We start from the raw sequence: 57,671 nt of genomic DNA, 5'->3' as shown, positions 1-57,671 counted from the left end.
AATATGTAAGTGATTATTTATGATTATATTAGTTTTTTATCTAATTCCAAAAAGGAGCTGTATAATATGGGGAAAAAAAGTCTATTAAGACAACAGATTAATAGCGTCCCATCAGATGCTCTGAATACCCCTAGTAAAGAGCAAGAACAAATGTTAGAAACGTCATCTCAAGACGAACAAAATTCTAACAACAATACTAACAAAAAAGATGTTACTCAAAGCCTATATGGCGTAGATTTACCCATTTCGGATGTAGACAGAACAACAAATAAACAATGAATTGTAAAGAAAAAATTAAGAACAAATAAACTTAATACTTTCTCATTTATAACGTGAAACTTTAATCAGTCCTCAACAATTGGGCGTTAACAGACAGTTGATCTCCCGCCGAATTTTGAGAGGAGAAACCAACTGCCCGTTAATGTGCATGATAAAAGGACGACCATTATTTTCACAGTTATAAGGACGTAATTTTTCTTCAATGAAATGAAAACGAATTGTTACTTCAATCGTACGTAGAAAATGATCCTGCAGAACTATTCTTCTATAGAAACTGATACGCGTTCACCCCGATGGTTTTTGAATACCTCCATCATAAGAAATCTCTCCTTTTCCATCAATTTTGACATAAAAAAAGAGATGGAAAGACTTTCTCCACAACAAAAAAAGGATGGCAGCAGCCATCCTTTTTTCCATAATGAACTATAAAATTATAGTTTGATTACGTTTTTAGCTTGAGGTCCACGGTTACCATCTTCGATTTCGAAGCTAACTTTTTGACCTTCTTCTAGAGATTTGAAACCTTCAGTTTCGATTGCAGAGAAATGTACGAATACATCGTTTTCGCCTGGAACTTCGATGAAACCGAATCCTTTTTCGTTGTTAAACCATTTTACTTGTCCTGTTACTGCCATAATTATTTCCTCCTAAAGAAAACACAATTTATTTTAGTCTTCCTGTATAAAAAAAGAATCCACACATTATCAAACACGAAACATAAACTAGTTCTCACATACTTTTTCTCGTTCGTTTTTCGGCACTTGATAATATATGGATTGCTTAATTTAACTATTCAACTGACTTCATCATAGCATACTTAAAATAAAATGTACAATCTTTTTTGAAAATAACTGACAAATTAAATTGATTATACATTCGTAAATAATTGATTTTAGTATGTGTGGATTTCACTATGAAGTGAACACAAACATCATTTGAATACGATTATATCCCTTGTTCTGAAGTGTTACAATATAATCGTACAGTCGTTATATTGGAGGGGAATTATATGTCAAACTACGCCAACGAAGAAAAGCTTACAGGGGGAAATGTATCAAATGTGTATCGTTCTGAAAATACTGTTCGGCGAGAATTAAAGCCAGGTAGTGCAAAAATTCATACATTATTACAACACTTAGAAAACAAAGGATTTCATCACGCTCCAAAGTTTTTAGGTGTAGATGAAAAAGATAGAGAGATTTTATCCTTTATTGAAGGAGACGCTGGGAATTATCCGTTAAAAGAATATATGCGATCTAATGATGTTTTAAAGGAAATAGCAAAGATGCTCCGCCTTTATCATGATGCGGTAAGTGACTTTCCCTTATCAGATGAATGGCAACCGATGGATCTTACTCCAAATGACATTGAGGTTATTTGCCATAACGATTTTGCTATATATAACATTATTTTTCATGACGAGAAACCAGTAGGTATTATTGATTTCGATGTTGCTGCTCCTGGTCCGAGAATTTGGGATATCGCTTATACGCTTTATACTTGTGTACCTTTAAGTAGAGTGTATTATACAGAATCGGGTGAGGCAGTTCATTATGAACCGGCACAACATGCTAGCCGTATGAAAGAAAGAGTGAAATTGTTTGTCCAGTCCTACGGTAAACATATGGACGAAGATTACTTAGGAATAGTGTTACTACGATTAGAAGCATTATGTACATATATGAAAAGAAAAGCACAAGAAGGCGACTTGAATTTCCAAAAAATGATTGATGAAGGACATTTAGAGCATTATGAGAAAGATATGAAGTTTATTCGCGATCATAGAACTGAGTGGATTTGATAATATCGTCTTTTTTGTCGGTAAATCGATATATGTGAAAAATCGTTCCGAAAATAACAAGGAGCACCCTTCAAAAAGGTGCCCCTTCCTTTTATTTCGTAAACTGTGCTTCTTCTGTAGATCCTTTTAGCGCTGTCGTTGATGAAGTACCGCCTGTAATAACTTGAGCTACTTCATCAAAGTAACCTGTTCCTACTTCGCGTTGGTGACGGGTTGCAGAGTAGCCGTGTTTTTCTGCTGCGAATTCTGCTTGTTGTAGTTCAGAGTACGCTGCCATACCGCGCTCTTTATAGCCACGTGCTAATTCAAACATGCCGTAGTTTAATGAGTGGAATCCAGCTAGTGTTACGAACTGGAACTTATAACCGTAAGATGCGATTTCTTTTTGGAAGCTTGCAATTGTTTTTTCATCTAATTTTTGTTTCCAGTTAAATGAAGGTGAACAGTTATATGCAAGCAATTTCCCTGGATGCTCTTTATGAATTGCGTCCGCAAATCGTTTTGCATCTTCTAAATTTGGTTCAGATGTTTCACACCAAACGAGATCTGCATAAGGAGCGTATGCTAAACCACGTGCAATTGCTTGATCAAGACCTGCTTTCGTACGGTAAAATCCTTCTGGAGTTCTTTCACCTGTAATAAATGCTTTATCAACTGGATCGATATCGCTCGTAATTAAATCTGCTGCATCCGCATCTGTTCTTGCAACAATAATTGTCGGCACTCCCATTACGTCTGCTGCAAGGCGTGCCGAGATTAAATTACGCACCGCTGTTTGCGTTGGTAGTAATACTTTTCCGCCTAAATGGCCGCATTTTTTCTCTGAAGATAATTGATCTTCAAAGTGCACACCTGATGCACCTGCTTCAATCATACCTTTCATCAGTTCAAATACGTTTAATTGTCCGCCAAATCCAGCTTCTGCATCTGCTACAATCGGTACGAAATAATCTGTATCACCGCTTCCTTCCATATGCTGAATTTGATCCGCACGTTGAAGTGTTTGATTAATTCGTTTTACTACAGCAGGTACGCTGTTCGCTGGATATAAACTTTGGTCTGGATACATATGTCCAGAAAGGTTCGCATCCGCAGCAACTTGCCATCCACTTAAATAAATTGCTTTTAGCCCAGCTTTCACTTGTTGCATTGCTTGGTTTCCTGTTAATGCGCCAAGTGCGTTAATATAATCTTCCGTATGAAGCGATGACCAAAGCTTTTCAGCACCGCGGCGCGCTAATGTATGTTCAATATCAATTGACCCGCGCAAGCGAATTACATCTTCTGCCGAATATGGACGTGTAATCCCTTTCCAGCGCTTATCTAGTTCCCAGCTCTCTTGTAATTTCTCAATTCTTTCGTTTTTCATTTGTTCCATCCCCTTTTCACTTTATAAAATTTCATAACCCGGTAATGTTAAAAATGGTACGAATTCATCATTCCGAACGAGAGTTGTAAACAACGTTGTCGCCTCTTGGAATCTCCCTTTTTTAAAGGCTTCTTTACCAATCTCTCTTTCTATTTTTGCTAGTTCTTCTTCTTTTAGCTCTTCCATCAATTCAAGCGTAATATTACGACCGTCATTTAGCTTTCCACCTTCATGGCGAATCCATTGCCATACTTGTGCCCTAGAAATTTCCGCTGTTGCCGCATCTTCCATTAAGTTATAAATGGGTGCTGCTCCCCGTCCGCTTAACCAAGATGCAATATATTGAATACCTACGCTAATATTTAGGCGAAGCCCATTTTCTGTAATCGTTCCCACTGGTACTTCTAATAAATCCTTTTCTGTAACATGTATTTCTTCACGTTTTCTAAAAATTTGATTCGGTGTTTTCATAATGTGATTAAATACTTCCTTCGCGACTGGTACAAGTCCCGGGTGGGCAACCCAAGTCCCGTCATGACCGTCTAAAGCTTCGCGCTCCTTATCTGCACGCACTTTTTCAAAAGCTGCTTCATTCGCTTCTGGATTGTTTTTAATCGGAATTTGTGCTGCCATTCCTCCAATAGCTGGTGCATTACGACGATGACACGTTTGAATGACCTTCAAAGAATACGCGCGCATAAATGGCGCCGTCATCGTGACTTGCGCTCTATCTGGAAGTAAAAATTCATTATGATTACGGAAACTCTTTAGAAAGCTGAAAATATAATCCCATCTTCCGCAATTTAACCCAGCAGAATGATCTTTAAGCTCATACAAAATTTCATCCATTTCAAACGAAGCGTGAATCGTTTCCAGTAATACCGTCGCTTTAATCGTTCCGTTTGGAATACCGATATATTTTTGTGAAAATACGAAAACATCATTCCATAACCTTGCTTCTAAATGGCTTTCCATTTTCGGTAAGTAAAAGTATGGACCGCTTCCTTTTGCTAAAAGAGCCTTTGCATTATGGAAAAAATAAAGTCCGAAATCTACTAAGCTACCAGACATATTCTTCCCATCAACTTGCATATGTTTTTCTTCTAAATGCCATCCTCTTGGACGCACAATTAATACTGCTGTTTTACTATTTAAACGATATTCTTTTCCGTTTTCATTTTTATGTGAAATCGTTCCCTGCACTGCATCTCGTAAATTTATTTGACCTTCAATTGCATTCTCCCAAGTTGGTGAATTCGAGTCTTCAAAATCTGCCATAAAAAGATGCGCTCCTGAATTTAAAGCGTTAATAACCATCTTTCTATCTACTGGCCCAGTAATCTCTACGCGGCGATCCTCTAAATCTTTTGGCAATTTGGCAATTGTCCAATCCGCTTCACGTATGCGCTTTGTTTCTTCTAAAAACTTCGGAAATTTTCCTGCATCAATTCTCTTTTGTTTCTCCACACGTTTTTGTAAAAGCTCTATACGGCGCTCATTGAAATTTTCATGTAGTTCCTTTAAAAAACTAAGCGCCTCAGGTGTCAATGTTTCGTTGTACGCTGGTAACATTTCTCCGGGCAATGTTACCCGTGAAGTTTGCGTCGACATATTAGCATCCCCTTCTTAAACTGTTTTATAACAGATTTGATTTTATGTTTTATATTATATAACAAATCTTCAGAAAAGGAAGTTTTTTTTGAAAATTTAATTGCTTTTTTTACAAAACTGTATTCTTCCACCGGCATTACATATAAAAAAAGAAGCCAGTGTTATACAACACCGGCTCCTTCTTTATTATTTATTTAAACATTGAATTAAATAAGAACTGAGCATATTGTTCACGTGTTACTTTCATGTTCGGAGCGAAGTTACCCTTTCCATCTCCTACTGAAATACCATTTGAACCTACTGCATTAATCGCATTTTCTGCCCAATGTCCCTTTGGTACATCTTTAAATTTTGCTGTTCCTTGTACTTGTAATCCAAATGCTCTTGTAAGAACTTGCGCCATTTCTGCACGTGTTAACGTAGCTTTTGGTCTGAAGTTCCCATTCTCGTCACCTGTAAAGATACCTAATTCTGTTACTGCTAAAACTTCAAAAGGAAACATCGTTGAGTTATCATCAACAATATCATTATATGGGCTTTCTAATACCTCATCTTCACCAAATTCTTCATCAAGATCTAGTGCGCGATAAATTAAAGCGGCTACTTGTTCACGATTTACGTTATGTCCAAAACCGAACACACCATTTCCGTAACCAAGCATAATTTCATGTTCTGCTAAAGTTTGAATTGCTTTATAAGACCAATGTCCTGCTGGTACATCTTTAAAGATTGCCTGACTTGCTTGTTGTGGCTTTGCAGCTAATTCAGCTTTTGCTGTAGTCCCCTCAGCACTAAATGCTACTCCACCCATAATTGTTAAAGCTGTTGCTACTTTTAAAATTTTTTTCTTCAAAGTATTCTCTCCCTAAAAACATATTTTTTTCTAATATAAAGAATTAACGAAAGCGTAACAATATAATTTCCATGTGATTTTTGTCTAATTTATGAACTATATTTCATATACTTTTATTTACACTCTATTAATAATAAAGTTACTAAATCTCATATTTAAGCAAGAAAAAGTTACTTTATTCAATCTCTTCTTATCCACTAAATTCCAACAACTAAATTATGAATAGAAAATTTATATACTTATAAATAATATAAAACAATAAAAAAGCGTGGAATTCCCACGCTTTTTTATTACTTTATATTATATTGATATAATTTAAATGTCCTTATATTTTAACTTTCATTCATAATCCTCATCTTTTACAGGAAAATAAAAAACAGCTTTATTTAAAAACGTTGCATATTGCTCACGTGTTACAACTTTATTCGGTTCAAATTCCCCATTTCCTGTTCCTACTATGACATGATTAGACTGCAGTGCACTGATCGCATTTTTTGCCCAGTGATTATTTGGTACATCTTTAAATGTATGGTTCTTCTTCACCTCAAATGTAAATACCTTCGTAAGAATTTGCGCCATTTCTGCACGTGTTACAGGTGCGGCTGGTCTAAAGTTTCCTTTTTCATCACCTTCAAAAATACCATGCTTTGTTAATACTAAAATTTCATCTAAAAACATTGTTGCCCTCTCAGAAATATCTTTGTATGGATTTTTTAAAGGTCCTTCTTTTTTCAAATTCAATGTACGATAAAGTACTGCTGCTACTTGTTCTCGTGTTACATTATCTCCTACACCAAACTTACCATTTCCATAGCCTAACATTACTTTATTGTATACTACGTCCATTATATCGTCATATGCCCAGTGGTTTACTGGAACATCATCAAAAACAATCATTTCTGGATATTCTTCTGCTTTTACGTTTGTAACATTTGTACTTATAAACAAGCCGCCCATAATAGTTACCGTTGCCATTATACGTAACATGTTCTTCTTCATTGCCCTCTCCCCTTTATCTCCATTTAAAAAACGGAAAATAATAGACTGAAATCCTTTCCAATATTACATATGTTGCCTTCGCACCCGTTATGCAATATATTACATTTAAAAAATCTATTATTGTGAAAATCACTACTAAAGGAGAGCCAATTCGCTCTCAATTTCAATTTTTATACCGAATTATACGCAAATCATTTCTCTTTCCTATGATCATTTAAGGGTGTTTCTATACATTAAATATTCTACTTTCTTAAAAAGAAATCCTTCACATTTTAAAAGTTCATTTTCTAGACAAAAAAAGCAAATATATGTTGTTATTCCTTATATATCGACGTTTCGACAAAGAATATCAACTGGACTACAACATACGAAAATAATAACCTATCTATTAATAAAAGCCCATAATGAGCGGAGGATGTCTCCTCTACAAATTATGAGCTTTCTCTTTATCTATTCCATTTTCCCTGGCGAATTATCAATTGATCGTTGTAAAAACTTCGCAAATTGCCCACGTGTAACGAGCATTTCAGGCTCGAATTTGCCATCTCCCGTTCCTACCGCTACATTATTAGACTGTAATGCGCTAATTGCATCTCTTGCCCAATGGTTTTCTCGTATATCTGTAAATGTATGCGGACGCTTTGTTTTCAACTCATATGCTTTCGTTAAAATTTGTGCTAATTCTGCACGAGTCAGTGTATCTTTCGGACGGAAATTTCCATTTTCGTCTCCTTTAAAAATACCAATATTCGTTAAATGTAAAATTTCGTAAGGAAACATTGTTGATTTCCCACTAATATCTCCATATGGATTTTCATTAAACACACTTCTTTTTAAATGAAGTGCACGATGTAATACTGCCGCCGCCTGTTCACGTGTTATATTATCTTCTACACCAAACTTACCATTTCCATATCCATACATAATTCGATGATATACTAAATTCGTAATTTCATCATATGCCCAATGACCTGTTGTTACATCATCAAACTCTATCATAATATTAGGACCGGATTTTTGGGGAACATCAGTATTTGCAGACACACCATTTGCACTTACAAATATTCCTCCCATTAAAGTTAACGATGTCGCTATCTTTACTAGCTTTTTCATCTCTCTCATCTACCTTTTCCTTTATTTTCCTACCTTTTATATTGTACAAAAAATAAGGGAATTTTCAATATAATACACCTAATTATTTACAATTAAGAATACAAACTTTCTTTTACCGCTATTTTTTCGTCCTTTGTTTTTCGAAAAGTAAATGCCATTCCTACAAATATAAGAACAATCCCTACTACTTGCATACTAGTTGGTCTAAATCCGGTAAAGACTGTATCTAATAGGATTGCAACAGCAGGATCTAAAAACACTAATACAGAAATTAATCTCGTCGATAAACCTCTTAAACTGTCAAAAAATAAGTAATATACAAATCCCGTATGTATAAGACCTGTCGCTGTGATCATCATCCAGTTCATCTCTGTTAACCCTTGAAACTTGCCAAAGTCTACGAATGGTAGCAATAAAAATATACCTAAAAATGTTTGTAAAAATGTCATCGCATATGCGCTCGTATGCTGAATTCCTTTTCCTAATAAAGTGGTAAAAGCATAAAATAATGCTGCAAGAAGTGCCCATACCATTCCAGATGACATCAGTTTTTCAAGCGATAGACTTCCATCTACTCCAGCTACTAAAACTGTACCGATAAAACAAATGACAATGGACATAACCGCAAACACTGTAAGTCTCTCTTTAAATACAATACTACCAATCATTAATACGATAATGGGTGCAAGATGATAAACTGAAATCGCAATTGTAATCGACATAACTTCAAACGCTTTAAATAAAAATACCCAGTTAAAAACGAGAAATACACCGCATGCTAATATTTGCATTACTTCTTTTTTATTCCATTTCTCACTTTTATACTGTCCTGTTACGAGCCAACATAATGCTAAAAATATAGTCGCACAAATGCAACGAACGAATACTAATTCAAAAGACGGTAAACCTGTTTGAGTAGAAAAAAATCCAATTGATCCGAAAATAGACATCGAAAGGATCATTTTTATAGCCGGCATTGATTTTTTATTGAACACCCTTTCTCTCCTCCTATAAACTATCTTTTACAAATGAAAAATCTCCAAAACATTACGTATTATTATATATTACAATCGGAAAATTGTAAAAAATTAGAATATATTAAGTGATAACTGCACAAAATTCCCATAAAAAAATCATCCTTTGTTATATAGGATGATTTTTTTTATTTATTGAATGGAATTTTTCTATATTAAAACTTAAATATACTACTACTTTTGAAGAGTAAATTGGGCAACTATTTGTTTTAATCCTCCTGCTGCATTATGCATATGTTCAATTGAAACCGAGATCTCTTGAACAGATTTTTCTTGCTGTTGAATAGACTCTTTTACCCTATCAGTGCGGTCAGATGATCTTTGGGATATTTGAGCCATGTCTTCTGCAGAAGCCGAAATCTCTTCACTACTCGCTGCAATTTCATCTGTAGACATAGATACCGTTTGAATTTGCTCAGATACTTGCTGTACTTTTTCTGTAATTTTTCCAAATACTTTTTCTGTATGCATTACTACTTGTGTACCTGCCTGTACCTCATTATCTACTTTCCCCATCATATGTACCGTATGGTTCGTTGTTCCCATAACTTGAGTAATAAGCTTCTCAATTTGTTTTGCAGAATCACTAGATTGTTCTGCTAATTTTCTTACTTCATCTGCCACAATTGCAAATCCTCTACCACTTTCCCCAGCACGGGCAGCCTCAATTGCGGCGTTTAATGCTAATAAGTTAATTTGAGAGGTAATACCTTGCATAACATCAATGATTTTAACAATTTCTTCTGATTGTTCTTTCATAGTCTCTACTTGTTTCACACCGTTATGTACTGAATTTTGGATTGTATCCATCTGTTGAATCATTTGTTTCATTAATTTGTTACCACTCTCTGCATCTAATGCTGATTGAGCAGACAATTCATTTACAGAGGATGATGTATTCACTATACTCTGCATTCCTTGTGTCAACTCTTCCATCGCACCCGCAGTTTGCTCCATTGCCTGCATTTGGCCCTCTGCGCCATTTGCAACTTCTTCAATATCTATAGTGATTTTCTTCGCCGCACCACTAGATACTTCCGATGCAGATACTACTCCGTCTGCATGTTGGAATAAAAGCTGAATATTATTCTCTACTTCTTGCATATTTGTTCTTAGCCCTGCAATCATTTCGTTAAAATCACTTACTAATACACCTAATTCATCCTTAGCATTATACTCACCATGTACAGTTAAATCTCCTTCTTTTGCTCTTTCCATCATACGACTAACCGTTTGTAAAGGTGCAACTATAAGCTTGCTAATAATATAACTTACTATACATATAATGACTGTAGTAACTACTACAAGAATGATAAAAGTAATAACGGACCGATCTATCATTTTTTGAGAATCTTTAAATACTTGGTCAGCTAAATTTGAAACATACGCTTCTAGATCTACAGCATAACTAGCTAACTCTACTCCCTTCGGTTTTAATTCCTTATGAAATTCGTTTACCATTTGAGATTCATTTGTTACCTTCGCTTTATCAAACAACTTCTTATATGTCTCCATATAACTTGGCAAAGATTCCTTCATCTTCTGAAACAGCTCATCCTCTTGCTTACTTAAATTGAAGCCATCATCATATTCTTTTAATAAAGAATCATATTTTTCAAGATCCTTTTCAATATTACCAATAATCCCCTCTTTATTTGTCCCCTCATTTGGTGACGCTGTAATTAATTCTAGTAAGTTATACTCTAGTGAATTTTGTGTACGAAGCATTCCTTCTAATAAAACTACAGAATGTTGATAATCATCTACTACAACCTCTGTATCATGCTTAATCTTATTAATAGAATTAATTGCTACGCAGCTCATAATTACCATGCTCAATACTGCTAATGAAATAAGCGATAATAATTTATATTTCACTTTTAAATTTTTTAAAAAATACATTTTTTCACCTTTATTCCTTTATATATAGATTTTTAGAATTTTATAACTTATTATTCACAAAATCGCAATAAAAAGCAATGATAAATATTCCCAATATAAAACTTATATCTCTAAAAAAGAAGTAGCATAATCGCTACTTCTTTTTGCTTTGTTTCTCATATTGTTCAAACGTATGAATTCTTTCGAAAATTGGTGGATGTGTGTATAAGAAAAACTTCACTAACGCAGGCGGATTCACTTGGCTTAAACTCGTCTTTGATAAATATTGAAACGTTTTTACACCAGATTTCCCGTCTTTCGTCATATCTAAAGCGTATTGATCTGCTGCTCGTTCTTCTATACGAGAAACATAGTTTGTTGCTGGCTGTGATGCAAAAGAGAGTACAGAAGAAATTAAGAAAAATAAAGGTAAAATTGAAAAACATGCTACTTTTGAAATTTGCAGCGTATCTCCCCATTTTCGAATACACATATTTATAATACGACTAATGAGATACATCCCTATAAACGATAGCAACACATAACTCGCAACGCCCCAATATATATGTTTCATAACATAATGCCCTATTTCATGGGCCATTATAAATAAAATCTCTTTATCTTTTAATTGCTTAAGTGTTGTATCCCACATTACAATACGAGCGTTAGGGCCAATTCCTGTTACATATGCATTTAATGCATTCGTTTTTTCCGACATATTTACTTCATATACATGTTTAGCTGGAATATCAGCTTTTTCTGCTATCGCTAAAATTTTCGTTTCTAATTCTTTATTTTTCAGCGTCGAGAAGTCATTATAAAGCGGATCAATAACGACCGGCTGTATAAATGTTAAAAAGATTGTAAATGGAACAGAGAGTGCCCATCCCGCTAGCCACCATCTCTTCGGGAATTTACGGATAAGCCATAACAGAACAGTAACTACGATTAACATAGTCGCATAACTTTCCCAAAAACCGATAACATGATCTTTTATCCAGCTTTGTGTACTTTGCGTTGAAATGCCGTAATCAACGGACACTTTTCGGCTAATCCATTGCATCGGCAGGGCAAGAACTGTTGTGAGTAGTGATAAATAAAAGAAATAAATCGCAACTTGCAGGACACTTATTTTCGTCGTTTCCTTCGACCATTTCTCAAACTTTCTTGAAACACCGAGCACAAGTACAAATAATAAAATAATCCATTCAAGAGGCGTCGCTAAAAAATACAGTAAATTTTTCACGCGCGAATAATCTTGGCTTAGCGTAAGCTCTCTCGCATTCATAAACGTTTCTGGATCTGCACTCGTTCCTTTATACATGTCCGGAATCAGTTCATGATTCCATCCAAATAAATACCAATATATAAGCAACGCAAACCCAACGTACAAAAAAAGCGACCACCCAATAACCTTCCTCACGCTATTCCCTCCTCTATGCTGCCTGTCTATTATTATTGTAAGTTCGTACATGCTAAATTAGAACAAGCTTATTATGCGAATTGCTCGCGAGCCTTTTATTTACATAAAAAAACTCTTCTACAAATAGAAGAGTTTTACCTACCTTTAGACACTTTCTTCGGTTCATACTCTGGGATAAGAAATATACTTACAACCCAACATATGAAACCAGCCCCTTTTATATAGCGTATATATTCATAGTCTTGAAAAAATAACGTCGTTACAATAAGCGTAAAAAAACCTACTAAAATTAGTACGTATCCTATTTGCTTCTTACATAACATAACGCGCCCCCTTAAGGAAGTATATCCATTAATAAACTAAAATCTTGTAAAGAAAAAGAACTATATTTCATAATACCTTGCACAGCTAATAGTAAAATAAGACCGGTCACACACATATAATTAATGCTTTCTTCACTCTTTTTTTCAGCAACTATTCCACCGCTTATACATAATATTCCTAGCAAATGGAGTGCTAAATACATAAAGAAATAAGCTTCCTCCCAGCGAAGAATAACATTGACTGTCGTGATCAGCACTATACTAAGCAAAATCAAATAAAAAAACTTATTTGATGATATTGTTTCATTCATATAATTTTATACATCCCTTTCAAATTTAGAATTAATGATGTTTCAAAGCTATAAAGTAAATGATAGTTTTCATACTATAAAACAAAAGGAAAGCCCCCATTACTTTCTCGAATACTTTATAAACCCACATATACTTCTCTTCATTTTTTTTGAAGATGCGCTTCATCATTTCTTCTACAATTAAACCAAATATTAGTAAAACCCCTAACACAATAAGAAGAGAAATAATATTTTCTTTTAAATGAGTAATAGAAAATAAGTAATACTCTAGAAACACGATCGTATCTACTACAGGTTGCACCTAATGACAAACGCTTTTATCACACATATCTGTAAGAAACGTCGATTCTATCATGTCTTTCAATATTTTTTCAACCGTTTTCTTTATCTTACTTATCCCCCACTACGTTTGAAAAACTCTTTTCCTGCTCTACATATATAGCTGGCATTTCTTTATTCCAATATTTGCGGTTAACAAATAAAAAGATGAGTACTAAGTTTAATCCCATTATAAAAATAAGAAGCCCTGGAAAGAACGTCGTATAATTTGAGAAATCTGCAAGACTTATTATCTCTTCTTTATTTACTAGAAAAGAAACGCCGATTACAAATGCATTGTTTAACATGTGAATAGCAATTGGCATAAGTAAACTATTCGTACGAATATATACGATTGATAGTACAACACTAAATACAACTGCGCCTAGGAAATCAACGTGTAACAATGCAAACAACATCGCTACTACAATGATCGCTATACTCGTTCCCCATTTTGCGGCGAAACGTTGCAGTAAAAATCCGCGAAAAACAAATTCACCAATAATTGGTGCGATGAACACGACCATAATAATTTGATATACATATCCCCCTGTGCTATCAATAACCGGTTCACGTAATGCGTTCATAATAAATTCCGGTGTAATCCATGCAAAACTATACATGTACAAAATAAGATATCCATAACTAAACACGGCTAACATAAGTGCAATGTATAAAACTTGCACCAGGTTAAATGTTTCATTTTTATTAATAAATAATGAAAAGGAAACACGGTGTTTTCTATACTCAAAAAAAATCCATGTAATCGGAAAGATATAGAATATAAGAATATTTATAAAAGTAGAATTTTGCATATGAAATGTATTTTCTATCAATTCATTACTGACTCTTGCAACTAAAGTTAATAGTGCAAATACAATTAAAAAATACCTAACTCGCATCGTTTGAAACGGATTCACACTCATCTCCTCCCCTATGTTACTTTTATCATATCATTTGATTCTTAATTTTTTGAGAAAGAAAACCTTAAAATTTCCTTAAAAATTCCATAAGTTACCGAAAGATGATATGATATTCGAGGAAATTAGGAGGGATTTTTATGTATGAAGCAAATATTTTGCTCGTTGATGATGAAACAGCAATTTTACAATTACTAACTACCATTCTTGAAAAAGAAGGTTTTTCTCATATTACAACTGCAACATCGGCTGAAATAGCTTTATCTCTCACGCAGCAAAATGAATACGATTTAATTATTTTAGATGTCATGCTTCCTGGACAATCTGGTTTTGATATTTGTCCAATCATTCGCCAGAAAACAGATTGCCCGATCTTCTTCCTCACAGCTAAAACATCTGATTTAGATAAAATATCTGGATTTTCACACGGTGCAGATGATTATATTACGAAGCCATTTAATCCACTTGAAGTAGTAGCTCGTATGAAAGCACAACTCCGAAGACATATGAAACAAGCAGTACCACACGAACAAAAAGCACAATCCAGTTCCTTTGGTAGATTTGAAATTGATCGATATTCCGCAGAGCTTACAGTAAATGGACATGTTGTCGAATGTTCCGCCCAGCTATTTCAGCTATTACTCTTCTTTTGCGAGAATCCGAATTACGTATTTTCGAAAGAAGAAATATACGAGAAAGTTTGGGGAGCACCTGCCTATAATGGCGATGATAATACCGTTATGGTCCACATTCGAAAACTACGTGAAAAAATTGAACAAGACCCAAGTAAACCAGAATATATAAAAACCGTTCGCGGACTTGGCTATAAGTTCCTTACAAAGTAGGGTGACGATATGAACTTTAATAAACGACTTATTATTCAGTTTATCATGCAACACGTATTTGTTTTAGTTACATTACTGATTGCTGTAGTAGCGGCTTTCACGTATTTAATTTTTCTTGTTACGAGTACTTCATACGAACCGAATATTCCAGATGCTGATAATTTTATGATTTCAAGATATATCTCTTCAGAAGATGGCGATATTTCGTTAAAAGCTGAAGTAAAAGACTTAATTAAAGAAAAAAATGATTGGATTCAAGTTGTAGAGGAAAATGGAAAAGTTCTCTATCACTTTAATACGCCGAGTGACGTACCGACATCTTATACGAAAACATTTTTATTCTCGTATATACAGAATCATATAGAAAGCCCTTATACATTTACATATTGGGAAATTGAACTAGAAGAAAAGAACGTACTTGTTATATACGGCGGTATGTTAAAAAGCAATGTATTACTGAAAACAATCCAGAAAGAGCACCCGTCTGTATCTACGGATTCGTTCACATTAACAGAAGAAGAAAAACAGTTACTTTCTAAAGAAAAAGCAGCACTTCAAATCTTTAATAGTGATGGCGAAGAAGTATTCTCCTATCCAGATGGAAAGAAAAAAACGTTTTCTGTCATACAAGCTGCTCTTAGCGAAAAGGAACCGTGGAATCATAAAGAAAACACGTCTAGCTTTTACGACACAAATAGCAATCATCTTCTTGTTGTAACTGCCAAAAATGAGTACTACTATCCAGATGATGAAATAGACGATGTATTTACTAAAAAGTTTCTAATCGGATGCGGATTAATCCTTCTTATCGTATTTGTTTATTTAGTCATTCTTTCTATTTGGTACGGTAATAAATTTGGAAAACCGTTACTCCATGCGATGCGCTGGCTTAAAAACATCGCTGGTGGAAAGTACGAAGAACCTGTTAGTAAAAAAGGGAAACCTGTCAGGTTCCGGCAATCTGGTAAAGAAAAATGGTCATTCCGCTTATTTAGTGATGTGACAAATTCACTAGAGCACCTTTCTATTACACTCAAAAAAAATGATGCGATGAGGCAAGTACTGCAGCAAACACGTGAAGAATGGATTACCGGTCTAACGCACGATTTAAAAACGCCACTTAGCTCTATTTATGGCTACGCATTATTACTAGAATCAAAGCAGTACAACTGGACTGATCGTGACATTCAACAATTCGGCAGCGTTATGAAAGAGAAATCGCAATATATGACGACATTAATTGATGACTTAAGCTTAACGTATCAATTAAAAAATAACAGTCTTCCTGCGCAGCACGTAAACATTGAAATGAATCAATTCGTTCAAAAAGTATTATTACAATTTATTAATAACCCAACACTTCAAAATCAAAATATTGAATTCGTACCAAGCTCAAACAAAATTCAATATTTCATTGAAGAAAAATGGTTCCAGCGTATTATCGAAAACTTACTCGTAAACGCTGTAAAACATAATAATGAAACGACAAACGTCATCGTAAAACTTTCGCAAAACGCTACTTCATTTACACTATCTATTTCAGATAATGGAAAAGGAATGGATGATAAAACGAAAGAGCTTCTATTTGAGCGATATTACAGAGGAACAAATACAGAAGAAAGCAACATCGGAACTGGACTTGGCCTCGCTATTACAAAACAGCTCGTTCATGCTCATAACGGAACAATTTCTATTGACAGCGAACTCGGAAAAGGTACGACAATTATACTTGTGTTTCCATTTCATTCGTAGGAAAGGCGCTATCTGGCGTCTTTTCTTTTTTCTTTTCTAGGAGAATTCAACGGTAAATGAAATTATGTTACTCGCCTTTTATTCTTGCTTATTGCGATAGTTCAGCGGTACACGAAATTATATCAGCGATTTTTTGAATATATCGGCGTAACTCAAAATATATCAGCGATTTTCAAGATATATCGATTTGTCGACAAAAACCAACAATACCAGTCTACTCCTACTATACAAAGTAAAAATAAAACTATTAACAAATACATTTCTAAACTGTTATACTATAAATAGAAGTATAAACTAACTAAGTTTTGCATAAAATGAAGTAGACGAGGTGCTTCCAACACCCCGTCACTGCAACTAATTACCGCAAGGTGGAAGGTTGCAACTAAAGCTTATTTGCGCTTAGAAGACTTCCCACGCTTCGCAGGCAGACGGGTGGTCTTCTTTTTGCGCCTTTTTGTCGTTAATTTCTTAAATCCCATAACTATACCTTCTCTAGCTATAGTTTTTGTGATTTCCAACAAAATTTGCAAAAGAAATTCCATACGATTACACCTCCTTTCTCCACAAAATGAAGAAAGGGCATAACCTTCCACCCGCAATATTTAATTGCTACTTTATTTTATCATTTTTAAATGTATTACAGATGAGGCAATACAAATTTAACAATCCACTCGTAAAAATAACCTTTCACAACTCACTATGAAAGGTCATCTCCATATTTTAGCTATTTCCCTACAAACACAAACACATTCTAATTTTTGAACCCCTTTCCTTTTCCCTCTTTATAAAAAAGCGAACCATCTCCCAATGATTCGCTCTTATCCTATTATTTCTTCTTCACTGGTATCCAAAGTTCAATTTGAGCGAACTCACTTTTATCTGCATGGGAACGCTCATCGTATAGTTCAAATTCATTAACGCCACAATGTTCGTATCCTGAATGCGGGAACCATTCTGAGAATACTGCATTCCACGTTTGGTGAATAGACGATACCATTTCTTCATGAGGAACTTTCGGCGTTGTAAATACAGCATATGTCGCTGCTGGGAAAGTACGCTTCGCAACTTCATTTGGCACATTTTCAAACCCTGTAACTTCCATTCCAATTATATAAGTGAAGTCCCCTGTTTCTAAATTAAAATCAGTACATAATCCAAGCTCTACCCATTGGCTCGTATCTTTACGATTCGGAATCGTCGTTCCAAGGTCTTTTTGTAAATATTCTTGCCAAAATGCTGGGATGTCTTGATGGTTTTTCCCTTCTTTACTTGTCGTCTTCAGTTCATAACCCGCCATTAAAAATTCTGGTTTATTTACAATACGATATTCCATTTGTATGCCTCCTAAATACGGATTTAATTTTCTTTGTTTTACATTTACGCTGTAATACATCGGCGTTTCAATTTCTTGTTTTCGATATTCACTCGGTGTCATTTGAAATATTTTTTTAAAGGCTCTCGTGAACGTTTCGTGAGATTGAAAGCCATGCTCAAATGCGATATCAATAACTTTTTCATCCGTATGAGAAAGTTGATAAGCTGCCCGGGCTAACCTCCTCTTTCGAACATACTCCATTACTGTATCACCTACTAACGCCTGAAATACACGATGAAAATGCGACTCAGAAAAACCTGCAATGCGTGCTAAATTACGCAGCGTCTGTTTTTCCATTACATCTTCCTCAATATAATCAATTGACCTTTGAATTTGTGTTTCATAGCTTTCCATCTCTGTTCACCCGCCTTATATGTATTATGATAAAAGAGAATCCTATCCAATTCTTGACGTTTTTTACTATATTTTTAAAAACAAATGTAACTTTTTTATATGTATTTCGTTGTTATGTATGAAGGGAGGGAAATGTAGTGAAACGCAAACAATCATTAGAAGACATTTACTCCAAGCATATGCAAGATTCACTTTATTTCGCTATCTTCTCTCCCTAACCGGAGATTCCCACTATGCGGAAGATCTCATGCAAGAAACCTTTTACCGAATGCTCGTCCATATTGACTATTATAAAGGAGAAGAAATTAGACCGTGGTTATTTACAATTGCCTACAACGCCTTTATTGATTGGTATCGAAAAGAAAAAAGATATAAAACAACGACAGTTGAAGAATTCCATTTACCGAACATACCAAGTACAGAGCACTCTTATTTCGTAAAACATGAAATTGCTAGTTGGTTAGACAGTTTATCTTCTCTTCCCCTTGAAAGACGAAATGTGCTACTACTACGAGATTACTACGGATTCTCGTATAAGGAAATAGCAGAAATGACCGGTCTCTCACTAGCGAAAGTAAAAATCGAATTATACAGGGGACGAAAAGAAACGAAAAGCATAAAGGAGTGATCAGGATGGGTTGTACAGAGTTTAAAAAACTATGGGGGAAGTACGAAAACGGAACGCTCACGCATGATGAACAAGTGCAATTAGAAAGTCATATTGAAACATGTGAAAAGTGTGAAGCTTACTTAGATGAGTTACTTTCGAAGAGTGAACCGATAAAGAAAAGACTACCACCACAAAATTTTAAAATCCCGTTTTGGAAAATAAAATGGAAACAGCGTTGGCAAACCGTTAGTTTTGTCCTCGCTGTTTGTATAGCAATCTATTTTGTTGGTCATTTTGCATCTTCCTTTTACTTCTATTCGAATAATATGAAAAACTTTTCTGAAGTAAATGAGATTCCAGCACTCGCACTAGAAGCGACAATGCCAAATAGTCGTTCCACTGGAGGAAGTACGAAGGTTAAACCCTTTTTCCGTACAGAAAATGAAATGAATTTAGTTAAAACTGTCGGCAAAGAAGAATTTCCAATTGGTACAGTAACAATGAGTAGTTTCTTATCATCTGTAACTGCCACAAATCAATCTTGGGCAAACAGAGCCTATTCAAAAAAAGTTTCCTTTGTTCATCCCAAAATCAAAGAAGAAGCTTCTTTGAAAGAATCATCTAAAAAATTTTGGGATACACTTGGAAAGATACATGAGGGGACTGTTGCAGAAGTAGCGATATCCTTCGATAAAGTTTACACTTTACAAGAAGTAGAATCCATTCTATATAGCGCATTTGAAGCACAAGAAATGCCGCCAATTCCTGTATGGTACGCTTTAGACACAGGACAAGAAAGAATAAATGAAGAAAATTTTCTCTTGCATAGCGGAGAAATTATCGGATTTCGAGAACATATAAATCTTCCTGAAGATGAAACAAAAAAACTACACACAAAAGAAGATGAAGTAATCGAAATGATGCGTATTCTTTCGATAAATAAAGAAACTGTAAGTAAAACGACTTGGATTCCTGAAAAAGTGCTGAATTTAGATAAGCGCTATCAGTATGTAAAAGATAACGGCGTCAAAGTATACGGCATGGTCATTACTGGCCCGTCGAAAGAGTTATTAAAATTACAAAACTCGCCGCACGTTCGTTATGCGACTCTTGGAGATATTGAGATTTGGAATTGGTTTGATTATTAATGAGAAAAAGGAGAGCATCTAGGAGTGATGCTCTCCTTTTTAATCCGAAATCACTTTCACATACATCCCTCTCACCGCTTTTTCATAAGCAATTTCGCTCATCTGTCTTATTTTTTCCGACACAGCAGACGATGGAACAACTTCACCTTCACGAAATAATGGAGGATCAATGAGACGGACTTTATTTTTCTGATACAAATCATAATCGTTTCTATCTTCTTTTACGTTTACATTCGGATGAACTTTGCTTAATAAAGCATGTACTTCTGGATCATTACATTGCTGCAATTTCGAAATAAGCTCATCATCTTCAAGAAGAAAGTCATCTGCATGAATAATCCTTTTATGAAGAGCTAACTTTAGCGTTTTCGCTAACATGTCGTTTCCGTAAATATTCATTGGCTTCATAAAGAAATCAATTACTTCTTTGTAATACGTTTCTGTAAACCATTCTGCCATTTCGACACTTTGAAGAACCATTTTCCCATCTACAGCAATGACATCCTCTAAAAAACTGTGAACTTCTTCTAAAGAAACATACCCATATGTATACATATCTCGTAACGTATAATCCACTCGGTCTGCACATAATTCTGGTGCTGACCTTTCGAGTAACGTCCATTTCGAATCATCTAATAAAATATCTTCATAGTTATAACCATACTTCGAAAGAATCGCTGGAATTTCTGAGTTTTTCACGACAGAACTAAATATCTCTTCATGATAACTTTTATTTCTATTATCAAAAACATAATCAATTACATGAGAAAAGGCAGTATGTGATACGTCATGCAGTAAACCTGCAATTTGTTCTTCAACTGAACCACCGAGTTTTTTCACTAATAACATAACACCAACTGAATGATCAAAGCGTGTTACATTCCAGTTCTCATTTAGTAAGTAGCTTGCGCCATTTTGATGAATACCTTTTAGTCTTTGCACAGGATTGCTTACAATTAATTCTTCTACTACTCGATCCACTTTAAACTCACCGTAAATAACATCTGATATAACCACTTATAATCCCCCTTTATTTCAGCAGCGTCTTCTAATCGTACCTTTTTTATAAAATCGATATCAATATAAATTATAAATCTAAATATATTGATACATAATTACAAATGTTATATATTATACATGTCTGTTATTTCTTTTAATTCATTTATTTTTATTGAGCGCTCCTTATGTGGAGCCCTTTTTTTATTGAAAAAATAGAGAGCAATTCGCTCTCTATTTTATACACCTATTCAAACGTAACTTCCACCTGCACAATCTCAGATCTACTTCCCAGTCTTAATGGTGGTCCCCAGAATCCGAAACCAGAAGAAACAATCGCGTGGAATGCACCTTTTTGTGCGTATCCCCAGTCTAATTCGTACATTCTTCTCGTTACAATATGATTCGGCGCCATTTGTCCGCGGTGCGTGTGGCCGGATAGTAGTAAATCGACGCCAGCCTCCGCTGCTTGTTTCAACTCGAATGGTTGGTGATCCATTGCAATAACAGGCATGGATTTATCTACCGTACTCGTTAGATTTTCAAAGCTTTGGCGATCTCGCTCTGTTTTATCTCTTCTTCCGACGAGGTAAAATTGATCTTCAATTGTAATCACTTCATCTAACAGAATACGAATATCAATCTTATCCATCTCTTGTAAAAATTCAGGAACCGCTCGTCCGTAATATTCGTGGTTTCCTAACACACCATATACGCCTAATGGAGCTTTCATTTGCTTCATAATTGGTCCCATATTTTTTTGAATGAACACACCTGGATGATCATCAATAATATCACCTGGCAGTAAAATAATATCAGGCTCCATCTCATTTACATGGCGGACAAGTCTTTTTAAATGCGAAACACCAGATAATTTACCGAAATGCATATCAGAAGCCATCGCGATGCGTAAGCTTTTACGTCCCTCTACTTTTTTTGGTATGTGCACCTCGTACTTTCTAACTACTGGGCTATATGCGTTGAATACTCCATATGCAAAAATAAAGATAAATGCAAGTAACACGGCCGTTCCTGTCCAAATAATTGCCGCTTCTTTCTCCACTGAAAACTGTAAAAGAAAGACCGTAATATTTGCTAACGGCAACAGCATAAGCGCATATTGTATGACCGCAAACCAAATTGAGCCTACCGTTCGTAGAAATGGCAAGAACTTAAACACTTGCACGAGAATGTACGCATATGAAATAAATCCGACTACGAAAGCGTAATATCCCCAAGATTCCCAGCCAAACACCGCATGAAGCCAAACCCAACCGTTCCAGCCGATGTAAAACATGAGTAGTGTGTATACAATTAACATAGTAAATATATTGAAATAACGAAGATTTTTCACAGTCAGCCTCCTTCTTGATTTCTTCTATTATATCTTGTTATGCACGTTTAACGTAAATATTAAGCACAGCAATCTTCACAATAAAACCCTCTAACTGCTAGATGCAAATCTAACAATTAGAGGTGCCATTCAAAACAAAATTACTTTTACAGATTTTCATTATAGAAACTTATAAAACCACCCTTACTTTATTTTTAATTTACACTTGTGAGAGTTAATACTCACGTGTATATTTATAATAAAACGAGCAACCACTTGTTTCAATGACCACATTTACGCATTTGGGTGATAATACACACATAACAAAATATGTGTATCAATAACGGAGGAACACCATATGGAGAAAATCGATAGAAGAATTATAAAATCACAAAACGCCATTCAATCCGCATTTATTGAAATGTTAATTGAAGATGGCTTTGACGAAATTACAGTAAAAAACATTACAGAAAAAGCAAACATCGGAAGAAAAACTTTCTACCTACACTACCTAGATAAATACAATTTATTAGACAAAATTGTAGACGACCATTTAAACCAATTAAGAGCAATATGCGATATAAAACAAACAAAAGGCTATATAGAAGGAACTGTCATATGGTTTGAATACTTCAAAGAACATAAACCCTTTTTCGCATCGTTATTTAGAAGCAACAGCACATTATCATTTCAAAAGAAGTTCCTAACGTTCATCATGGGTGAACTAGAGAAAAAAGTAAACACAAATACGTCAGTAAATAAAAACATTGATACACACATCGTTTTAAAATTTTTAGGAACAGCTGTCATGGGCATTTTGGAATCTTACGTGTTGGATGAGATTGATAATGATGTTGAGTACGTTGCGACGCAAGTTGGTGAGTTGATGAAGAGGAATATATAACAATGCAAAAAGGAAAATTTGAAGTTCAAATTTTCCTTTTTTATTTATGCTAAATCTAGTATACGTTTTATTTATTTCTTTAACTTATCTGCCTTCGCAATAAATTGCGCTGCTTCCGCACGGCTTACCGCTTTATCTGGAGCCCAGCCATTATCTGTTCCAACTGAAATGTTTTCTTGGATTAAAATATTGGCATACTTCGCACCCCAATGATTGTTTAAGTCAGCAAATTCTTTTGGTAGTTTCATATTTTCATTTCTTTCTAATTTATATGCATTTACTAGCATAGAAGCCATTGATGCACGGTTAATTAACCCGCTCGGATTAAAGTTACCCTTCTCATCACCTTTTACAATACCTGCTTTTTCAACAGCAGCAATATATGGAGTTGTCCAGTGGTTTTGTGCATCAGGGAATGATGGCTTCGCATCTTTATTAATTTCTAAACCTAAAATAGTTGCTAATATTTTTGCAGCTGAACTACGATCGATATTTTCAGCCGGAGCAAATGTACCGTCTGGCTTACCGTGCACTGCTTCTTTATCTACTAAATATTGAACTGACTCTTGTGCCCAAGTCGGGACATCTGAGAATTTAGGTTTCTGTTCAATTGCACTTGCATCGATTTCAAACTGCAGTTGATATTTATTATCATATTTAATTGCTGGAATTAATATATGCATTTGCATATTATATTTTTTCGAGAACTCACCCATTTCAAATTGAACAACTTTCGTACCGTTATTCGCTTTATCTTCGGAGATTACTTTTACATCACGGAATGTCCCTATTTTATTTGGATCTTCTACTCTAAGATACTGAAAATAGCTACTATCTTGAACTGTTAATGTAACAATTTTTTTATCACCTTGAATGGTTACTTTTGGATTTTTTAAATATGTAGACGCAACTGATGTATCATTCGTTTGATCTTTATAAGTCTTTAAAATAACGTCATACGTGCCATCCGCTAGTTTGCTATTTGCTTTCATTTCTACTGCCGCTTCTGCTTTCGCAATCGGTGCCATAATACCACTGAATGGAACTGCTAAAGTTGCTGCTATAACGAACGCATTAACATATTTTTTCTTAATCATTATCAATACGACATCTCCTTTTATATGAATATACCCAACATAACTATCATATTGATAATGATTATCAATGTTAAATAAAATTAATAATACTATTTCCTACATAAGTACGCCTTCCGCTCGTTTTTAAAAAGTAAATAATGCGCCGTGTGAACTTTTCTTTCCAAATAATCAATAGAATACGAGCTTGATGGATCGACTAAATCACCTATCGCACCTGAAAGATGATCGATTACTTGCTGCAGTATTTCTAAGTTTTTCTTCTCACTTTCAGCGTTCATTTCATCCATAATGTCACAAATAAGGTATTGAACTCTCCTTAAACGTAATTCCTTTTGCTCCACATATATCTCCTCCTTATTAGTCATATTACGGTTTAAATATATGGGGCTATAGCTTAACCAATTCTAAAAAATACAAAGGCAACCACCTTCATAAAGATGGTTGCCCCCCATTTTTAAACTTGCATCGCTTTCTCTTTTAACGCTCTTCTTAACAATTTACCTGTCGTATTCTTTGGTAATTCTGTTAAAAACTCGATACTCTTTGGTACTTTATATTTTGCTAAATGTAATGTGCAATAATGCATAAGTTCCTCTTCTGTTACGTTAGCTTGTTTCAAAACGACGTATGCTCGTACTGCTTCTCCTAAGTTTTCATCAGGAACGCCAATTACGACAACTTCTGCTACAGATTCGTGTGTATACAATACTTCCTCTACTTCACGAGGGTATACGTTATAACCGCCAACTAAGACGATATCTTTTTTACGATCAACGATATAGAAGTAACCTTCTTCATCCATTTTCGCTAAGTCACCTGTATACAGCCAACCATCTTTCAATGTCGCTGCTGTATCTTCTGGCGCGTTATAGTATCCTTTCATAACGTTAGGCCCGCGAACAATTAATTCACCGACTGCGCCAACAGGTACTTCTTCCCCAAGTTCGTTCACAATTTTATTTTCTACATGCCAAATATTTGTACCGATCGACCCAGGTTTACGCGGACGATCTAGTGGGTTAAAACAAGTAACCGGTGATGCTTCTGATAAACCGTACCCTTCTGAAACGATTACGTCAAAACGTTTTTCAAAGTTTTGCAGAAGAGCAACAGGCATTGATGCACCACCTGAAATACAAAGGCGAAGCGTCTTCACATCTTCTGCGCTTGCTTCTTCAAATAAATATAAATAATTGTACATTGTCGGTACACCAGCAAAAATTGTTGGTCCGTACGTGCGACAAATACGGAATACTTCTTTCGGACTAAATTTCGGTAACATTAAAATAGTTGCTCCGTTCACAATCGGTGCATTTACCGCCACTGTTAAGCAAAATACATGGAACATTGGCAAAGCCGCAACGACGCGATCATCAGCAGTATATTGTAAATACGACGCCACATCGCTCGCATTACTATATAAGTTTTTATGTGTTAACATCGCACCTTTCGGTTTTCCAGTTGTACCTGAAGTGTATAGAATAACCGCTACATCTTCTTCATCTAATTCTGGGCCTTCAAAAGTTAAATCTCCAGCCCCTATCATTCTCGTAAACGTTTTCATTTTTTCGGTTTCTGTATAGTTAAAATCTGATGAGGTTTCGCATATGATGATGTTTTCAAGTGAAGGAAGTCTTGTTGTAAGAGATTGTATAACAGGTAGAAGGACGTCGAGTACGATGATTGTTTTTACATCTCCATTTTGTAAAATATAATGCATTTCGTCTGCTGTATAAATTGGATTAACTGGAATAACAGTTGCTCCAGCTTTCATTGTTCCGTATAAACCGACCAAAAAATGTGGTGAATTTCCAACAACTAATGCGACATTGTCCCCTTTTCCAATGCCCATTTCTGCTAAATTGCTAGAAAACCTTGTGACCATTTTGTTTAATTGGTCATATGAGACCGACTGATCCATAAATATATAAGCCGGTTTATCCCCCTTCTTTTTCGCCGTTTCAGCCAAAGATTGAACGAGATTCACACAAACCCCACCTTTATAAAATTTAGAATATTTAAAAATTCTAAATTAATTATATTAAAAGAAAATTAAAGTAGCAAGTGATATTCCATTAACTGCATATACAAGGATCACCTCCTGTTGATTCACTTTAGAAAAATAAGGGAATTCTATTCGCCTACACATTATGAAACTAAGGCTAAAATCATTTCAGGATAATATGCACTCATCTTTTCACTAAGTTTTTCTAGTTCCTTTTTATTCAAGCTCGTATGCTCCCCATACAAGTTGATTGCATCCGCTCCGTGTTCATGAAAAAACAATGTTACATATAATGTCGGTAACCCGGTATTGGCCTCATCTATTGACAAGACAAGATCTGGCGTTTTATTCATCGTACTAAAAGATTCATTTCTTTTCCATTTCTTATTTTGAAACATAGTTTGTATATCAGCTATCTTTCGTTTATTATCCGTATTCGTAAAGTATATAACATTATCCTTCCCTGGCTTTCCAATCGATAAAAGTGTGCGACTTGAGGAAGTTTCATCGTTACAAGCTGTCATTCCGATGACGAAGCTGAGCAGTAATGCAACGTACATTAGCCTTCTCATTTCAATCCGCCTCCTTTTGAATATATATATTCCTTTATGAGAGGCAAATGTCCTGTGATTTTATGATGAGTGAAATTATATCGGCGATTTTTAAAATATATCGACTTACCGATAAAACGTGACAATCTACGCAAAAATAAAGAGGCTGCCCGTTACGGCAGCCTCCCTTATTTTTAGAAGAATAAATGTAAGAAATCTTCTGTTGTAATATTACCGAAGTAGCGTTTGATATCTACATCTTCTAAAGCTACAGTGAATGCATCTTTATCAAATTGTACGCCTGTTAGACGCTCTTCAATGTCATGGACATCTAGTGAACCGAAGAAGTCACCGTAAATTTTACATTCTGTTACTGTTCCTTTTTTCACTTCAAGACGAACGTCAACTTGTCCAACTGGGAAGCGGTGTGAATGTTGTAAGTTGAACTTCGGAGATTTTCCGTAGTTCCAGTCCCAATTTTGGTAACGTTCTTCAGAAAGTTTATGGATCTCTTTCCAATCATTTTCTGTTAATTCGTACGTCGGAATTTCTGTTTCCCCTTCGAAAATTGTTTCTAGAAGAAGTTGTCTAAACTCTTCTGTCGTCATTTTTTCGTTTAAGAACTCTGTAATGTTCGCAACGCGGCTACGGATTGATTTGATTCCTTTTGATTGGATCTTATCCATTTTTACTTTTAACGCTGATACGACGTGATCGATTTCAGAGTCAAATAGTAACGTACCGTGACTGAACATACGACCTTTCGTTGAGAACTGCGCGTTACCTGAAATTTTTCTGCCTTCAGCTAAAATGTCGTTACGACCACTTAGTTCTGCATTTACGCCTAATTTACCAAGCGCTTTCGTTACAGGTTCTGTAAATTTTTTGAAGTTGCTGAAACTGTCTCCATCATCTTTCGTAATAAAGCTGAAGTTTAAGTTTCCTAAATCATGATATACTGCACCTCCGCCTGATAGACGACGAACGACATGAATTCCTTGTTCTTTTACGTAATCTGCATTAATTTCTTCTACTGTGTTTTGGTTTTTACCAATGATAATGGAAGGTTCGTTAATGTAGAACAGTAAATATGTTTCGTTAATATCTAAATTCTTCACACAATATTCTTCAATTGCTAAGTTTATTCTAGGATCTGTAATCCCTTTATTATCAATAAATAACATCGTATCACCTCATGAGTTCCAAATGTAACCACTATGCGCTAGCGTAATATGGCCACTGAAAATTTGTTTTGCTTCTGTTACTAAATCAGATGTGTTTCCTGTATGCGGTAAGTGCGTTAATAAAAGTTCTTTTACATTCGCATCTTTCGCAATACTTGCCACTTCTGTACTATTCATATGCCCTGCTTTTGCAGCCTCTTGATGTGCATACATATTACACTCACAAATGAAAAGATTAGCATCTTTTGTGAATGGAATGAATTCAGGAATATAACTTGAATCAGCGCTATATACTACAGCGTCACTACCAGCTGTAATACGCATCGCAAAACATGTAACAGGATGAACAGTTTTTAAGAATGAAATCGAGAACGGTCCAATTTGAAGTGTTTCTTCTGGATTGTACGCGATTCCTTTCGTATGTGGTTCATGCGTTAAAGAATGGAATCCATTCTCGTCAAACGTATGACCGTATATTGGTAATTCCGGTAGTTGTCCCTTTGTCGCACTTGTAATTAATCTCGCATATTGCAATACCCCAATGTCTGCAACATGATCGTGATGATAGTGTGACAGTACAACTGCATCTATATCAGATGGTGTTATATATTTTTGAAGCTGTGCTAGTACACCACTACCACACTCTACAAGTAAACGAAAACCATCGTGTTCAAACAAATACCCCGACGTTGCTTCTCCTGCTTCTGGAAAGCCGCCCCAAAAGCCGACAACAGTCATTTTCATATGTATCCATCCTTTCTAAAACCGAGTAGGAATGCATGTTTCACTTACATTCTACATTGTTAACTATAATCCATTTCCTAAACTTTTTCATTATTTTTCACTTTTGTTATAAAACAGTTATTGACTTTTGCTTTTTGTACTAATACAATGATAGTAAGAAATGGAAATGGAGGGATTGACATGATCGATCAACCAATGGAGTTTTTCAGAAATTTACCGACGAAAACTTGTGCACATTGCGGGAAAGAAATTGATGAGCAGCACGAAGCATACCATAACAAATGTGACGATTGCGTTCACGAAGAATAGTAGTTTGTGAACATAAAAAAACCTAGCAGACATAGTCTACTAGGCTAATAACATCGTATCCTTCTTCATCGTCGAACCTTTCACCAAGAGCTCCAGTTCAAACTCATACAATTCTTTTTTTCGATAATTTTTCGTATGGATTTTATCCATCATCAGGTCGACAACTTTTCGGGCCATCTCATCGATTGGCTGTTCAATTGTCGTAATACCTGGCTCTGTAATCTGTGATAAAATTTGATTATCAAAACCGATAACAGCGAGATCATCTGGAATGCTCCAGTCATGGCGTTTCGCCTCTGAAATAATTCCAGCTGCAACCTCGTCGCCTCCTGCCAAAATCGCGGTAGGATTTTTTTTGTCCTTTAATACTTCATGGAATATTCTCTTTCCATCGTCCCAAGAGAAAGCGTTTTCAAGAAAATCGATCGCTTCTACTTGGCGGCTCTTCTCAGTTATTGCACGTAAAAAGCCCATTTTTCGCTGCTGGCTAACCACTTTGGTTTCGTTACCACGGCAAAAAATAAGATTACGATATCCTTGTTCTAACACATGCTTAGCAGCTATGTATGCTCCTTGCGCATGATCAAACTTCACTGTTGGAACATTTGCTTCCTCAATATATTCATTACATAACACGATTGGACCGTGCTGTAAGTATGGCTCTACATCTTCCCAAGGATTTTCTAGTGAACATAGAATAATCCCATCTACTTGTTTCGTAGATAATAATTGTAAATACTCCATCTCTTTTTCCGGTAAATATCTTGTTTGACAAATAATCAGTTTATATTTATGTTCAGAAGCAGCAATCTCGATTGCTTCAATAAATCTACTGAAGAAAGGATTTGTAATCCTTGGAACTAGCACCGCAATTGTTTCCGTCTTTTGTTTACGAAGCCTTCTCGCCGCAGAATTAGGAACGAAACCTAAATGCTTCATTGCTAATTGAACCCTTTTTTTCTTCTCATCTGAAACATATGGATGATTATTAATCACCCTAGAAACCGTTGTCCTTGATAACCCCGCTAATTTCGCCACGTCCTCTATAGTCGACACGAAATCCTCCCCCTTTGCATGAAAACGTTTTCTTAAACTGATTATATAGTATATTATTGGAAACTGCAATATGGGTTGTTATGATTTTACTATATTAATATTATACATAGGGAAAAGTCTGTTAATAGGAGGAAAGTTTATACTACTTTTAGAAGTTTATAGTAGGCATATTCATAAAAGATAAAGGGGAATTTTCATGAATCGGACAGATCGTTTGTTAGCTATATTAATTGAATTACAAAGAAGACAAACTGTTACAGCACAAAGCTTAGCCGAAAAATTCGAAACAAGTATAAGAACTATTTATCGAGATATGGATGCACTTAATGAATCGGGTGTTCCTATTTTTGCAATGCCTGGCCAAGGTTATTCATTAATGGATGGTTATTTCTTACCACCTATTCAGCTTACACCTGAAGAGGCTGTTACTCTTTTATTAGGCGGTGATTATATCGAGAAAACTTTCACTTCTTCTTTCTCTGTACATGCAAAATCGGCAAAAGAGAAACTTGAGGTTGTCCTCCCTACTGATCAAAAAAAGAAAGCCCAGGAATTACGGGGAACTTTCCGTTTCCTTTCTCCTATATTTTCACACAAACAATCTGAACAAGAAAAACTTGAAAAACAACTTATCCTGTTGCAAGAATCTATCCAAAAAGAACAGGCTATCTCTTTTTCTTATCGTAAACCAAGAGAAACTACAAAAATAAAACGGACCGTTCATCCTTACGGCTTAGTCAATATTTCAGGAATTTGGTACGTCGTTGCTCATTGTTTACTTCGAAAACAAATACGTAATTTCCGCTTAAATCGAATGGAGAAATTACAGCGAGAACAAGAATTCTTTACAAAACCCGAAGACTTTTCTTTGCAAGAATATCAGCCTGAAAGCAACCGTACTGTGATGATTCATTTATTATTCCCAGCCCATATTGCACATAAAATTATTGAATCACGATACTTCTTTATCGATTCATACGAGCATAGAGAAAATGGTTTTCACGTCTTTTTGAAATCAAGAAACATAGACGAAGTATTTCAATGGGTATTAAGCTGGGGAAGCCAAGTGCAAGTACTTGAACCAAACGTTCTATCTGAGAAAATCCGTGATGAAGCAAAGAAAATGTTAAAACTTTAATTTTTTTATTTCACTACTGACATAATGTTGTCAGCATTAGTTCTTTATAGTAGGTAGTAACAAATACATTTTCATAAAAAGGAGTTAGTGATATGAAGAAATTTGAAGAGTTAGCAACGTACTACATAGAGGAATTAGAAAAGTACTCTATAGAACAATTTAGGATGAAGCCTTCTAATGAGGAATGGTCTCTCGGTCAAATGTATAATCACTTAATTTCAGCTACCCGCATGCAGTTAGATGCAATCGTGAAATGCAGAACTGAAGTACCTTCTGTAACTAACAAGAAAACGGATATAGGAGAAAAGGTATATATGATGGGAGCTTTCCCAGACATAAAAATCAAATTACCAGATCATCCTGGATATACGCCTGAAAACCCAGCTAATAAAGAAGACGTACAGAAACAGCTTCTAGAATTAATTACAATTGTAAAAAAAATAGAGCCAACACTTCCTTCTATTCCAAATGATTGTAAGGTACAGCACCCTGGGCTTGGTTACTTACATGCAGCAGAATGGTTCCAGCTTATTTCTATGCATTTTGCACATCATCTTCGTCAGAAAGAGCGACTGGAACTTAAAGTTTACTAAATGTAAACATTTCCACTAAAAAGAGACTGCCAATATGCAATAATACATATCGGGAGTCTCTTTAGTTTTGATATAATATCTCTAAATCTGTATAAAAGGAATGCATAAAATGAATCCAATCTTAACAGCTGCAAAACAACTATTACATAAAGAAGAAAAAATTTTATCAACTTTAAATTGTTCACTTACCGGCTACATTATTACACATAATGTCCCGTATCCTGGTATGCTACTGGCTACTAATAGAAGACTCCTCTTTTATAAACAATCTAAAAATACATTAATTGCCGAATTCGAGTATAAAAAAATTGAATCCATAGAAACGAAGCGAAGAATTTTTGATAAAAAAATAATATTTTATTATGAAGATGAACATATACGAGTGGGATACATTACAAGTTCAAATGTTGAAGAGTTCCTAGACTTACTTCAAAGAAAATGTAAGACTAGCACGGACTTATAATCAGCAGGGATTCCCCCCTGCTGATTCATTATTTTAACTCCTCCCACTTCGTCCAAACTTCTCTCCCGTTTATATGGTACATATTATCCTCTCGATCCATAAATCCGTGCACAATAAACTCACGTCTAATCGTACAGAAATCATCATGATATTGTTTTATAAATGTATTAATTTCTTTTTCCGTATATTGATTTTCAGCATTTAATTTGCTAATTAAATGCTCCAACAATACTAGTTTTTCTTCTTTTGACCTGGAATCGATTTTAGGCGGTCCTCTTTATCGAAAAAGTTACGAATGGTTGTATCACGAAATTTCATTTCACTTTCAGTCATTTTGTTGTCCTCCGTCGGTTTTTATGCCATGAAACTTTATTATTTGTCCTTACTATTCTTCTTCATTCTTTCACTTACAACATCCATAAGGTAATACCCGCTAATTAGCACATAGTAAACTAAAAGTATTCCTAGTGCATCTTTTATATTTATATATTTTTCTTTATGAAACAAGATAGATGAAAGGGCGTAAACAAGAAAGATGATTAGCGGATTTACGATAAAATAGTAAGTAAGATTTCCTTTCATCATATCAACTCCTATGTAATATACTTCTGTTCAAATCGTTGCAATTCCTGTCCTTTTATTTAGCCCTACATTAAAATAAAAAAAAGCACCGAAAAGGTGCTTTTTTCTATGCTTCAATCGATTGGTTTTCCGCAATATTTCTAAATTGTCGTTTGTGCATCCAAGTTAAGGATGTGATTGTTCCAAGTGATAATACCACGATGAAAATCATGAGTATTCCTACGTTTTGCCACATGAAGTTAAAGTCTCCACTTGATACGACTGCTTTCAATCCTGATACAGAGTATGTCATCGGTAACCAAGCATTGAATGGTTGTAAAAACTTCGGAATCAATTCTAGTGGGAATGTTCCAGCACTTGTTGTAAGCTGAATGATTAATGTGATGATGGCGATGAAACGCCCTGCATCACCGAATGCTGTTACCAAACATTGAATTAATGCGATAAACGCTAAACTTGTAACGATGCTAAAGAGTATAAAATACGGAATACTTTGTACTTCTACACCTAATCCGAATAGTAATATAATATCTGCTACTATCGCTTGAATAATACCGACTGATAGTAAAACACCGAACTTACTAATAAACCAACTAAATCCTGATTTCGGAACGCCAACTGTATCACGTAATGGATATACGATTGATAATAGTAATGCCCCAACAAATAAACCGAGTGATAAGAAATACGGTGTAAATCCAGTTCCGTAGTTTGGAACTTCCGCCATTTTCTCCGTCTTCACTTTTACAGGACTTGCAAACATATCATACGTTTTATCCGTCCCTTTTACTTCACCAGTTTTCTCTGCTCCTTCGCCAAGTTTCTCAGCAAGTTCACCGGAACCATCGTTTACTTTTACGAGGCCATCCGTTACTTTCCCTGATCCGTCTGCTAGTTTATTTACTCCGTCGATTAGCTGGGTTGAGCCGGTTGACATTTTATTTAGGCCACCATTTAGAGTACCTAAGCCAGTTGTTACTTGACCAGATCCATCTGCTAATTGATTTACGCCACCTGCCATTTGGTTTGCTCCTACAGATAATGTTCCTAAACCACCTGTTACTTGGCTTGAGCCATTTGCTAATTGATTTACGCCACCTGCCATTTGGTTTGCTCCTGCAGATAATGTTCCTAAACCGCCTGTTACTTGGCTTGAGCCATTTGCTAATTGATTTACACCACCTGCCATTTGATTTGCCCCTGCAGATAATGCACCTAAACCACCTGTTACTTTTCCAGAGCCATCTGCTAATTGATTTATGGCATCAATTAGTTGACCAGATTCGTTTTTAAATTTATTTGCGCCTTCTTTAGCAGCATTTAACTTCGCACCAAACCCTTGAAATTTTTCAACAAACCCTTTTTGTGCACTGGATAATTGATCAATACCAACAGTTAAAGATTTTAATTCTGCTGGATTCGGTAGTTTGCTTTGCCCATCACCTGTTTTTTGATTTATTTCACCTTTTAATTGTTTTACTTCTTCATTTAATTTATTTGTTCCACCTGCCACTCCAATAGCTTTCTGCTGAACTGTCGCTGTATTTTTTACAGCACTTGTTATGAATGGTTGTAACTGCTCTTGATATTCTTTTGGTAAACTTTCAATTTCCTTTTGTAAATTCGCTACATCTTGCGCTGCATTTTTTGCATCTCCTGCTGTTGATTGCGTAAGTTCATTTAACTGATTTACATTCGTCCCAGCTCCATCTATTTTCTCATTTACTGTATTCAATATAGAAGGGCCTTTTGACTGCATTTCCCCTAAAGCTGCAGCAGAACTTTTCACTTTACTATTTAAATCTTGCAAACCTTTTTCAATTTTTTGAGAGGCTTCCTCTAATTGTCTTTGTCCCCCAACCAGTTGTTCCATACCATTTGATAGATCAGTTGTTCCTGTTTTTAATTCACCGGATTTACTTACTAATTTGTTCAAACCACCGGTCACTTTCTCAGATCCATCATGTAATTCGCCAATTCCTTTTTGCATTTCACCCGTTTTGCTATTTAACGTATTTAAACCGTCTGTTACTTTTCCAGAGCCATCTATTAATTTTCCGATACCTGTCTGCATCTCACCGGTTTTACTATTTAACGTATTTAAACCATTCGTTACTTTTCCTGATCCGTCTACTAATTTCCCGATACCTATCTGCATTTCACCTGTTTTGCTATTTAGCGTATTTAAACCATTTGTTACTTTGCCTGACCCATCTACTAATTTATTAGATCCATCTGCTAATTTCTGAGCTCCATCCTTCATCTCTCCAGACTTCCCTTGTAATGTATGAAGGCCATCTGTCACTTTACTTGAACCATCATGCAGCTCACTTGATCCGTCATGTAGTTTGTTTGCTCCTTCCGCCCCATCTGCTAATCCTTTTGAGACGTCTTGAATAGAATCAAACATTTTCTCTGCATATGTTTTCGTTAACGTACTTGATACTTCACCTTTAATTTTTTCAATGGCTGTTCCGCCAATTTGTGAAGATAAGAAGTTTAAGCTTTCGTTTGGAATGTATTCTAAGTTTAATGGTTTTGGATCATCTTTTAATAACGTTGTAGCGTTATTTGAGAAGTCATTTGGAATGCGTACTAGCATGTAATACTTTCTACCTTCCATTCCTTTTTTCGCTTCTTTTTCACTTACAAATTCCCATTTGAAACTTGTATTATCTTTTAAGTTATCAACGAGCCCTTTTCCAACCTCAATTGGTTTCCCATCAAATACTGCACCTTTATCTAAATTGACTACCGCCACTGGCAAATCATCTAACTGTTTATACGGATCCCAAAAGGCCCATAAAAACATACCTGCATATAAAATTGGCACGAATAAAACCGCGATAATTGGAATTAATATTTTTTTACTTTTTATAATTTCAGTAAACTCTTTACGAAGTAACTGATTCCATTTCATCATTTCTCCCCCTTTTCTAAATGACTAAATTGTCCATTTGGTCATTTTCTCCCAAATAAAAAGGCTATACCTATTCATACATATGCCTTATCCCCGAATGTATACTATGCAACTGTTCCTTACTATGAAGTAAATATTTCTATTATCCCTCCTAAAATAAATATATGACCATTTTGTTCAAGTGGTCACTTTTTTATAATAATAAAAGGATTATCTTAGTTTGACAATCCTTTTAATAAATAAAGTTCGAATAATTCTGCAATTTTTTCTTTTTCTAGCGGTTTATGATTTTTTTCCCAATCAAAAATAAGCGATACGTATAAGCGAAGCATAATAAATGCTGTAATTTCTGGATCACATTTGCTAATCTCACCTTTTTCAATCGCAATCTTTAAATACGATTGAATGACAGAAACGATTTCCACATCTACTTGTTGCATCACTTCTTGTACTTCTTTCGTTCCCATATCACGCTCTTCTTGAATTAACTTAATCATGAGCTGATGTTCTTTTCTGAATTCTAATATGCTATATAATGCTCTATGTACATTTTCAAAAAATGAAACATCTGAACGAATTGCATTTTCTGCAACTTGCTTCATTTCTGTAATTAAATTAGAAATAATCTCACCAAATAGCTCTTCTTTATTTTTGAAAAAAGTATAAATCGTTCCTTTTCCTACATTCGCTAACTTCGCTACTTGATCCATCGTTGTTGCTTTATAACCGAACGCTGAAAAAGACTTTGTTGCAGCTTCAATAATAGAACGTTTTCGATCTATCGCCACATCATCACCTCCAAAAATGACCAATTGGATAATATAGTCAATCAGTACATCTTTGATATTACCACACGCTTACATTGTATACAAGTTCTCTTTTTTATTATTTCCAGTATAAAAAAATTCCAGTCAAGTTATATCATACTGTCCATAGTGTATCAAAAAGAATGCTTATATGGAAAGCAAGAATATATTCATAATAATTGCTGGATAGATCACTCTAGAAATCTAATTAAATAGACAGTGTTCTTAAAACCAAAACTTTAAGAACACTGTCTTTTATTTTGACATAGAAAGTAAGATTTTCTCCATCTCTTTCTTAGTTAGCTCATCATCGATTATCTCTTCGTATATCTTTGTATCTCTTGTAAAAATATCATTCACTATGACAATTTGATACTCACTATTCTTACCTTGTGCTGGTACAAACATTTTGAGCCCTTTTAACTTACCCTCTCCATGAGAAGATTTATTATAGACCATTCCTTTCCCGTCTAAACTATAACTTTCTAGATTCTCTTCTCCAGGCATCATGTAGTGTAGTGGATCCTTATTACCACCTGCATACATTCTTGACTGATAAATTGTAAAACCATATTTCCCTTTTTTATATTCTGATTTAATAACTAATTCTATATCTCTTCCAAAATATGAATCAGCCCATTCTCTCTTTAACTCATAACCTTCAGGTATATAAGCCGGCTGCTTAATTTGAAACGGTACATGTTCTTTTGCTTCTTCTATAGTATATGTTAAAGATTTCTCCACCCTTTCCGAAAGTGGAACTAATTTTTTCTCAATACTAGCTAGGCTTTCTTGATCAGCTTTATTCAAGCGTTCACGTTTAAATTCCTTTGTATCTCCATCATAATTCTCAGGAACATTTTTCTTAACCATTGCTTTTTTATGAATTTCTTTCGCTTTCTTAAATAATTGAACATACTGCTCAAATTCTTCTTTTGTAAAATTCTTTTCTGCCAAATACAAAAAGTCTGTATCCCTTTTATAAGACTTTATTGACATACCCCATTCTCTACTTGCATTCTCCGGTGTACCTAATACTGTTTCTATCGCTTTTTCAAAAGCTGCTTTAGATTGCTTGTTTTCTGCAACTTTTTCTTTCTGCCTTTCATCTCCCTCAGTTATCCTTGCATTTAATAAAAATCCGCCTGCTATAGCAACTATAGCAATAACTCCAAGTAAAGACAGACGATACGATTTCTTTTGGAACTTTTTAATCATAACGATTCTCCTTTTTAGTGTTCGTTTATTTCTACTTAAATTGGCTAGGCTTGGTACTTGATAGGAATAATGTTCTAAAAGGGTAATGATGGTATGACCGTATGCAATTTGCTCCTCTTTATCTATAAACGTAAGCGCATATGCATCGCAGGCTAATTCTTGATCTTCTCGCATACAAAAATAGGCGTACCAAAGAATCGGATTGAACCAATTTAATAGGATTAAACTGTACATAATCCAATTTACAGCTACGTCGTTTCTCTTAATATGAGCTAACTCATGGTAAAAGACATATTGTAATTGTTGCTCATTTAATACTTTCATATGTTTTTTTGATAGTAATACTTTCGGACGGAAGAAACTAAAAACCGTTGGACTTGCAATCTTTCCTGCAAGACGTAATGAAACTGCCTTCTTCATTTTCATAGACTGCTTGCAGCGATTAAACACTGTAGTGACCTGTTCGTCCGTAATATCCGGTTGTTTCTTTATGTAAGAATATAAGCGTCTATTTGTAATAAACGTTATGACTGCTAATATGATCACTCCAGCTAACCAAACATATAGAGCAACTTTGTATAAAGACAATGCAGTCTGTTGTTCCGAACTCACGTTTACTTCAGGTTCACTATTTTTTGTCACAGTTTCAGCATTTTGTTCTAATTCCACTGTATGTTGCATCTCGTCATTCACTGTATTCTCAGGTGAAGGTGTATTTTTCTGAATAACTTCCGACACACTAGAACTATAAGAAAGTAATGAATAAATACTATAAGAACTATCTGGTGACCATGGTAAAAGGAGTCTTATCATTAGTACGATCCACAGCATATATTGCCATCGGGGCGTTAACTTATTTCTAAATAGCACTTTTATACATAGAATAAATCCAACTAATATGCTAGCCATAAGTGACGTTTCTATAAGCCAATCAAAAAAATGAGGAAGGTATACATTTATAAGCATGTCTATCATTGTTATCTATCCTTCCTCTTGTTCTCCTCTGTCTTCTCATCTAAAATGCGTTTCAGTTCATTAATATCTTCTGAAGACAATTTTTCCTCTTTTAAAAAATTAACAAGTAATGGCTTAAACGCTGCGCCGCAAAAACGCTTTAGCAAAGATTTCGTTTCAACTTGCAAATAATTATCTTGTGATACTAACGGATAATAAGCATACATGCGCCCTTTATCTTGATGGTAAGAAACGGCTTCCTTTTGTACTAACCGATTAATTAATGTACGGATTGTTTTCGGTTTCCAGTCCATTGCATCTTCTAGTTCTTCTATAATTTCATTCGCTGTTTGTGGAGAGTTTGACCAAAGTACTTTCATAATTTCTAATTCCGCTTCAGATATTTTAGGTAATTGATTTGTCATAGATATTTCACTCCTCAGTATTACATTTGTAATCTACAATTAAGATTACAAATGTAATACTTAATTGTCAACCATATTTTAGAAAATATAATTTTAGTTAAACCTTACTTAACGACATCAAATTTCCCTTTTTTCAAATAATCAAATAAAAAAACAAGAAAATGTTTACATTTAATAGTAATATAGAAAATAGACAAGTTTATCAAAATAGTGGAGGCTTTTTCAGTCATGATGCGTGCGCTTCGTTTAAATATAAAGCAAGCTTTTTGTAGTCGTATTTCTCTAATTATTATGTTTAGTGGATTCGTTCTTATTTGTATTTATCACTATTACTATGTAATTCGTTATTTAGGAGACGCAGCGAGTGGACCTATTTCAACAGATATAAAATGGATCGGATTTCGCGACAATGAAATGGATGTTTATTTATTATTAATGCCAGTTATTGCGAGTTTCCCCTTTAGTACAAGTTACAATTCGGATAAGTCAGATGGTTTTAAACCGTTTGTGAGTAAGGGGATTTCTTTATTTCCTTATTCAGTAATGAAATATATCGTTACGTTTTTTTGCGGAGGATTTCTTTATACATTTCCATTCATCTTATCGTTATTATTTTGCAAATTAACCATTCCAGACGGAACACCTACGATTGGTTCAGGCATCATAAATGCTGATGGAATGTTCGCAAACCTATATTTCGATGCGCCTCTCACTTACATTACTGTATATATCGGAATTAATTTTTTATTTGCAGGTTTAATGGCCCTTTTAGGACTTGCTGCATCTGTATGGTCACAAAAGGACTATATGGCAATTCTCTTTCCATTCGCAGTTGCCTCCATTCCTTACGTCCTGCTAAATACAATATTTCCTTCAATCGGCGGAGCACCTATTCATTTATATGATCCGAAACAACCATTGCAAGGCATGTCACCGTACATTTTAACGATGCAATGTGCTTTATTCCTTCTCGTTAGCTTATTTATGTATATACAAGGAGTAAAGCGGGATAGAAAAAAATATAGAAGAAGACTCCAAAAAAGAGATCGGTGTAGAAAAGCGCTTCAAGCAATTTCAGACTAAGTGATTGTACGAATAAGAGCGTAATTCCCTAAGTTAGCTTAGAGAATTACGCTCTTATTATCATTTACATTTATCAATCTTATATTTTCAATACTCATATAATCATCTCCCCTTTACGGCGTACCTGCCAATCCCCATAAAATAACGATCGCCGCAAAATAAATCGCTTTAATACCTACAACTGAACATAATAAAATAATTGCATATGTACTTAATTCTCTTCTTGCACCTATTAGAGTAAAAATGACTGCCAAACTAAACGTTACATAGGACAATGCTGTATGTATTAAGTTATATGTAATATCCAAATTTTGAGTAAGTCCTGTTACCTCAGCTACAAATTGAAACATGACGATCGTACTAAAAAAATTGCAAGCTGATTCATTAGCTTTCCATTTATTTGCGCTGGCATCGTTGCCCTCCTCATAAAGACTAAATATTCAATTAATTTTATCACCAGATTACAAAAAAAGGAATCACCTCTTTATACCATTCTATGACGCTACAAAAACAAAAAAGAACGCTTAGTTACCTAAGCGTTCCCCTAATTTAAGAAGCTTTCTTCAAATCAATTTGAGCAAGTACTGGGTCGTGGTCACTTACACGTCCATGTTCTTTCATAATGTTTGAGTTTAAGTGTACTGGGTCTACAATTGTGTGTGGTGCGATGTTGTTTGTTACTAAAATATGATCTAGCACTTGTGCATTTCCTTCATGAATGTACGTGTAGCGGTTCTCTTTCGGCACTGTGTTTAACATATTTTTTAAGTTTGTTCCTTCTAGTGCTTTTAGTGGTTTAGCGAACTCAAAATCGTTCATATCCCCTAACACAACAACTGGTGCATTCGTGTTCTTTTTCTGAATTCCTTGTACAAAGTGATTTACTTCTTGCGCTAACTGAATTCGTTTTTCTTCACTCTTTAATACGAGCGGCTGCACTTTTCCAAATGGCGTTGCATCTCCTATTTTTGAGTTTAAGTGATTTGCAACGACAACAACGTTTTCTCCTTGGAACGTAAATTCTGCTGCAAGCGGTTTACGTGTACTTTCAAATAATGAATTTTCGTCTCCAATACGAACGACATTTTTATCAAGTAACTTCGGTACTGCTGCTAATTTCACGCGTGATGGGTTGTAGAAGAAACCGACGCGAATATTCGCTCCTGGTGCTCCTCCGTCTAGATTATTATTCGGAGCAATTTCTACATACTCATACTTCGGTCCGCGAATTTCTAGAACTGCATCAATGATACGTTTTGCGCTTAACGAAGCATCTGTTGTACCGTCATTAATCGTTCCGTTATTATCTTGCATTTCCTCTACACCGATAATATCTGGCATTTTTAAATTGTATTTAATAGAATACGCTAACGCTTTTACTTTTTCATCTGTTGTTTCTTTTTTATTCGCCGAAAAGTTTTCAATGTTATATGTAGCAACTGTTAACTTATCAAGACGAGGCTGAATATTCGCCCCTACTTGCTTAAATCCACCGTCCACTACAGATGGTAATTCCGTTATTGGCGCAATGCGGAACGAACCGTAATCATATCCTACTACCCCTGTTATATCTCCAGTGAAAGTATCTCCTACTTTTGCTACATAATCGCGAGGTACTTTTACAGAAAGACGCTCTGGGTTTAATTGATTTTCATCTAATAAAGGTGTGCCATATTTCGTTACGACTTTATTTCCGCCATTTTCTACTGTTACATATAAATTTCCGTTTTTCTGAGGTGCAATAATTTTTGGCGTTGGCATCGTAACGCGCATACCTTCTATACTTTCATAAAAATCGATTGCATCTTCATTTGGATCAAATAAACCGAATGCATCATTATCGATAATTTGATCAGGGATTTTCACACCGTTTTCTCCAAGTACAATCGGTGCTGGTAATGGTTGATCGTTTGCGATGACAGCAACACGGCTCGCTTTAATTTCCGTCGTAGTTAAGTCTGTGTCAAACCTTTCTGCATATCCAGGTCCAACATATTCTTCTACTACTCCATCAACTTGAATAAGATCTCCTACTGCTGCATTCGCATCCTTTTTGTACACATACATACCTTCTGAAGTAGCTGGATCATTATCCGGCTGATTATCTTCTATATAAAAACCATTTTTATCAAGCGCTGTTACAACGCCTTCCACATTGTAGACTTTCTTCCCGTTGTAAGGAGAAATATGTGATTTTCCTTGAATATCATGAATACGAACCTGTTCATTGTTTACGATAGTAAATGAAAATGTTGAAATCGCTGAAGCAGTAAGCCCTTCTTTCTCTGCAATTGCTTTAATCACACTATTTTCATTCACTACAATTTGTCCGTTATAACGAACACTCTTGTTTGTAGGGTTAGAGCCATCTAACGTATAGTAGATTGTTGCTCCTTCTGTATTCGTTGTTAATGTTACCGCTGTGTCCTTCGCAACTTCTCCGCTACCAGGCGAAGCTACTACATCGCTAACACGGTTTTGTCCTTCCCCTTGAAACTTATGAGCCGTTACCGATTTTAAACCTGGGCTACTAAAATATAATTCAAGCGTCCCTGTTAAACTAACTTTCTTCCCGATATTTTCAGGATGATCTTTCACGTTTACTGCCGCTCTCACATCACCTTTCGGCAACTGAACAGGCATGATTTTGTCTGGATTCGTTTCATTTGGCGAATCGGCAATTGCTACGTTTGTATCATCAAACTTAGCCGGATCTTTCGTGTATTTAGAAGGACTTTGCGTATATCCAACGATATACCCTTCCACTATCCCCTTCGTTTTCCCTTGCTGTTTAAATACTTGAATTGCTTTTTCTACTGACATAGAAGTCGTTTCTTCTGCTTGTACTAAAGTTCCAGTAAATGAAAGCAATAGTATGAATGATAAAAAGACACTTAACAATTTCTTCACAGCCATTTTCCTCTCCCTATTTCATATTTTCTCAGCATTTCTATCATATCAAATGATTCGTTATATAGAATGATATTTCGACAAGTTTTACAAAAAATTTATTTAATTTACAGGCTTTCAAACTATAATACAAAATAATAATTTTACACCTTCTACGAATGCGCTCTATAATGTTAGAGAGAGAAAACAGAAAATATCGAAAGTTCATTGGCATGTAAAATGGATTCATTTGAATAGGAGTGATTGGATGGAAGTACAAACAGAAACATACCGCGCAGCTATGAATGGAACATTAGAACGTCATTTTTCAGATATGATTGCCGTTATACCTACTAGAATTACAATTGAGCAGTTAAAACAGCGGCTAGAAACTATCTCTACTAAAGTTGATGAGTTAAAAATTGTTTTTAGTGATGAGACAAGCCTTATTGTTGAGTTACATATGGATGAAACAATCATACCGTATGAGCTGCATATTGATGAGGCAAATAACCCAGAAGAATATAAAATGTACAATAGACAAGATTCTACAATCGTAGATCATCATTTTGAAGATGCTGCTTATGGAACTGAAATTTTCACTCGTACGCTATTTGTAGGCGATGTATTGGACTGCTTTTTCCAGCAGTTACAGTTTTTATGGCACCTCGCTCCAGATTTGTTATTTGTGATCGATTCAAGTGCCGCAATGAAAGTGATATCTAGAAGCTATATTGAATATCACGTTGAAAATGAATTATTACCTGACATTCCTGACTTGTATGTTATTCATTCTGTTTATGAAGACGATAAAGAAGGTGAGCCTACGCAATATTGGTTTCATACACATGGCCTTTTAAGAGCAGGCGTAACAGAAATAGAATTAATTATTCCAAATCGCATTTCGTCCTATTACGGCATTGGTGATCTCTTTCAAACATTTGCTAATAATGCCGTTGAGAATGGACAAGTCCCTATGAATGAGCCTATCGTGATCGCGCATAGTCAGCAAGGTTCTATCCATACAGTAGCTGTTCCGTGGGAAAAGGGATTATCTTATATTGGGCATAAAACGAGTATGGATCAATTATCTTCAATCGAGGATGAAGAAGTGAAACTACAACCAATAGATGCACAAAACGTATTCTTAGGCGGGATGGATGACCGAGATGAATACCATCAATCTCCGTCCGTTCTTTTATTCAAATTTAATACTTCAGAAGAATATATTGAAAGTTTTTTCAAAGAACACGAGGAAGCTACAGGGCTCATGTTCTATAAAACAAATAGTGAAACCGATCGTATGGCTTACAATGCGAAGAATACTTTCGGGTATTTCAGCAATATTTTTCACATTGAACAATCAAATGAAGATTTTCGTTTCCTCGCTAAGTTTGGTGTTTCCTACGAAGAAGGAAAAAGTGAACATATGTGGTTTGAAATGCAAAACATTACGGAAGATTTCATTCAAGGAATACTCATTAATGAACCATATTTTATAAAAGATATGAGTGAGGGAAATAGTTATCAGTTAGAGTTTGAAAACTTAACAGAATGGGTTATTTATGCGGGAGATTCCGTTATAAAGCCAAATAACTTATATATGTTTATTGGTGAATAAGTAACAAAACGCCTTCAATGTGATTGAAGGCGTTTCTTATATTTTATTGTGCGAGTAATTCCGTCTCCATTACTTTCTCCAAATGAGATAGTACACGCTTTGCGGCTTTCTCACCTTGATCAATACAGTCCGGAAGACCAGAACCAGCGTAAGAACTACCTGCCAAGTATATACCTGGCAACTCTTTTTCCATAAATGTTGTGAGTTTCTTCATTCGCTCGTTATGGCCTACTGTATATTGGGGCATCGCTTCTTTCCAGCGACTTACGACTGTAAACTCAGGATCCTCTGTAATATCCATCGTCTTTCGTAAGTCTTCTAGTACGAGCTGAACGAGTTCCTCTTCTGTTTGTTCTACAACTGCTTCATCACCAGCACGACCGACGTAACAACGAAGAAGCGTTTTTCCTTCTGGCGTTGTATGTGGCCATTTTTTATGTGTCCACGTACATGCTGTAATTGTGTAGTCGCTATTTCGAGATACGACAAACCCTGTGCCGTCAATATCGCGCTGAATGGCTGATTGCGGGAAAGCCATTGCCACATTTGCAACTGATGTAGACGGAATGTTGCGGAAGAAACGAAACTGCTTGTACTGCGCGAACATAGATGGCAATACTTTATGTGAGCTTGCCACTACGACCGCGTCCGCTTCTATTTCTTTTCCGTTACTAAGAGTAATCGTGTAAGCATCACCAAGTTTTGTAACTTTTTCAATGCGAGTTCCCTTTATTATCGTACCTTCATGTATCTTTGCTTCGAGAGATTCTACTATAGATTCTAAACCTGTTTTCACTGTTTGGAAGATTCCCTTTTTCGGTTCAGATTTCTCTTTTTTCGGAGCAAGCGTACGCATACCGAGTGAAATACTGCGATGTTTCTGCTCAATTTGATACATTTGCGGGAATGTTGACATTAAGCTCATTTCATCGATATCCCCTGCATAAATACCCGATAGTAATGGTTCTATTAAATTTTCAACCACTTCGTTGCCGAGGCGATGTCTGAAAAACTGCCCGAGTGATTGGTCAGATACTGGCTTTGACCTGGGCATTAACAGATCAAAACCAGCTCTTAGTTTACCAATTGGGGAGAACAGCCTGGAAAATAGAAACGGCGTAATTTGCGTTGGAATTCCCATCATCGATCCGCTCGGCATTTTATGTAACCGATTGTTTACGAGGATAAATGATTGACCGGCCTTATTATTTACAAGTTCATCACCAAGACCTAATTCTCGCGCCAGTCTAGAGGCACTTTCTTTTCGTGCTAAGAAAGAATCCGGTCCGCGTTCAATTGTAAATCCATCTTTTCGAACGGTTTGAATTTTCCCGCCAAGTTTACCCGATGCTTCTATAAGTAATGTATCGATCGGCAAGTTCTTGTCATGAATATCTTTTTGTAAGTTATACATTGTTGTTAATCCTGTGATGCCACCGCCGATGATTACAACTTTTTTCCTCAAGCATGCTCCCCCTTTCTTTTTACAATACAGATTCTTTTTTCTTTAATACAACATCTGTTAAGCAATCAATAAATGCGTCCGATGCATTTGGCATTTCTGGACGATAATATTTCGCGCCAATTTCATCTGTCACAACTTTACACTCAAAGTCGTTGTCATATAAAACTTCTAAATGTTCCGCAACAAATCCAACTGGTGCGTATACGAATGAAGTATAACCGTACTTTTCATTTAGTTCTCTCGTTAAATCTTGTACATCTGGACCAATCCAAGGATCTGGTGTGTTTCCTGCACTTTGCCAACCTACTGCATAGTTTGCTACTTCAGCACCTCTTGCGATATAGTCAGCTGTTTCATTTAATTGGTCTGGATATGGATCGCCAAGTGCGATAATTTTTTCTGGTAAGCTATGTGCAGATACGATTAATACTGCTTTTTCACGCTCTGCTTCTGACATACCGTTATATATACCTTTCACTGCATCAACCCAGTACTGGATGAATTTCGGTTCTTTATACCAGCTATCAATGCCGTGAATTGTTAAGTTTCCAAGTTTCTCTGCTTCTTCTTGTGCTCGTCCTACATATGATTTCACGCTAAATGTAGAATAGTGCGGCGCAAGAACAAGTGCGATTGCATCTTGTATACCGTCGTTATGCATATCTTTCACTGCATCTTCAATGAACGGTTCGATATGTTTTAAGCCAAGATACATATGGTACTCTACTTCATCTTGTACTTCATTTAAACGCTGTTCTAACTTTTTAGCTTGCTCTAATGTAATAGTAGCTAAAGGAGAAATACCACCAATTGCACGGTAACGCTCTGTTAAATCTTCTAGCATTTCAGGACTTGGCTTTCTTCCTCTACGAATATGTGTATAGTAACGTTCAATATCTTCTTCTTTATATGGCGTTCCGTATGCCATTACAAGCAAACCAATTTTCTTTTTCATACAGCAATGCTCCTTTACTTCGCTAACTGCCCTTTAGAGTATTCATGAATAAATGTAGTTAAACGTTTTAATGTATCTGGATTTACTTCTGGGAATACACCGTGTCCTAAGTTAAAGATATAACCTGGCTGCTTCATCCCTTGATCTAAAATACCTTTTACATGTTCTTCAATAACAGACCATGGCGCAAGTAAGAATGACGGGTCCATATTACCTTGTACCGCCTTATGAACACCACGCGTGCGTGCCTCTTCGATCGGTAAGCGCCAATCTAAGCCTACTACATCAAGTGGTAAGTCGTGCCATTCATTTACTAAGTGTGCAGCTCCTACGCCGTGCATAATCATTGGAACACCCATCGGGCGAACTTCTGCAAAAATACGCTCCATTGCTGGTTTAATAAATACGCGGTAATCTGCTACATTTACTGTTCCAACCCAAGAATCGAAAATTTGAACCGCTTTTGCTCCTGCGTTAATTTGCGCTTTTAAATATGTAATAACCATATCTGCTAGCTTATCCATTAATGCGAACCAAGCTTTCGGCTCTGCATACATGAACGCTTTCGTATTATGGTAATTGCGAGATGGACCGCCTTCAATCATATAGCTCGCTAATGTAAATGGAGCCCCTGAAAAACCGATTAACGGTACGTCTAACATTTCTGTCGTTAATAAACGAATCGTATCTAATATGTACGGCACGTCATCTTCTGGATTGATTTCCCCTAGCTTTTCTACGTCTTGTAAAGAACGGATTGGATTATCAATAACTGGGCCAATACCTGATTTAATTTCTACATCCACACCAATTGCAGGTAGTGGTGACATAATATCTTTATACAGAATTGCTGCGTCTACGTTATATTGATCAACTGGTAACTTTGTAACGTAAGCACATAACTCTGGATTGTGTGTAATTTCAAATAAAGAATACTTTTCTTTTATCTTTCTATATTCCGGCTGCGAACGACCTGCTTGACGCATATACCATGCTGGTACATAATCAGTACGTTCCCCCCTACATGCTTTTAAAAATGTCTCATTTATAGTTCTTACCAAGACCCTTGCTCCCTTCCTTGCCAATGCTTTTGCTCTAAATACGTTCTATTCCGATATTTATCTTTTTTTACTATACAGCTTGTAAAAACAAAATGCATAACATTATGTACGTTGTTCATGAAATTGACACAAACATTCGTAAAACCGCTTACTATTTTCACAACATTCTTATTATAGCACAGAGAAAAACTATGGTTTAGCTACTTTTGACTTTTCTCCTTCACGTTTCGTTTGTGTGTTATATGGTACAACGTAAAAACTCGGTTTTGAAAAGATGTTAACGAACTTTTCCTCATATTCTCCGGCACCATTTACAGTGCCTACATGCGTATGAACTCCGTTTTCCACTCTATAAATACGATACATAATTCTTTCATCTGGAAGTGGTGTCCAGCTTAATTTTGCTTTAAATAAACCGAAAGGGCTAAACGCTAATTTCATTTTCACATCTTCAATCTTGCGCAAACGAATCGGAGCACCGATTGTTTCCACACCTTCTGGTTTCATAAACTGCTCTTTCTGTTCTACATTTGCCTTCGTTAAAATTTTCTTAAACAATTTCGTTGCTGACGCACTTTCTCCTTGCAACTGATGCTCTTTATCCGTACGGTCATAACCAATCCAAACAGCACCTACTAAATTTGGTGTATAGCCGACGAACCACATATCTCTAGCTCCATTATCGTCATTTGGCAAGGAAGTTGTACCTGTTTTCCCAGCTAACGCCCCGCTATATACACCGGCTTTCGCTGTCCCTTCCTTTACAACTCCTTCTAACATTTTCGTCATATACCACGCCGTTTGTTTCGAGAATATTTTCGTTTCTACTTTTGGCGATTCTCCAATAACTGCACCGTGTCTATTTAACACTTTATCAATAACGTGCGGCTCAATAATAGCGCCATTTGCTAAAAATGCACGATACATTTTCACAAGATCAAATGTTGAAACGCCATTTTTCAATCCGCCAAGCGCTGTACTTAAACCAGCATCGGCAATATGAACATTTCCTTTCTCTAAATATTGCTTTCCTTCTTCTACCCCTAACTCATTTAATAAAGAAACTGCCGGTACATTTGCTGACTCTAAAATCGCATCGTACATCGTCATTTCTTTCGAATACGAATGGTTATAATTTCGAGGTTCATAGCCTTCAAATGAATTTCTTTCATTCGTCAATAAAGAATACGGATTATACTTTTTCGTTTCGAGTGCTGGTGCATAGACGATAAGTGGTTTTAGCACAGAACCGGGCTGTCTTTTTGCGAAAATACGATTAAAGCCTCTCGGGACGTACTTTCTTCCGCCAATCGCCGCTTTAATTCCGCCCGTACGATTATCCATTAATAAAAAAGCACCTTGTGCCCCCTCTTCTTTCCCAGGGAAATTCCTTGCATCTTGAAACTGGTTATACGCTACCTTTTGAATCTTTTCATCCATCGGTACGACAAACGTATATCCTCCGCGCAGTACTTCTTGATGAGACAATCCGTATAAACGAGCTGCTTCATCTATAACCATATCAATATACGGCATATATGCGAGTTCATTCTCATCTAAGTTTTTGTAAAGAGCAATGGTCTTTCCTTGATAACGTACGCTATCTTCGGCAGTCAAATAGCCTTGTTTATGCATAAGTGACAATACGAGATCACGGCGCTCCTTACTCTTCTCTGGAGAGAAATAAGGTGAATATCCATTTGGTGACTTCGGAAGACCTGCAAGCATCGCTCCTTCTTCTACTGTTAAATCTTCTACATTTTTATTAAAATACAACTTTGCTGCTGCTTGAATACCGTAAGCCCCATGCCCAAAATAAATATGATTCATATACATTTCAAGAATTTGTTGCTTCGTATATTTTTGCTCTAATTGAAGGGAAATTGCGACTTCCTTCAATTTACGCGTAACTGTTTTTTCACGAGTTAAAAAAACGTTTTTAGCGAGTTGCTGCGTAATGGTACTGCCGCCCTCTACTTTTTCTCCTGCTAACGTATCTTTATAAAGAGCACGGAATATAGACGGATAATCAATTCCTTGATGCTCATAAAAACGAGAATCTTCCACCGCAATAAACGCCTGCTGGACATGCTTTGGAATTTGCTCGACTGGTACGAGATCTCTATTTTCTACGTATAATTTCGTAATCTCTTTCCCCTTCTGGTCAACGATACGTGATGAAGAGTGGAAAACGAGCTGCTTTTCATCCATCATATAGCCACCAGCTAACACAATAAGTTTATAAAGTACAATCGCTAATACTAGCGTTGCGAATCCACCTAATAAAGTCCACTTTACTTTCTTCATACATCGGCCTTCTTTCCAAATGATGGTACATTTATTATTTGAAAAAGAAGTATCTTTATGTATATAATCTTCGAAGTTTTTTAAGAGAGTTGATATAATAGAAACAAACCATTAAGGGGGCATTAAAATGAAGGCTATTATTTCATACGAAACACCTCTAGAACAAGCACATTTCACTGCAAAAAATGATGAAAAGGATATGTTTTATAAAGAAAATACAGAAGAATCTGTAGAAGGATCTCTTCAATATGATGTACTAGACGCTGTTGGCGAATTTAAAGGACAACCTGGCTACATCGTTTGTAACAACATTTCTGTAACAGACGAAGGTCGCCCAGTATTTGAAAACCGATTTAAAAACCGCGCAGGCCTTATTGAAAACGAACCAGGATTCCAAGCGATCCGCGTTCTACGCCCATTAAGTAACGATACATATGTCATCTTAACAATGTGGGAAACAGAGCAAAACTTTAAAGACTGGACAGAATCACGTTCATTCGAAAACGCTCATAAAAAACGCCCTGCACAAGCAGAAGGACAAGCTCCAGCTCAGGCGCATCCACATGCAGAGCAGCAGAAAAGTATTTTCTCTCGTCCGTCATTTGTGACTACTTTTGATGTGTTAGTTTAAGGATTTTTGTACTGTGGTTTCTCCAAGGCTGCGGTACATGAAATTATATCAGCGATTTTTCGAATATATCGGCGCAACTCGAAATATATCAGCGATTTTTCAGATATATCAGCGCAACTCAAATTATATCAGCGATTTTTGAAATATATCGACTTATCGACAAATCACGACACAAAAAAGGAAACACCGTTACGCACCGGTGTTTCCTTTTTCTTTATACCAATTATATATGCGAAGTGCGTCTTCTTTTTGCATATGCTTCACTTTATATTTATGTCCCGCTACTGATACGACCGCTGTACATAGCTCATCTTTCTTTTGAAAATACGATTGATTGTATCCTACTGCTTGAACGTGCCTTCTTCGCATGATCCCCGTATATTTCGCAAGACCACGGTATACCATGACTAACTGATTGTCTCGTATCATATATCCGCCACTTGTATACCGAGCGTATGCAAGTAACGTAAATGCGATAAATAGTGGTATTAGCGTGAATAACGCCATATTTTGTTTGAAATATATACTCGTACCGATGATCGGCAGTGCGAGCACAGCACTTGTAATCCAGCCCATTATTACGTAACGACGTAATGCAGCCTTCGGTAAATGAACGATTTCCTCTTCCATTTCATACGGTAACTGCAAATATGTAAGTAACTGCTGGACATCTTTCTTTTTCATAAAAGGATGTAACATAACTTCATTTCCAGCTGCTTCTATACTTTGAATGACTTCCACTTCGACAGAGCAATAACCGAACGGCTGACGAAGAATGCCTTCTTTCACCGTAATTGCTTGAATGCGGTGTAATTTTAAAACAAACTCTTTCTTATCAAATAACCCTTGCACGATGCGAACTTCATTTCCGTTTCGCTCTATTTTAAAGTTCGCATATTTTAACGCATAGCCAGCTGTCGAAACGACCCACGAAACCGCCATTAAAATCGCGGCCATAACGATTAATTCATATACACCGTTATCCATCACATACGCTTCCACTTTATTTATGAGCCATTCTGGAAGAAATTGATTAAACTCTGTGTAAATAAGAAGTAATCCTGAAAACACTAATCCGAATCTACCAGACGTAATGGAAGCTGCTAAAATCTCTTTCATCGTTAACTGATAAATCGTCTTACTTTCTTCTGCCATGGGTACTTCTTCACTCGCAGCGCTTCTTTTTTTATTTAATAAAGCAATCAGTTCCTTCGCTTCATCTTCTTTAATACCAGCTAACATCATTTCCGGCTCACTACCGCCGCCTGCTACTTCTATATTTAATTTCGTCAGTCCGAGCACTTGATAAATGATGTTAGAAGACGTACTAATATTTTGCACACGTTCTTTATTTAAGTAACTTTCTTTCTTCACAAAAACGCCGTGTTTAATATGTAAAATATTATTTTCAACCCAATACACTTTGAAATACCATTTTATAGCTGAGAAAATTGCCATAATAAATAATATGGCCAAAAGAACAAGATGAAAGAAATACCAAGGTTTCACTTGACCATCTGATCGAAATAAAACAAGTAAAATAAAAGGCAATAAACCCGCAATTCGAATACCTAATAAAATTGTGATCGGATGTTGCCTCTTATACATCCTCATCACTCACTTTCGCAAGTTCTCCAATTTGTCTTTTCAGCCGCTCTGCTTCTTCCTTCGTTAAGCCTGGAATACTATGAGAAGTTGCGGCTGTTGAAATATGTAATTCTGCTAAATTATACTTTCTCATAATTGGGCCTTGTTCAATCGTTACGTGCTGCACACGCATCATCGGAATAAGTACGCGTTTTACAACGAACATTCCCTTTTGAATCTCAATCTCTTCTTCATTTAATCTGTAACTATAATAACGTTGACGTAAATTTGGAAACACAAAATAATCAAGCGGGATAAATGTAATAGCTCCTGTTACTAGCAAGCCAAACAACCAGCCCCACCAGTTAAAATTGATCATAAAAAAGAAATACGCAATTACGACTGCTAGTATAACTGCCGCCCCAATTAAAGCGTGGATTCGCCACACTTTCAGCATATTAGAATGAATCTCCCTTTCTAACGGCTGCATCTCATCACTCCAATTATATGAATTTATTAATTATATATTAGTTGGTATATACATATTTGTAAAATTAACCCACGTTAACGGGCAGTAAAACTCCCAAAAAATTTCAGCTGGAGCAAAGAAGTTAGTTGGGCGATCAACTGCCCGTAAACGTCCGATTGGTTCAACTAATAATCAGTGGGGATGAATCTCCCACTGATTAAAGTTTCACTTTATAGTTTTTCTACATCGTATCCATTACTTCTTTAAAATTCCCTTCATTAATCGAATACACTTGAAACTGAATGTAATCTATTTCATTCGTATTCGGACGGGCATATGGCAAAATGTTAAATTTAGAAGCAGATCTTCCTAACATATCTACAATCATTAGAGAAACGTCAATATATTCGAAGTCTACACGGAATACTACCACTTCTCCCGTAAATTCATAATCTTTAATCGCATCATAAGACTTATTCGCACTAATTAACATTACTTTTAGTAGTTGGTTCAAATTTTCCGGTTTAAAATTAATCATATACGCAGCTCCTTTTTTTCAATAAAACACTATGAAAACAGTGTAATCTTATACTTTCATAGCTTTACACATCAATTATATAAAAAATAAAGCTAGTTTTTTATATATTTTTTGATATAATTACATACGGGAAACGGGAAGAATTTTGTCTTCCCTTGTGTTTTTATTTGCATCTAGTACTTTTGCTAGATGCTTTTTTTTATGCTAAAAAAGGTACCCTCATATACTTTGAGGATACCTTTTTCATCGATTTAGTGCATTTCAATAATCGTACCATCTTCGAATACTTTGAATACGCCAGTAAATCCTGATCCAGCTGCGCCTTCTATTTTATATGTCGTACGCACTCTAATTTTATAATATTTCTTTCCATTTTCTACTTGTGTATCTTCTAGCGTGTAATCATATTCTTCTTTATATTCATTTTTGATATATTCTTTAGCTTTCTCAAAAGTAAATGCATTTTGATTCTTTCCTATCTCAGTTTTTCCGTTCTTTTCTGTTACTACCTTTTGATTCGTTACTACATTTGTTTTTTGTACCTTCACTGCTGCTTCACTCTTTGCATTTTTTTCTTCTTCATTAATTTTAGTAACTAATCCTACTGCTTTTTTATTATATTCTTCAAGGTTCTTATTATCTTTTGTTTCTGCAACTAACTTATTTAATATCTCTTTCGCTTGTGCATAATTTTTCTTACTTATTAACTCTTCACTTTTCGCCAATTGCTCACTATACTTCTTTTTTTGTTCTAACACAGCTAGTAATGTTGTTCGTTCTTCCTTTGCCTGCTTTATAAGTGTATTATTCCCATCCTTCATGTTCTCTACTTTTTCAAATGACTTGATTGATTCTTCTACCTTTGTTTCTTCTTTTAACTTCACTGCTTCAATCATTATTTTCGTTTGTTCTACAAGCACCATTACATCTGAATCGTCTTGTTTCTCATCTAGCGCTTTTTCAAATGATGATAAGGCATTTTTATATTCTTTATTCGTTAACGCGGTCTTCCCTGCATCCATTTCTTTTTCAAAATTCCCATTACTACATCCAGCTAACATTAAACATGTAATTCCAATTACTGTTAATAACTTCCTCATTCTTTCTCCCCCTATGTGTTCCTAAAACAATAACAGCATATGTATAAAAGTCTATGTAGTAATTAGACTGAAAGTAAATATGTACTGTACATTTCATTTACTATCATTACTTAAAACACCTAAATAGTTGGTATTTGTTTTTCTTCTTTTAAGACAGAAAGGAATTTTAATAATGTGCGTAAAGCTCTCACCAGACTCTTTACTACACACACTCTTATACACATAGAAAAACTCTTTTTAGGTTGCTATTTTTTTAACTTTACATATTCTCGGTTGATTGGATATGAACTTCAAATCGTAATATATCGAAAAGAAAAAGAAAACAAAACGTAACATAATTTACGTTTTGTAATTGTTTCGTAACACAAATGTAACATATGATTTTTAAACATACAATAGTTTCTTTACATTATTTTCCCCTATCTACATTTTAAGGTGTTAATACAGTGCTAAAACGAGTTTCATCTCCCACCTGCTATTGGACTATCATCCTTTGAATACTTTAGGAAAAAGCCCTCTTTCTTAAAGTACTCAAATTAATTACATAGATAACTCTTTTTTCACCCAAACATTACGAAGGCCTTTAACCTTTTATTTTCACATTAAATATATATAGCTATTTTTGATATAACCATATTAAGAAAATAGGATGAACTTTTTCTTCCTTTTTGTTTCTATTTGCATCGAGTTCTTTTGCTAAATGTTTTTTATGCCAAATAAAAAAGGTATCCTCCAATACTTTGAGGATACCTTTTCATTTTTATTATCTCTGCTGTTTTCTACCTAATACGAGCAATCCAAAACTCATCATAATAAGAAGTGCTCCCATATATGGTTCCACAGGCATTTTCTGTCCTGTCTTCGGTAATTCTTTTTCAGGCTTCTCTGGATTCGTCGTTTCTGGTTTTTCTGGATCCGTCGTTTCTGGTTTCTCTGGATCCGTTGTTTCTGGTTTTTCTGGATCCGTTGTTTCTGGTTTTTCTGGATCCGTCGTTTCTGGTTTCTCTGGGCCTGGTGGTGCTAAAGAAGTCAATTTGTTTAATACTTCTAATTGAACTGGACTTATCATTCCTTTTGTAATTTCAAATGGAATTGGATTAGTTAATTTTTCATAACCCTTTGGTGCTTCTACTTCTACAAGTGTGTAGTGACCTACAGATAAGTCTGAGACTTTCGCTTTTCCTTCTTTATCTGTTGTTACTTTCGTTACTACTTTTCCTTTTTCGTCATGAACTTCAAACACTGCCCCTGATAATACATTCTTACTTTCAGCAGCCATTTTTGTAATTTCTACTGAACCTTTGTCTAACTGTTCATTCTCTACTTTTAGTAATAAAACTTCTGTCATACCTTTTTTGATTTCGAATGATACTGGTTCTGTTAGTTTTTTGTAACCTGGTAAACTCTCCGTTTCTACTAATTTGTATTTTCCTACTGCTAGATCTGAAACTTTCGCTTTTCCTTCTTTATCTGTTGTTACTTTCGTTATTACTTTGCCTTGCTCATCTTGCACTTCGAAAGTTACGCCCGCTAATACTGTTCCACTGTCTTTATCCACTTTTGTAACTTCTACATTACCTTTGTCTACCCATTCATTCTCTATTTTCAATGATAAGACTTTCGTCATACCTTTTGTAATTTCAAATGATACTGGTTTTTCTAGCTTTTTATAACCTAGTAAACTTTCTACCTCTACTAATTTGTAACTCCCTACAGATAGGTCTGAAATGTTTGCTTTTCCTTCTTTATCTGTTGTCACTTTCGTTACTACTTTTCCTTGCTCATCTTGCACTTCGAAGACTACGCCTTCTAATGCTTTTTGACTGTCTTTATCTACTTTTGTAATTTCTACTGAACCTTTATCTAACTGTTCATTCTCTACTTTTAGTGATAAGACTTCTGTCATACCTTTTTTGATTTCAAATGATACTGGTTTTTCTAACTTTTTATAACCTGGTAAGCTTTCCGTCTCTACTAATTTGTATTTTCCTACTGATAGATCTGAAATGTTTGCTTTTCCTTCTTTATCTGTCGTTACTTTCGTTACTACTTTGCCTGCTTCATCTTGGATTTCAAAGACTACACCTGCCAATGTCTTCTGACTGTCTTTGTCCACTTTTGTAATCTCTACTGAGCCTTTATCTACTTGTTCGTTTTCTACTTTCAGCGATAAAACTTCTGTCATACCTTTTGTAATCTCAAATGATACTGATTCGCTTAGCTTTTTGTAACCTGGTAAGCTTTCCGTCTCTACTAATTTGTATTTTCCTACTGATAGATCTGAAACGTTCGCTTTTCCTTCTTTATCTGTCGTTACTTTCGTTACTACTTTGCCTGCTTCATCTTGGATTTCAAAGACTACACCTGC

The 57,671-nt window shown here is 35.5% G+C and carries 51 protein-coding genes and 6 pseudogenes; 14 read left to right on the top strand and 43 right to left on the bottom strand.

The window, feature by feature from the left end; genetic code table 11:
• Positions 1–66: 66 nt before the first annotated feature.
• Entirely contained in the window at positions 67–279 is a 213-nt protein-coding gene (locus tag JDS99_RS18285; protein ID WP_199695460.1) for a hypothetical protein, read from the top strand.
• A 150-nt stretch (positions 280–429) separates the two neighbouring features.
• Here the strand turns inward: JDS99_RS18285 and JDS99_RS18280 are convergent.
• Together JDS99_RS18280 and cspA are read right to left on the bottom strand one after the other, a co-directional pair.
• Positions 430–596, bottom strand: a pseudogene (locus JDS99_RS18280) (IS5/IS1182 family transposase); the annotation flags it as partial.
• Positions 597–710: 114 nt separating this feature from the next.
• Complete coding sequence (gene cspA / locus JDS99_RS18275) at positions 711–914, bottom strand: RNA chaperone/antiterminator CspA (protein WP_000301521.1); 204 nt, start codon at positions 912–914, stop codon at positions 711–713.
• 374 nt (positions 915–1,288) lie between these two features.
• Between cspA and JDS99_RS18270 the strand changes: the two genes are divergently transcribed.
• Positions 1,289–2,080: a phosphotransferase gene (locus tag JDS99_RS18270; RefSeq protein ID WP_199695459.1), complete on the top strand. Its 792-nt coding sequence runs from the start codon at positions 1,289–1,291 to the stop codon at positions 2,078–2,080.
• A 91-nt stretch (positions 2,081–2,171) separates the two neighbouring features.
• On the opposite strand, the gene aceA is transcribed toward JDS99_RS18270, so the two are convergent.
• The 13 genes and pseudogenes from aceA to JDS99_RS18210 form a co-directional block, all read right to left on the bottom strand.
• The gene (gene aceA, locus JDS99_RS18265) at positions 2,172–3,449 is read right to left on the bottom strand and encodes an isocitrate lyase (RefSeq protein ID WP_137011516.1); all 1,278 of its coding nucleotides are present in this window, start codon (positions 3,447–3,449) and stop codon (positions 2,172–2,174) included.
• Positions 3,450–3,470: 21 nt separating this feature from the next.
• On the bottom strand, positions 3,471–5,060 hold the full coding sequence (gene aceB / locus JDS99_RS18260; protein ID WP_199695458.1) for a malate synthase A: 1,590 nt from the start codon (positions 5,058–5,060) through the stop codon (positions 3,471–3,473).
• Positions 5,061–5,250: 190 nt separating this feature from the next.
• Positions 5,251–5,913 (bottom strand): S-layer homology domain-containing protein, encoded by a 663-nt coding sequence (locus JDS99_RS18255; protein ID WP_088062430.1) that lies wholly within the window; start codon positions 5,911–5,913, stop codon positions 5,251–5,253.
• 339 nt (positions 5,914–6,252) lie between these two features.
• Positions 6,253–6,912: an S-layer homology domain-containing protein gene (locus JDS99_RS18250; RefSeq protein WP_199695457.1), complete on the bottom strand. Its 660-nt coding sequence runs from the start codon at positions 6,910–6,912 to the stop codon at positions 6,253–6,255.
• A 450-nt stretch (positions 6,913–7,362) separates the two neighbouring features.
• Positions 7,363–8,034, bottom strand: a complete 672-nt coding sequence (locus tag JDS99_RS18245; RefSeq protein ID WP_147786931.1) for an S-layer homology domain-containing protein — start codon at positions 8,032–8,034, stop codon at positions 7,363–7,365.
• 83 nt (positions 8,035–8,117) lie between these two features.
• Positions 8,118–9,020, bottom strand: a complete 903-nt coding sequence (locus JDS99_RS18240) for a DMT family transporter (protein ID WP_137011512.1) — start codon at positions 9,018–9,020, stop codon at positions 8,118–8,120.
• A gap of 213 nt (positions 9,021–9,233) precedes the next feature.
• On the bottom strand, positions 9,234–10,025 hold the full coding sequence (locus tag JDS99_RS32790) for a methyl-accepting chemotaxis protein (RefSeq protein ID WP_412677804.1): 792 nt from the start codon (positions 10,023–10,025) through the stop codon (positions 9,234–9,236).
• Between the two features lie 156 nt (positions 10,026–10,181).
• A pseudogene (locus JDS99_RS32785) lies at positions 10,182–10,961 on the bottom strand (MCP four helix bundle domain-containing protein); the annotation flags it as partial.
• 133 nt (positions 10,962–11,094) lie between these two features.
• Entirely contained in the window at positions 11,095–12,363 is a 1,269-nt protein-coding gene (locus JDS99_RS18230; protein ID WP_137011507.1) for a M48 family metallopeptidase, read from the bottom strand.
• A gap of 134 nt (positions 12,364–12,497) precedes the next feature.
• Positions 12,498–12,686, bottom strand: coding sequence for a hypothetical protein (locus JDS99_RS18225; RefSeq protein WP_088062422.1), 189 nt, complete (start codon positions 12,684–12,686; stop codon positions 12,498–12,500).
• An 11-nt stretch (positions 12,687–12,697) separates the two neighbouring features.
• Positions 12,698–12,997, bottom strand: coding sequence for a hypothetical protein (locus JDS99_RS18220; RefSeq protein ID WP_088062420.1), 300 nt, complete (start codon positions 12,995–12,997; stop codon positions 12,698–12,700).
• A 31-nt stretch (positions 12,998–13,028) separates the two neighbouring features.
• A pseudogene (locus JDS99_RS18215) lies at positions 13,029–13,385 on the bottom strand (hypothetical protein).
• Between the two features lies 1 nt (position 13,386).
• Positions 13,387–14,241, bottom strand: coding sequence for a CPBP family intramembrane glutamic endopeptidase (locus tag JDS99_RS18210; protein ID WP_199695456.1), 855 nt, complete (start codon positions 14,239–14,241; stop codon positions 13,387–13,389).
• Between the two features lie 134 nt (positions 14,242–14,375).
• Here JDS99_RS18210 and JDS99_RS18205 point away from each other — a divergent pair, with 134 nt between their 5' ends.
• The gene (locus tag JDS99_RS18205) at positions 14,376–15,080 is read left to right on the top strand and encodes a response regulator transcription factor (protein WP_088062417.1); all 705 of its coding nucleotides are present in this window, start codon (positions 14,376–14,378) and stop codon (positions 15,078–15,080) included.
• A 9-nt stretch (positions 15,081–15,089) separates the two neighbouring features.
• Positions 15,090–16,832: a sensor histidine kinase gene (locus JDS99_RS18200; RefSeq protein ID WP_088062415.1), complete on the top strand. Its 1,743-nt coding sequence runs from the start codon at positions 15,090–15,092 to the stop codon at positions 16,830–16,832.
• A gap of 389 nt (positions 16,833–17,221) precedes the next feature.
• Here the strand turns inward: JDS99_RS18200 and JDS99_RS18195 are convergent, their stop codons facing one another.
• A complete protein-coding gene (locus JDS99_RS18195; protein WP_046956985.1) occupies positions 17,222–17,374 on the bottom strand; it encodes a hypothetical protein in 153 nt (50 codons plus the stop codon).
• 284 nt (positions 17,375–17,658) lie between these two features.
• Positions 17,659–18,561: an AraC family transcriptional regulator gene (locus tag JDS99_RS18190; protein WP_071721586.1), complete on the bottom strand. Its 903-nt coding sequence runs from the start codon at positions 18,559–18,561 to the stop codon at positions 17,659–17,661.
• A gap of 137 nt (positions 18,562–18,698) precedes the next feature.
• On the opposite strand from JDS99_RS18190, the pseudogene JDS99_RS18185 reads away from it, so the two are divergent.
• A pseudogene (locus tag JDS99_RS18185) lies at positions 18,699–19,189 on the top strand (RNA polymerase sigma factor).
• A 5-nt stretch (positions 19,190–19,194) separates the two neighbouring features.
• Positions 19,195–20,319, top strand: coding sequence for an anti-sigma factor (locus tag JDS99_RS18180; RefSeq protein WP_106383159.1), 1,125 nt, complete (start codon positions 19,195–19,197; stop codon positions 20,317–20,319).
• A 39-nt stretch (positions 20,320–20,358) separates the two neighbouring features.
• Here the strand turns inward: JDS99_RS18180 and JDS99_RS18175 are convergent, their stop codons facing one another.
• Both JDS99_RS18175 and JDS99_RS18170 read right to left on the bottom strand, forming a co-directional pair.
• Entirely contained in the window at positions 20,359–21,336 is a 978-nt protein-coding gene (locus JDS99_RS18175) for an HD domain-containing protein (protein WP_088062411.1), read from the bottom strand.
• A gap of 226 nt (positions 21,337–21,562) precedes the next feature.
• The gene (locus JDS99_RS18170) at positions 21,563–22,669 is read right to left on the bottom strand and encodes a metallophosphoesterase (RefSeq protein ID WP_199695455.1); all 1,107 of its coding nucleotides are present in this window, start codon (positions 22,667–22,669) and stop codon (positions 21,563–21,565) included.
• 337 nt (positions 22,670–23,006) lie between these two features.
• Here JDS99_RS18170 and JDS99_RS18165 point away from each other — a divergent pair, with 337 nt between their 5' ends.
• Positions 23,007–23,552: a TetR/AcrR family transcriptional regulator gene (locus tag JDS99_RS18165; RefSeq protein WP_098858302.1), complete on the top strand. Its 546-nt coding sequence runs from the start codon at positions 23,007–23,009 to the stop codon at positions 23,550–23,552.
• A gap of 71 nt (positions 23,553–23,623) precedes the next feature.
• Here the strand turns inward: JDS99_RS18165 and JDS99_RS18160 are convergent, their stop codons facing one another.
• From JDS99_RS18160 to JDS99_RS18135, 6 genes are all read right to left on the bottom strand, one after another.
• A complete protein-coding gene (locus JDS99_RS18160) occupies positions 23,624–24,649 on the bottom strand; it encodes an NEAT domain-containing protein (protein WP_199695466.1) in 1,026 nt (341 codons plus the stop codon).
• Positions 24,650–24,738: 89 nt separating this feature from the next.
• The gene (locus tag JDS99_RS18155) at positions 24,739–24,990 is read right to left on the bottom strand and encodes a hypothetical protein (protein WP_000435468.1); all 252 of its coding nucleotides are present in this window, start codon (positions 24,988–24,990) and stop codon (positions 24,739–24,741) included.
• A 113-nt stretch (positions 24,991–25,103) separates the two neighbouring features.
• A complete protein-coding gene (locus JDS99_RS18150) occupies positions 25,104–26,636 on the bottom strand; it encodes a fatty acid--CoA ligase family protein (protein WP_097908045.1) in 1,533 nt (510 codons plus the stop codon).
• Between the two features lie 161 nt (positions 26,637–26,797).
• On the bottom strand, positions 26,798–27,226 hold the full coding sequence (locus JDS99_RS18145; RefSeq protein ID WP_199695454.1) for a hypothetical protein: 429 nt from the start codon (positions 27,224–27,226) through the stop codon (positions 26,798–26,800).
• A gap of 173 nt (positions 27,227–27,399) precedes the next feature.
• Positions 27,400–28,389: a lipoate--protein ligase gene (locus JDS99_RS18140; RefSeq protein WP_097908043.1), complete on the bottom strand. Its 990-nt coding sequence runs from the start codon at positions 28,387–28,389 to the stop codon at positions 27,400–27,402.
• Between the two features lie 9 nt (positions 28,390–28,398).
• Positions 28,399–29,133, bottom strand: a complete 735-nt coding sequence (locus JDS99_RS18135; protein WP_199695453.1) for an MBL fold metallo-hydrolase — start codon at positions 29,131–29,133, stop codon at positions 28,399–28,401.
• 180 nt (positions 29,134–29,313) lie between these two features.
• Here JDS99_RS18135 and yhfH point away from each other — a divergent pair, with 180 nt between their 5' ends.
• A complete protein-coding gene (yhfH, locus tag JDS99_RS18130) occupies positions 29,314–29,442 on the top strand; it encodes a protein YhfH (RefSeq protein ID WP_000567010.1) in 129 nt (42 codons plus the stop codon).
• 39 nt (positions 29,443–29,481) lie between these two features.
• Here the strand turns inward: yhfH and JDS99_RS18125 are convergent, their stop codons facing one another.
• Positions 29,482–30,498, bottom strand: coding sequence for a LacI family DNA-binding transcriptional regulator (locus JDS99_RS18125; protein WP_088062396.1), 1,017 nt, complete (start codon positions 30,496–30,498; stop codon positions 29,482–29,484).
• A 196-nt stretch (positions 30,499–30,694) separates the two neighbouring features.
• Between JDS99_RS18125 and JDS99_RS18120 the strand changes: the two genes are divergently transcribed.
• The 3 genes from JDS99_RS18120 to JDS99_RS18110 all read left to right on the top strand — a co-directional run bounded on the left by JDS99_RS18120 (position 30,695) and on the right by JDS99_RS18110 (position 32,692).
• Positions 30,695–31,636, top strand: coding sequence for a helix-turn-helix transcriptional regulator (locus JDS99_RS18120; protein WP_097908042.1), 942 nt, complete (start codon positions 30,695–30,697; stop codon positions 31,634–31,636).
• 92 nt (positions 31,637–31,728) lie between these two features.
• On the top strand, positions 31,729–32,229 hold the full coding sequence (locus JDS99_RS18115; RefSeq protein WP_097908041.1) for a DinB family protein: 501 nt from the start codon (positions 31,729–31,731) through the stop codon (positions 32,227–32,229).
• Between the two features lie 109 nt (positions 32,230–32,338).
• Positions 32,339–32,692, top strand: a complete 354-nt coding sequence (locus tag JDS99_RS18110; protein ID WP_097908040.1) for a PH domain-containing protein — start codon at positions 32,339–32,341, stop codon at positions 32,690–32,692.
• A 28-nt stretch (positions 32,693–32,720) separates the two neighbouring features.
• Here the strand turns inward: JDS99_RS18110 and JDS99_RS18105 are convergent.
• The 6 genes and pseudogenes from JDS99_RS18105 to JDS99_RS18080 form a co-directional block, all read right to left on the bottom strand.
• Positions 32,721–33,025 (bottom strand): annotated as a pseudogene (locus tag JDS99_RS18105) (DUF2087 domain-containing protein).
• Between the two features lie 39 nt (positions 33,026–33,064).
• Complete coding sequence (locus JDS99_RS18100) at positions 33,065–33,277, bottom strand: hypothetical protein (protein ID WP_199695452.1); 213 nt, start codon at positions 33,275–33,277, stop codon at positions 33,065–33,067.
• A 103-nt stretch (positions 33,278–33,380) separates the two neighbouring features.
• Positions 33,381–36,194, bottom strand: coding sequence for a YhgE/Pip domain-containing protein (locus JDS99_RS18095; protein ID WP_097908038.1), 2,814 nt, complete (start codon positions 36,192–36,194; stop codon positions 33,381–33,383).
• A gap of 215 nt (positions 36,195–36,409) precedes the next feature.
• Positions 36,410–36,982: a TetR/AcrR family transcriptional regulator gene (locus tag JDS99_RS18090; protein WP_061883872.1), complete on the bottom strand. Its 573-nt coding sequence runs from the start codon at positions 36,980–36,982 to the stop codon at positions 36,410–36,412.
• 273 nt (positions 36,983–37,255) lie between these two features.
• The gene (locus tag JDS99_RS18085) at positions 37,256–39,193 is read right to left on the bottom strand and encodes a M56 family metallopeptidase (RefSeq protein WP_199695451.1); all 1,938 of its coding nucleotides are present in this window, start codon (positions 39,191–39,193) and stop codon (positions 37,256–37,258) included.
• 2 nt (positions 39,194–39,195) lie between these two features.
• Positions 39,196–39,597 carry a BlaI/MecI/CopY family transcriptional regulator gene (locus JDS99_RS18080; protein ID WP_000184503.1) on the bottom strand — a complete coding sequence of 134 codons (402 nt, stop codon included), beginning with the start codon at positions 39,595–39,597 and terminating at the stop codon, positions 39,196–39,198.
• A gap of 228 nt (positions 39,598–39,825) precedes the next feature.
• On the opposite strand from JDS99_RS18080, the gene JDS99_RS18075 reads away from it, so the two are divergent.
• The gene (locus JDS99_RS18075) at positions 39,826–40,680 is read left to right on the top strand and encodes a hypothetical protein (RefSeq protein WP_088062383.1); all 855 of its coding nucleotides are present in this window, start codon (positions 39,826–39,828) and stop codon (positions 40,678–40,680) included.
• 113 nt (positions 40,681–40,793) lie between these two features.
• Here the strand turns inward: JDS99_RS18075 and JDS99_RS18070 are convergent.
• A pseudogene (locus tag JDS99_RS18070) lies at positions 40,794–41,092 on the bottom strand (hypothetical protein).
• A 137-nt stretch (positions 41,093–41,229) separates the two neighbouring features.
• Complete coding sequence (locus JDS99_RS18065; RefSeq protein ID WP_199695450.1) at positions 41,230–43,596, bottom strand: DUF6359 domain-containing protein; 2,367 nt, start codon at positions 43,594–43,596, stop codon at positions 41,230–41,232.
• A 241-nt stretch (positions 43,597–43,837) separates the two neighbouring features.
• Between JDS99_RS18065 and JDS99_RS18060 the strand changes: the two genes are divergently transcribed.
• Complete coding sequence (locus JDS99_RS18060; RefSeq protein WP_097908334.1) at positions 43,838–45,190, top strand: DUF4026 domain-containing protein; 1,353 nt, start codon at positions 43,838–43,840, stop codon at positions 45,188–45,190.
• Between the two features lie 43 nt (positions 45,191–45,233).
• Here the strand turns inward: JDS99_RS18060 and hemY are convergent, their stop codons facing one another.
• The 4 genes from hemY to JDS99_RS18040 form a co-directional block, all read right to left on the bottom strand.
• Positions 45,234–46,655, bottom strand: a complete 1,422-nt coding sequence (gene hemY, locus JDS99_RS18055) for a protoporphyrinogen oxidase (RefSeq protein ID WP_088062378.1) — start codon at positions 46,653–46,655, stop codon at positions 45,234–45,236.
• Positions 46,656–46,674: 19 nt separating this feature from the next.
• Positions 46,675–47,610: a ferrochelatase gene (hemH, locus tag JDS99_RS18050; RefSeq protein WP_088608398.1), complete on the bottom strand. Its 936-nt coding sequence runs from the start codon at positions 47,608–47,610 to the stop codon at positions 46,675–46,677.
• Between the two features lie 14 nt (positions 47,611–47,624).
• A complete protein-coding gene (hemE, locus tag JDS99_RS18045) occupies positions 47,625–48,671 on the bottom strand; it encodes a uroporphyrinogen decarboxylase (RefSeq protein WP_088608399.1) in 1,047 nt (348 codons plus the stop codon).
• 189 nt (positions 48,672–48,860) lie between these two features.
• Positions 48,861–50,978 (bottom strand): transglycosylase domain-containing protein, encoded by a 2,118-nt coding sequence (locus JDS99_RS18040; RefSeq protein WP_097890504.1) that lies wholly within the window; start codon positions 50,976–50,978, stop codon positions 48,861–48,863.
• Between the two features lie 127 nt (positions 50,979–51,105).
• On the opposite strand from JDS99_RS18040, the gene hmoB reads away from it, so the two are divergent.
• Positions 51,106–51,609 (top strand): heme-degrading monooxygenase HmoB, encoded by a 504-nt coding sequence (hmoB, locus tag JDS99_RS18035; RefSeq protein WP_087951597.1) that lies wholly within the window; start codon positions 51,106–51,108, stop codon positions 51,607–51,609.
• Positions 51,610–51,798: 189 nt separating this feature from the next.
• On the opposite strand, the gene JDS99_RS18030 is transcribed toward hmoB, so the two are convergent.
• From JDS99_RS18030 to JDS99_RS18010, 5 genes are all read right to left on the bottom strand, one after another.
• Positions 51,799–53,217 carry a PH domain-containing protein gene (locus JDS99_RS18030; protein WP_097890506.1) on the bottom strand — a complete coding sequence of 473 codons (1,419 nt, stop codon included), beginning with the start codon at positions 53,215–53,217 and terminating at the stop codon, positions 51,799–51,801.
• On the bottom strand, positions 53,210–53,686 hold the full coding sequence (locus tag JDS99_RS18025; RefSeq protein ID WP_097890507.1) for a PH domain-containing protein: 477 nt from the start codon (positions 53,684–53,686) through the stop codon (positions 53,210–53,212). The genes JDS99_RS18030 and JDS99_RS18025 overlap by 8 nt, the downstream gene beginning before the upstream one ends.
• A 220-nt stretch (positions 53,687–53,906) precedes the next feature.
• A complete protein-coding gene (locus JDS99_RS18020; protein ID WP_088062367.1) occupies positions 53,907–54,203 on the bottom strand; it encodes a protoporphyrinogen oxidase in 297 nt (98 codons plus the stop codon).
• Between the two features lie 251 nt (positions 54,204–54,454).
• On the bottom strand, positions 54,455–55,303 hold the full coding sequence (locus tag JDS99_RS18015; protein WP_199695449.1) for a hypothetical protein: 849 nt from the start codon (positions 55,301–55,303) through the stop codon (positions 54,455–54,457).
• Between the two features lie 763 nt (positions 55,304–56,066).
• Positions 56,067–57,671, bottom strand: a 1,605-nt coding sequence (locus JDS99_RS18010; protein ID WP_199695448.1) for an MSCRAMM family protein, incomplete at its 5' end; no start/stop codon positions are given.

Origin of the sequence: Bacillus cereus group sp. N6 (genome assembly GCF_016483705.1) — a bacterium.
In the GTDB taxonomy this organism is placed as follows: domain Bacteria; phylum Bacillota; class Bacilli; order Bacillales; family Bacillaceae_G; genus Bacillus_A; species Bacillus_A wiedmannii.
Note: the sequence above shows the minus strand (reverse complement) of the source record. Positions and strands in the feature narration are given on the sequence as shown.

Coding starts and splice junctions, on each gene's coding strand:
- JDS99_RS18095 (WP_097908038.1), bottom strand. CDS start 36,194: ATGAAATGGAATCAGTTACTTCGTAAAGAGTTTACTGAAATTATAAAA.
- JDS99_RS18015 (WP_199695449.1), bottom strand. CDS start 55,303: ATGAGGAAGTTATTAACAGTAATTGGAATTACATGTTTAATGTTAGCT.
- JDS99_RS18195 (WP_046956985.1), bottom strand. CDS start 17,374: ATGGAATTTCTTTTGCAAATTTTGTTGGAAATCACAAAAACTATAGCT.
- JDS99_RS18190 (WP_071721586.1), bottom strand. CDS start 18,561: ATGGAAAGCTATGAAACACAAATTCAAAGGTCAATTGATTATATTGAG.
- JDS99_RS18200 (WP_088062415.1), top strand. CDS start 15,090: ATGAACTTTAATAAACGACTTATTATTCAGTTTATCATGCAACACGTA.
- JDS99_RS18065 (WP_199695450.1), bottom strand. CDS start 43,596: ATGGCTGTGAAGAAATTGTTAAGTGTCTTTTTATCATTCATACTATTG.
- JDS99_RS18285 (WP_199695460.1), top strand. CDS start 67: ATGGGGAAAAAAAGTCTATTAAGACAACAGATTAATAGCGTCCCATCA.
- JDS99_RS18075 (WP_088062383.1), top strand. CDS start 39,826: ATGATGCGTGCGCTTCGTTTAAATATAAAGCAAGCTTTTTGTAGTCGT.
- JDS99_RS18115 (WP_097908041.1), top strand. CDS start 31,729: ATGAAGAAATTTGAAGAGTTAGCAACGTACTACATAGAGGAATTAGAA.
- cspA (WP_000301521.1), bottom strand. CDS start 914: ATGGCAGTAACAGGACAAGTAAAATGGTTTAACAACGAAAAAGGATTC.
- JDS99_RS18060 (WP_097908334.1), top strand. CDS start 43,838: ATGGAAGTACAAACAGAAACATACCGCGCAGCTATGAATGGAACATTA.
- JDS99_RS18165 (WP_098858302.1), top strand. CDS start 23,007: ATGGAGAAAATCGATAGAAGAATTATAAAATCACAAAACGCCATTCAA.
- aceB (WP_199695458.1), bottom strand. CDS start 5,060: ATGTCGACGCAAACTTCACGGGTAACATTGCCCGGAGAAATGTTACCA.
- hemH (WP_088608398.1), bottom strand. CDS start 47,610: ATGAAAAAGAAAATTGGTTTGCTTGTAATGGCATACGGAACGCCATAT.
- JDS99_RS18205 (WP_088062417.1), top strand. CDS start 14,376: ATGTATGAAGCAAATATTTTGCTCGTTGATGATGAAACAGCAATTTTA.
- JDS99_RS18030 (WP_097890506.1), bottom strand. CDS start 53,217: ATGTATAAGAGGCAACATCCGATCACAATTTTATTAGGTATTCGAATT.
- yhfH (WP_000567010.1), top strand. CDS start 29,314: ATGATCGATCAACCAATGGAGTTTTTCAGAAATTTACCGACGAAAACT.
- JDS99_RS18140 (WP_097908043.1), bottom strand. CDS start 28,389: ATGTTATTTATTGATAATAAAGGGATTACAGATCCTAGAATAAACTTA.
- JDS99_RS18270 (WP_199695459.1), top strand. CDS start 1,289: ATGTCAAACTACGCCAACGAAGAAAAGCTTACAGGGGGAAATGTATCA.
- JDS99_RS18210 (WP_199695456.1), bottom strand. CDS start 14,241: ATGAGTGTGAATCCGTTTCAAACGATGCGAGTTAGGTATTTTTTAATT.
- JDS99_RS18100 (WP_199695452.1), bottom strand. CDS start 33,277: ATGATGAAAGGAAATCTTACTTACTATTTTATCGTAAATCCGCTAATC.
- JDS99_RS18245 (WP_147786931.1), bottom strand. CDS start 8,034: ATGAGAGAGATGAAAAAGCTAGTAAAGATAGCGACATCGTTAACTTTA.
- JDS99_RS18025 (WP_097890507.1), bottom strand. CDS start 53,686: ATGCAGCCGTTAGAAAGGGAGATTCATTCTAATATGCTGAAAGTGTGG.
- JDS99_RS18160 (WP_199695466.1), bottom strand. CDS start 24,649: ATGATTAAGAAAAAATATGTTAATGCGTTCGTTATAGCAGCAACTTTA.
- JDS99_RS18220 (WP_088062420.1), bottom strand. CDS start 12,997: ATGAATGAAACAATATCATCAAATAAGTTTTTTTATTTGATTTTGCTT.
- JDS99_RS18085 (WP_199695451.1), bottom strand. CDS start 39,193: ATGATAGACATGCTTATAAATGTATACCTTCCTCATTTTTTTGATTGG.
- JDS99_RS18080 (WP_000184503.1), bottom strand. CDS start 39,597: ATGACAAATCAATTACCTAAAATATCTGAAGCGGAATTAGAAATTATG.
- JDS99_RS18040 (WP_097890504.1), bottom strand. CDS start 50,978: ATGAAGAAAGTAAAGTGGACTTTATTAGGTGGATTCGCAACGCTAGTA.
- JDS99_RS18020 (WP_088062367.1), bottom strand. CDS start 54,203: ATGATTAATTTTAAACCGGAAAATTTGAACCAACTACTAAAAGTAATG.
- JDS99_RS18180 (WP_106383159.1), top strand. CDS start 19,195: ATGGGTTGTACAGAGTTTAAAAAACTATGGGGGAAGTACGAAAACGGA.
- JDS99_RS18250 (WP_199695457.1), bottom strand. CDS start 6,912: ATGAAGAAGAACATGTTACGTATAATGGCAACGGTAACTATTATGGGC.
- JDS99_RS18135 (WP_199695453.1), bottom strand. CDS start 29,133: ATGAAAATGACTGTTGTCGGCTTTTGGGGCGGCTTTCCAGAAGCAGGA.
- JDS99_RS32790 (WP_412677804.1), bottom strand. CDS start 10,025: ATGCAGGCAATGGAGCAAACTGCGGGTGCGATGGAAGAGTTGACACAA.
- JDS99_RS18225 (WP_088062422.1), bottom strand. CDS start 12,686: ATGTTATGTAAGAAGCAAATAGGATACGTACTAATTTTAGTAGGTTTT.
- hmoB (WP_087951597.1), top strand. CDS start 51,106: ATGAAGGCTATTATTTCATACGAAACACCTCTAGAACAAGCACATTTC.
- aceA (WP_137011516.1), bottom strand. CDS start 3,449: ATGAAAAACGAAAGAATTGAGAAATTACAAGAGAGCTGGGAACTAGAT.
- JDS99_RS18145 (WP_199695454.1), bottom strand. CDS start 27,226: ATGAGAAGGCTAATGTACGTTGCATTACTGCTCAGCTTCGTCATCGGA.
- JDS99_RS18110 (WP_097908040.1), top strand. CDS start 32,339: ATGAATCCAATCTTAACAGCTGCAAAACAACTATTACATAAAGAAGAA.
- JDS99_RS18120 (WP_097908042.1), top strand. CDS start 30,695: ATGAATCGGACAGATCGTTTGTTAGCTATATTAATTGAATTACAAAGA.